This is a genomic window from Brevibacillus sp. FSL K6-2834 (assembly GCF_038592925.1).
Taxonomy (GTDB): Bacteria; Bacillota; Bacilli; order Brevibacillales; family Brevibacillaceae; genus Brevibacillus; species Brevibacillus borstelensis.
Genome location: NZ_CP151945.1, coordinates 2272844 through 2328562 on the forward strand (window position 1 = coordinate 2272844; position 55719 = coordinate 2328562).

The window sequence follows — 55719 nt, forward strand, 5'->3', positions numbered from 1 at the left end:
GCTGTCGCGCGTGGATAAGGTCATGATCGGGAAACCTTCCATGGTCGCAGGCTCATCGATGGGCATGCTTGGCTCAGTCCGCGCCCAGCAGCATTTGCGCGATATTTTGTTCTCTCCAGGCGTCTCATCTCCGATCATGCCTGGGAATGAAGTCTACATCGGCGCTGTCCATGAAAAATTTGATGAAGCCGGTCATTTGAACCACGAGCCGACCATCGCCTTTCTGGATCAAGTTGTCGACAACTTTATTGCGTGGTATAAACAATTGCCATCCAATAAATAAATCTGCCCAAGAGGTTGACTGTGCCGGATACGGAAGGAAAAAACGATAACAAATTTTGGTAAAAAAACGCCCGCTTCTCTGAACCGCATTCCCATTGTTGGTCTGATCCAAACCATTGGGGCAACGTTCAGAAGCGGGCGTTTTTTTCAAACGCACGAAAAGCGCCTAACGCTCCGGGCGCTTTGCTGCATTCCGGTTTATCGGAACGGATGCCAGCCTTTTTCCTGCAAAAAGAGGCTCAGTTCGGAAAACATGGCCAGTCGTTCTTCGCGGCTAAATGATGCGTTGGCGCCGCTGGTAGAGGGAATGACGAACACCCAGCTTCCGGGCCAGTCCTCTGTGCCAAAATAACGGTCAGGTTGAAGTCCCAGGGGAACAGGCTCCTTCTTTTTGCCGGTGGCGTGCCGAAAGGCCGTAATTCCGTTGAAACAGACCACCCGGGGACGATAAACGCCAACCATGTGGACGAATTGCTCCGCCCCGGTGTTGAAATCCGCGTCCGTTAAATCGCTGGAGGAGCGGGTGGGCCGGGAAACGAGATCGGTGATGCCATAGCCGAAATCAAGCAGGCACGCGGTTTCCTCCGGCTTCAACTGCCGGGGAGTCAATCCTCCCTCGTAAAGTCCGCGCCAAAACAGGTTGGCGGGGTTGGCATAATGAAAGCCGGCCGTAGCAGAGACTCTGCCAGGATTGATTCCACAAAAAAGGACGGTCAAATCCCGCCAGATATAGGTGGGGAGCCATTTCTCCGTAAAGGGAAGCATGTGTGCCACTCCTTTGATACGATTTGCGTAATCGCGGTGACAGGTTGCTCCTCCATTATACGTGATACCTGCTGTTGCCTAAAAGCGGGGGTGCTGCTGGTTTCCTTCGGGAAGAGCAAAGAAAAAGCTGCCCGGAAGGCAGCACGGCTATGGCTATATTCAACACATTGATAAAATGATATGCATCTCTAATGCAGGCAGAAACTCCCTTTCATCAAGGTGAGTGTTGAACACCCCGATGCCGCTTCCGTCTTGGTTGGGTATTACAGCTGCGGATAAGGAAGCAGCTCCTCGTGATGAGCAGGCACGAATTGCTCCATCTCGTTCTTTACATATTGCTTCCGCTCGAACGGTGCCGTCTCTTCGTCGGCAACCATGCCCCACAGCCACTGTGTAAAGGTTGTTGTCATTGTGGACCCCTCGCTTACTCGAATGGTTTACACTTTCATCATAGACCAAATGTATGTGGAAATTGTTGGCGGATTGTGAAGGTGCGGTGAAGAATCCATGGCACAACTGTGAACGAAAAAGCGCCTCTCCCGAAGGAAAGGCGCTTTTTCTGCTTAAAGCTTGTAGATCTCAGAGTATTTCTTCTCCAGGTAGTTCATCAGGTAGGTGGCATTGGTGCCTTCGCCCGTAATTGCCTTGACGATTTCACCCGGGGTCTTCATCTTTCCGTATTGGTGAATATTTTCTTTCAGCCATTGACGGATCGGTTCGAATTGGCCGCTGGCGATCAAATCGTTGTAGCCGCTGATTTGTTCTTGCATAACATGGGCAAACTGGGCAGCATATACATTGCCCAGCGAGTAGGTTGGGAAATAGCCGAAGCTGCCGCCGGACCAGTGTACATCCTGCAGCACGCCGACTTTGTCCGATTCCGGAACAATGCCCAGATACTCTTTCATCTTTTCGTTCCAAATCGTTGGCAGGTCGCCTACTTCAATCGTTTGGTTGATCAGGCCTTTTTCGATTTCATAGCGGATCATCACATGCAGGTTGTAGGTAAGCTCATCTGCTTCGGTCCGGATGAAGGAAGGCGTCACCTGATTGATGGCGCGGTAAAATTGCTCGACGCTGACCCCTGCGAACTGGTTCGGGAACGCTTTTTGCAAGTCACCGTAAAAATGCTGCCAGAACGGCAGACTGCGCCCGACCATGTTCTCCCAATAGCGGGACTGGGATTCGTGGATGCCCATGGAAGTGCCGTCGCACAGCGTCGTGCCCAGCAGGCGCGGATCGATATTTTGCTCGTACATCGCGTGGCCCGCTTCATGGATACAGCTGAACAGAGCGGAACTGAAGTCATTTGGGTCAAAGCGGGTCGTAATCCGGACATCACCGGGATTGAACGATGTACAGAAGGGGTGAACACTGCGGTCCATCCGGCCTGCCTGGAAGTCATACCCGATCTTTTCCAGGATAAAGCGGCTGAAAGCCTCCTGTTCTGCCTCCGGAAAATGCTTGGTCAAAAACGAAGTGTCGGGCTTGTCCGGGGAGTCAGCGATCGCAGCCACCAGCTTCACTGTTTTTTCCCGCAGCGTAGCGAAGATCGGGTCGAGCTGATCTACAGTCATCCCTGGCTCAAACAGGTCGAGAAGCGTGTTGTATTTGTTCTTGCCGTCATGTCCCCAGTAGTCGATGAACTCCAGTTGGAAGTTGACGATTTTTTCCAGGTAAGGACGGAACATGGCAAAGTCGCTCTTGGCCCGCGCCTCTTCCCAGACGGTTTCGGCCTGAGAAGTGAGGACGACGTATTCCTCATAGCGGTCGGCAGGAATTTTTTTGTTGCGTTCAAAATCCTTTTTGCAATCGAGAACGGTCGCGCGGGTCACATCGTCCAGCGTCTCCAGCACTTGCGGGTCGCTCAGCGCTTCCAAATGCTCTTCCATTTCTTTGGAGGTGGCCAGCCGGAACTGCTCTCCTGCGAGCATGCCGATCACTTCTGAGCGCGCATCCATTCCTTTTTTCGGCGCCTGCGTGCTTTTGTCCCAATAGAGGACGGAGATAGCCTGATTGTAGCTCGCCATTTTCTTCACGTACGCGCGAAAGGCAGCCGAACGGTTTTCGTTTGTGGACATGGGTTACCTCCTAACCATATGTACATACAGTCAAAAAATTTTTACAACTAACATTATACCTGTTTGTAAAAAAAATACTAGGTGGATGACGGGTGCATTTGCCGTTATAATCGTAACAGTGAAAGATGACAGAGACGCAAGCGACAGGAGAATGAAAATGAGTCAAGTGAACCCCCAATGGGAACAAGAAATTGCAAAACGGCGTACCTTTGCGATTATCTCCCACCCGGACGCGGGTAAAACGACCATGACGGAAAAGCTGCTGTACTTCGGCGGAGCAATCCGCGAGGCAGGCATGGTAAAAGGGAGAAAAAACTCCAAGCACGCCACTTCCGACTGGATGGAGATCGAGAAGAAGCGGGGTATCTCCGTAACGTCCAGTGCGATGGACTTCGAATACAAGGGACATCATATCAACATTTTGGACACGCCGGGTCACCAGGACTTCAGTGAGGATACGTATCGTACGCTGACAGCAGCGGATGCGGCGGTGATGATCATCGACGTGGCCAAAGGGGTCGAGGCGCAAACCATCAAGCTTTTCAAGGTGTGCCGGATGCGCGGCATCCCGATCTTTACCTTTATCAACAAGCTGGACCGCCACGGGAAAGACCCGTTTGAGCTGCTGGAGGAAATCGAACGCGTACTGGGCATTCGCTCGTACCCGATGAACTGGCCGATCGGGATGGGGAATTACTTCAGCGGCGTGTACGACCGTGCGAAGTCCCGCGTTGAATTGTATCAAAGCGGCTCCGAGCACCAGGAGATCAGCTTTTTCGAAGTAAGCGGGGCGGACGACCCGATGATCGGAGAGCGCGTCGGTCAGGACCTGTGGCAGCAGCTTCAGGATGAAATCTCTCTGCTTGACGTAGCGGGAGACGATTTTGACATGGAATTGATCAACAAGGGCGAATTGACGCCTGTGTTTTTCGGAAGCGCGATCAACAATTTTGGCGTGCAGACATTCCTGGACAACTTCCTGCAAATGGCTCCGCCGCCTTCGCCGAAGAAGAGCAACATCGGCTTGATCGAGCCGAGCCAGCGTCCGTTCTCCGGCTTTATCTTCAAAATCCAGGCCAACATGAACCCGGCCCACCGCGACCGCGTCGCCTTTTTGCGCATCTGCTCGGGCCGTTTTGAGCGGGGCATGACGGTCAAGCACGTCCGTCTTGGCAAAGACATCAAGCTGGCTCAGCCGGTCCAGTTTATGGCCCAGGACAGGGAAATCGTCGAGGAGTCCTATGCAGGTGACGTCATCGGCCTGTTTGACCCGGGCATTTTCCAGATCGGCGATACGCTGTGTGTCGGCCAGCCGCTGGAGTACGAAGAAATGCCGCACTTCTCGCCTGAGTTTTTCTCCCGCGTGATGGTGAAAGACGCGATGAAGCACAAGCAATTCCAGAAAGGCATCATGCAGCTTACCGAAGAGGGAACGGTCCAGCTCTTCCGCACCTATCCGATGGAGGACCTGATTCTCGGGGTAGTAGGCGTGCTGCAGTTTGAAGTCCTGGAATACCGCCTGAAAGCCGAGTACGGGGTAGATATTATGCTCACACGGATGCCTTATCAGATCGCGCGCTGGCTGGAGGGTGAGAAGGCGGCTTTGGATGCCCTCAAGAACAAGACGGTTACAGACCGCTACGGACGTCCGGTCATGCTGTTCGAAAGCGAATACCAGCTCCGCATGGCGATCGAAAAATACTCCAACATCAGGTTTCATGAAAGCTCGCTGGGATTAAAATCCCAGGCTTGAGCCAGCAAACGGCATGAAGCTCAAAGAGGGTCTCACAGCATCGGCTTGAGGCCCTCTTTTTTGTACGGATGCCGACGATTTCTCTGCAAAAAGTGACCTGGAGGGTGAGTGCTGCGTATATCAACGGGAGAACATCGCCTGCATGCGTTTCTTTTGCAAGAACGGGAAGGAGAGCTTTTTCATGTTTGGACGCAAGTGGCGCACCACACTCGCCGCCATCTTTTTATTTTTTCTGGCGTGGATCATGAACGCCCGGTTTCCCCATGAAGTTCAATTGGTGGATAATTTGTTTCAAATCTTCGGCGTCCCGGCGTGGTCAAACGGAACATCGGGTTTGCACTATGCCGCTTTTTTGCCACTAAGCATGATGGCTTTGGCATACGCCATGATGGTCTACGTAACCAAGCGGCCAGGGATCATGCTGCTTGTTTTGCTGCTTGCCGTTGGCCTGTTGCCGAAGCAGCAGGAGCTGGTGAGGTGGTACCAGCGGAACTTTGCGGACGGGATTTACATGCTGGAGTACAAGGAAGAACGGTCTGGCTGCACAGCGAAAACGTCAGCCGAAGGGGTACGCAACGGAACGTGTGTGGTTGTGCTGCAAAATCACGGAGAACAGCCAGCCCGGTTTGAAATCAGCGTATACGGTCCTTCTGGGCGAAAAAGAGCGGCGGTTCTAACCGGGTACCCGGTTGAAGTGAAGAGCCGGGAAAACGTGCGGCTGGAGCTTCCCGTCGAGCCGGGCGGACAGGGGGATATCGTCTACGAAGAATGGGGCGCGCCGAGAATCACGATTTCGAGCGCCGGAAAACGCCGGGATCTGTAGAAGGACAAAGGTTTGGCCGCATTTGACAGCTTGGAGACTCACCTCTTTTGGAGAGTCTCTTTCTATTAGGACGACTCCTGACATATACATGGGACAAAAAGGCCGGAGGGAGTGGGCAGTCATTGCGGATGCTTTTGTTTGTGATCCTGTTTCTCGTCTCCTTTGACATGCATGCGCAGACGCCGCTATTGGCACCGTACATGCATGTTCTGGGAGCTTCAGCGGCGATGATCGGTTTTGTCCTCGGGGCCTATGGCATCAGCAATCTGACAGGCAATCTGATCGCCGGGCCGTTTTTGGACCGTTTTCCGAAAAAGTGGTTTATCGCTATTTCCCTGATCCTCTCCGGGTTTATTTTGACCGGACAAGGGATCGTGACCAAAACTGAGGCATTCCTTGTTCTGAGACTGTTGCTTGGTTTTCTCATGGCGTTTGTCTCGCCGGCCTGCTTTGCCATGCTCGGAGAAACCGGACGGACGCGGGCCGAGCAGGGCGAGCTGATGGCGAAGAACGGGATGGTGCTGACGGCGGCCGCAGTCGTTTCGCCGGCCGTCGGGAGCTTTCTGGGTGTGCAGTTTGGCTATGGGCCTTCTTTTGTCATCCTGGGTGCAATCATGTGGGTGGCGGGTATATTTGCCCTGCTCGTACTGCCGGGAGGGCGGAAAAAAGCGGGGGAAGAGGGGAAAATGATTCGCCCCGCCTCCCCCAAGCTGACTGCTGTTCTGGAGAACCGCGATTTGTATTTGGCCTTTCTCGGCGGCTTTGCCGTGATGTACGCCCAAGGTACGATCATTTATGAAATTCCGCTCTATATCCAAAGAGAAAATTTGTCTATTTCCGTCACGGGGATCTTATTTAGCCTGAAAGGTCTTGGCTCCATGGCTACCTTGAGCCAGTTCTGGCTGGCGCGAATAGCGCCGGAGGAGCGGACGCTCGTCGGGCTCGGCCTGCTTAGCGTGATGATGTACATTTTTGCAATCGGTTTAGACCTTTCCTTGCATATATCGATGTTTTTGCTCGGATCCTGCGTTGGCTTGCTGTTTCCGGCGCTGTCCACGATATTGACCGTGCATGCGCCGCGGGAGCTGTACGGCAGCGCGTTCAGCATCTATTCCGCCGTGCTTTCCGCAGGGGCGATCCTGGCTCCCATCGTGGCAGGGCTGATCGGCAACTGGAACCACTCGTTTTTCATCGTCTTTTTTGTGACGGGAGGTGCGCTAGTCCTGGGCGGCTTCCACCGAATCGTCATGAGAGGAGCGCCCAACTAGCCTTTCCTTGACGTGCTTCAGCTCGGCCACGATGATAAAGCTGACGATGACCAGCAAAAACCAGGAGCTGATTTTGCTCAGGTGCACCAGCTGCCAGCCCTCGTTTTGGTTGGGATAGCGCCACGCTCCGAAAAAGGTGGCGATATTTTCGGCAATCCAGATGAAAAAGCCGATCAGGATGTAGGCCAGAGGCACCGGCATCCACAGCCGTTCCCGGTCCACGCGAAAGTAGACACGGCTCTTCCAGAACAGAAGAAAAATGGCGGCCGTCAATACCCAGCGGATATCCCAAATGTAATGATGGGTAAAGAAGTTGAGGTAGATGGCTGCTCCTAAAGGCACGACAAAACGGTGGCGCGGCCAGCTCTCAAGCGAGACATCCAGTCTGCGCCACGCCTGGCAGAGGTAGCTCGCAACGCTGGCGTACATGAATCCGCTGTAGAGCGGGACGCCGAAGATCTTCGAGTAGGCCGCTTCCGGGTACGACCAGGAGCCCATATGCACCTTGAAAATTTCCAGGGCGAGACCGATCAGGTGAAAAACCGTAATCACCTTCAACTCGTCTTTCGTTTCCAAACCGCTTTTGATCATGAAGATTTGAAAAGCGAGACACAGCAGCAGCAGCAGGTCGTACCGCGGGATGCCGGGAACCTCGACCAGCTTGGACAATGCCAGAGAGCCGAAGATAAAGACGGGAAACAGGCAGGACATCGCCTCCTGGTATGTAAAGTGAAACAGCAAACGGAAGAAGCGGTTCACGAAGTATATTCCTCCTCGGGTGCAGCTCGATTTTTAGAAAGCAAGGGAAAATCCTATCATGGCAACCTGTATTACGCAGGAAGCGAATCTTTGGTTTCTCTGCGTCGAATTTTTTGCAGCTCTTCTCCTGAACAAAAGGGAGCCAGACAGGAAACCCGTTTCATTTCATGATATCTGTCAAAAAGTGCAGATGGCTATGGTAAACTAAATGGAAACATGGCAATCTGCAAGGAGATCGACAAAAATGAAGCTGGTATCCTGGAATGTAAACGGCCTGCGGGCTTGCATGAATAAAGGCTTTCTAGACTATTTCAAGGAAGCCGATGCGGATATATTTTGTATTCAGGAAACAAAATTGCAGGAGGGGCAAATTTGCCTGGAGCTGGACGAAGAGTACTCCCAGTATTGGAATTACGCTGAAAAGAAAGGGTACTCCGGCACGGCTGTCTTTACAAAAATCAAACCGCTTTCGGTCCGGTACGGCATCGAAGAGGATTGGGAACCGGAAGGACGGATCATCACGCTCGAGTTTGAAGGCTTCTATCTCGTGAATGTCTACACTCCCAATGCGCGGCGCGATTTGTCCAGGCTGGATTACCGTCTGGAGTGGGAGGAGCGTTTTCGGAGCTGCCTTCAGCAGTTGGACGCCATCAAGCCGGTGATTGTCTGCGGAGATATGAATGTCGCTCATCAGGAGATCGATTTGAAAAACGCGAAATCCAACCGGAACAACTCCGGCTTTACCCCGGAAGAAAGAGAAAAAATGACCCGGCTTTTGGATGCCGGGTTTATCGATACCTTCCGTCATTTTTATCCGGAGCAAACGGGCGCCTATACCTGGTGGTCGTACATGCCAAAGGTGAGAGAGCGGAATATCGGGTGGCGCATCGACTACTTCCTGGCATCCGCCCGGCTTGCGCCCTTTCTGCTTGATGCTGGCATCGATTCCGAGGTGATGGGCAGCGACCACTGTCCGGTCGTCTTGATGATGCAAGATGGAGCAGCGCTTACTTCGCTCGCCGGTTCCGCATAGCCGCCAGCACCTTGAGCGTTCCGTTTGCTCCTTGGGCATACTCCGCGTATTGCGGGGACTCCATCGGGATCAGCGCCATTTTTCCAGCTTCGTTGAAATGAATGCCCCATCCGAATTTTTTGGGAAGGGCAGAGGCTCTCATACACGCTTTTGGTTTGCTGAAGAATTCGGCTCGAATCTCGCCGCCCCGCTCAGCCAGTTCTGTTTGCGGGAAATTTTGGTGGCGGACGTACACCTCGAAGAGGAGCTCCTCCTGGGTATAGTAGTAGGGAGCCCCGGAAATCAGCTCGTATTCGATGCCGTGCTTGCTTTTGCCCGTTTTCTTTTCCGGCGGAATGATTCCCGTGATCACAGGGCAGTCAGGGGCGACGGTAATGAAGGTGTTGAAATAGTTCCAGTCCATGTGAGCCTCCTCCCTGAAAGACAGGTAATGTTATCCTTTATTATACATGTCTCTGTTGACAATCAGTGTTCGTTCATGCAAAAACTGTTGCTCAAAAAGGAGCACCCTGGACAAACGGCAAACCTCCAAGTCCCAAAAAACGGGTTTGGAGGTTTGCTTTCGTTGTCGGCTGTTTACAGCGTTGTCGAATGTGCAGGTTCTGGCCGGTTTCGCGGTGCGCGAGCCTTCACTTTTCCTTGAATGGACAGATAGGTGCAAATTCTCAGCAGCTTTTCGACCGGGCCGGAAGAAAAGCGTTGCAAATACCATTCGCTTGCAAACAACTGCAGCGCATAGAGAGCAAAGGCAAGAACGCAGCCTGCCGCTACTCCCATTTTCCCAAACCAACCAAGGCCATAGCCGTAAAAGATAGTCGTACAGACCACGGTTTGGACCAGGTAATTCGTCAGAGACAATTTGCCGACCGCCTGAAAACGCTGCATCCAGCTAGAACTGCTTCGTTTGCTGTAGAGCCAAGCGAACGAGAACAGATAGCCGAGGGCAAGCAAATTGGCTCCAATCATTTCGCCCGCAGCAGCCCATCCTTGTTCGGGAAACAGGTGGGGAAGCACTTTCAGACAGAATCCGACAGGCAAGAAGAGCAGAGCGTTCCTCGCATACAGCCGCTGTTCTTCCTCAGGCTTCCGAAACAGGTCCTTTTTCGCTGCGTACATGCCAAACAGAAACATCGGCGCGGTCAGAAAAGGCGCCAGTAGCAGGAGAAAGACAAGATAGAGGGAGTCCTCCTCTGATATCGGCGAAGCAGTGCTCCTGTGGTGCCTAATCTCCGAATAGGTGCCTGTTCCATAGACGACAATGGTTTCTTTGATATACTCCTGAGAGATCTCCATACTGCCTGGTTGCCTGGAGGGGGAGTTGGATTCTCCCGGCACAAGCCCCAGCAAGCCAAACACGAGCAGAAGAGACGTTCCCCAGATCAGCAGGGTTTTTGGTTTTCGGTTCATGAACATGAGCAGAAAGAAACCGACGAGTCCGTAGAATGCCAAAATATCGGACTCCGTCATAAATTCGGAATGGAGAACCCCGATTCCAAACAAGAGCAAAAAGCGTCTGCACAACGTCCATCCCGGTTTTCTGCCAGAAGCTGCAAGGCTCTCTTTCATTTTGATCATCCCGTAGCCAAACAGGAAGGTGAAAATCGGCATGAAGCTTTTTTCCACCACGATGCCGAGTATCGTTCGGACAGAAGCATCAAAACCCGACAATGAGTAAAACTGCATGTCATCCTTGCCCCATATTCCATATTGAAAAATGAGCATATTCGCCAGCAAGATCCCCAGCAGGCAGAGTCCACGGGCTGCGTCGACGAGACCTGCCCTTTTTCGTTGTTCCATTTTTATCACCTCGCAAGCAAGTGTAACTGGGCGGCTTAAAGGCTCGCTAAAGCGGAGCTTATTTTTTCCTTAACGATTCTTGTAGTTGTTTAGCTGGAATTAAGCTTGCTTTGGTACAATCTTGTTCGGAGGGATTGTCATGCAACAAGCGCGGATACTCATCGTCGACGACGAGAAATCGATTACGCAGATGATCGAAATGGTTCTAAAGAAAGAAGGATTTCGGCATATTTACAAGGCTTATTCGGCCAGGGAAGCCCTTGAGCTTCTGAACAGACAAGAAATGGATATCATCCTGCTCGATGTGATGCTTCCGGATCAGTCGGGGTTTGAGCTTTGTCCCAAAGTCAGGGATATTTCGCGAGCCCATATCATCTTTTTGACAGCGAGAACGTCGGATTTGGACGTTTTGACAGGTTTTGCCATCGGTGGAGACGACTATGTCACCAAGCCGTTTAATCCGCTCGAAATTGCCGCAAGAATCAAGGCCAGAGTACGGCGGGACTCGATTCTGGCAAGCTCCCAGGGAAAACAGGAGGAGCGCAGGCGGCATGACTTTGGACGCTTTGTGCTGGACGAGTCTGCGGGAGAGCTGTGGGTACAGGGAAAAATGGTTCCCTGTCCCGCCCAGGTGTACCAGTTGCTGCTGTTTTTATGCAAAAATCCGAATGTGGTGTACTCCAAATCGCAGCTGTATGAAGCGGTCTGGGGAATCGATGGCGTCGGTGACGACAATACGGTGATGGTCCACATCCGAAAGATCAGGGAACGGATCGAGGCGGACCCGGGCCATCCGCAGCTGCTGCTTACAGTCCGCGGTCTCGGGTATAAGCTCGTCAGGGGGATCGCGCCATGAGCAGCTTGCGTCGAAGGCTGGCCGCTCATTTTGCGACACAGTTCTTTTTTATCTGGCTGTTTGTCCTGGTGACGATGACCGTTCTGTTATTGCTGCTGCTGCAATACCTTGTCAATCAGGACTTGAAAAAAACCTTTCCGAACGGCGCTTTGGAGAATATCGTGACGGAAGCGAAGGCGGAACCGGGACAGGGCCAGATCGAGATACCGGTATGGTGGCGAAATCAGCTCGCCGAGTCCGGGTATTTTTTGCAGATTGTAAATGAAAAAGGCAAGGTCATTTATGCCTTTGGCAGCGGACCGGCCAGGGAGTCTTACACGGTAACCGAATTGTTGGGGATGACGGAAACAGGGCGTTTCCAAACCTTTCGCGTAACAACCTCCCTGGATCAGTCGAGAGCGCTGCGGCCTGAACCGCTGCTCTTTATGCTGGGAACGGATGACAGCAATTCGGAACGTTTGAAAACGTGGGTTGAGAGCTACGCCGAGAAAGGCAAGCTGCGGCCCCAGGCGATCCCGGAGCTTGAACGGCAGCTGGACATGAGCCGCGAGTATGTGCAGGTCATAGATGCACGAGGCAAGATCATTCAGTCAATTGGCAGCGCCGATCAAAAAGAGTCTTACCAACCGCTTGAATTGATCGCAATCCGCTCTGAGCCGGGAAGCTATTCCACAGACGTCTACACGCACTATGATCAAGCATCCGGGAATCTTTGGATTTTGCATGCAGAAAAGAAAGGCACAGGCTATTCCGATCAGCCGATCATGTCGGACGTCATCCTGGTGCTTAGCGTAGCGGGAGGGGCTTTGCTGGTCATGGCGCTTGCTTTGGCCGCGTGGCATGGCGTCCGTTACAGTCAGCCGCTGCTGTTGTTTACGGACTGGTTTGAGCGAATGGGACAAGGTCGGTACGATGAAGCGTTGACTGAAAAAGAACGGAAAAAGGTATTTCGCAGAGACGGTTCCATCCGCATGCGCTATCGGCTGTACAAGGAAGTGATCGGCGGATTTTACGAGATGGCGGAGCGATTGGCTGCCACGGAGAAAGAGCGGAGCAGACTGGAAAAGACCCGGGAGGAATGGATGACAGGCATTTCGCACGATCTCAGGACGCCGCTGTCAACGATCCAGGGGTTTGGGCATCTTCTGGAAAGCGGGCAGTATACGTGGACAGACGAAGAGCTGCAAGGCATGGGGAAAATGATCCGGGAAAAGGGAGATTACATGCTCGCTTTGCTGCAGGACTTTTCACTTGCCTTCCAATTGAAAAACCAGGCGCTCAGCTTTCCGGTTGGCAAGCTGGAGATCAACGAGTTTGTGCGGAGAACCGTGCTCAGGTATGTGAATGATGTGACGCTTGCCCACGTCTCTTTTGCCTTTGAGAGCAGTCCGGATGCTATCTTCATCAAATCCGACGCCAAGTGGCTGCAACGCGTTCTGGACAATCTGATTTGGAACGGGATCAAGCACAATCCCCCAGGGGTCGCCATCACCCTCAAGACGTGGCGGGATGAACGGGAAGCGTTCATCGCCGTAGAGGACAACGGCGTAGGGTTTGACGAGGAAACAAAGCACAACCTGTTTGAAAGATACTACCGGGGAACGGCGACCGAAGACGGGACAGACGGGACCGGCCTTGGCATGAACATCGCCAAAGCGATCGTGCTTGCGCATAAAGGGAAAATTGACGTGGAATCCCAGGTTGGGCAAGGGACGCGTATTGTGTTGCGATTCCCGCTGGAAGAAACGCCAATGCTGCCGGAAAAATAGAAGCGAGGCCGAAACTACCCTGAGAAAGGGCTTTCGGCCTCTTTTACCGGCTATTCATCTCCCGTAGCAACAGGATTGTTCTCATACGATACCCAATCGCTCCAGCTTCCGGCATACAGCTTCGCATCCGGCCGTCCCGCCGCGTGCAGCGCCAGCAGGTTGGTGCACGCTGTCACGCCGGAGCCGCAGTACACGATGATCTCTTTCCCTTCAAACACTTCAAACCGGCGTTTCAGCGCTTCTTCGGGGAGCATGCGGCCATCGGCTGACAAACTGTCTTTGTAAAAATAATGCAGAGCCCCCGGGATGTGACCCGCTTTCGGATCGAGCGTCTCCATTTCGCCGCGATAACGCTCTCCTGCTCGGGAGTCTAGGAGTGCCGTTTCCTTGCTGCGGGTTTCGACTCCCTTGCAGTCGACAAGCATGCTCGTCTGAATCCGCGGTACAAATGTCCGAGGCTTCGGTACGGGTATCTCGCTTGTGACGGGATATCCTGCGTTTTTCCAGGCTGCAAATCCACCGTCCAGCACAGCCACCTTGTCATGTCCGGCGTAGCGGAGGAGCCACCAGAGGCGCCCGGCATAGGACATTTCCTGGTCGTCGTAGGCGATCACCGTCACCTCCTGATCGATGCCGGAGCGAGAGAACAGGGAGGCGAGCTGTTCTTCGCCTGGGATAGGATGACGCCCGCCGTGCTGTTCTTTCGGCCCGGAGAGATCGCGGTTCAGATGAAAGTACAGGGCGCCGGGAATATGCTCCTCGCGGTATTGCTCTTCGCCCAGTTCAGGGTTGTTCAGAGCAAAACGGCAATCTGCTACCAGAATATTCGGATCGTTTGCATGATCGCGAAGCCATTGCGGAGTAACGAGTGCTTGCATATGTCTCCCTCTTTCTTTTTTCCTTCATCATAGCAGATGGGTCTTTTCTTCGGTACAATGTTTGTTGAACATATTGGACAGCTTTTTCAGGAGCAGGACACAGCCGTTTCGTACATGGCTGCGTCCTTTTTTTGTTTGCTAGCGCAAAGGGAGAATGATATTCCAAACAGAAAAACATTGACTTTTATAGACAATAAAATAAAATGTTTATCAGATAACAAACTTTAACTAAAAGTGTTTGTTTGTTAAAAGAACAACTTGGAGGGAGAAAAATGCAAATGCCAACGACTGCAGAACATAGGGCTGTTATCGTATCGGAAAACTATGATCGGATTGACGGCCGACTCGCCCGAAATACGGATGCAAAAGCCCTTTCGTTGGGGTTGTCACAACAGAACGAGAGAGGGAAGGCCGGTATTTTGGCCAAGGTATGGAGACACACGGGAGAAGAATGGTCAGAGCAATCGGAGGAGCTGCCGCTTCATCGCGTTCTTGATTTGTCCATTCTCGTCTGCCGGTCCCTTGAGCATTTTCGCGAAGCATACAGATTTGAGCATTTATACGATCCGCAAAAGCCCGTCATCGACCGGATTGGCTTGCAAGGGGACGCCATGAACGTGGCGATCTGCACAGACAATGAGAGGATTCATGAAGATATCAAGCAGTTCAGTTTGGCGCTGAGCCAGGACGATGAAATGATCGGCGAACGTCTCCGGATGTTGTCAAAAATTTTAAAGGATATGGGATACTGACATGTTGGCGAATCCATATGTACGAACGGTTATCCTCTCCCGCGTGCTGCTGCAGCTGGGAATTTGGATCAGGAATTATGCCGTGCTTCTTTATGTCACCGACCTGACAAAAAATGATCCCGTTTACGTATCGCTGATTGCGGTTGCGGAATTCGCTCCGATCTTTTTGTTTGGCCTTATTGGGGGGACCTTTGCCGACCGCTGGCGGCCGAAGCGGACGATGGTCTGGAGCGATCTTGTTTCAGCCTTGTCCGTCGGAGCTGTGATGCTTGTCCTCATGAACGGCGGGTGGATTCCGCTGCTCATCGGAACTTTTATTTCCGCGAGCCTGTCCCAATTTTCTCAGCCTTCGGCGATGAAGCTGTACAAGCGGCATGTGCCGGCTGAACAACTGCAGGGCGTGATGGCGATGTCCCAAACGCTTGTCGCTGTCTTTATGGTTTTGGGACCGGTCATCGGCACGTTTATTTTCATCCAGTTTGGACTGCAAGCCTCTCTGATTTTGACGGCCGTTCTGTTCCTGGGCTCTTCCCTTGTATTGGCGACGCTTCCCAGTGACACGGACGAGCCGAACTCTGGCGATACCGGCAGCTTTAAAAAGGAGTTGCAGGCCGGACTTCGCTATATCGCCTCCAATCAATCCCTGCGGACACTCTGCCTGACTTTCTCGGCTGTCGGGTTGGCTTCAGGACTGACGCAACCGCTTCAAATCTTCCTAGTCATCGAGAATTTGGGACAGGACAAACAATTTTTGCAGTGGTTGGTAATGACCAATGGGGCAGCCATGCTGGCAGGCGGAGCTGTCATCGTCGGGATAGCCAAAAAGGTGAAGCCGCAGCTGCTGCTCATGGTAGGCTTGCTTGTCACGGCCGTATGTACGATCGGATTGGGCGCTTCTACGAAAATGGGGATGACGATTGTTCTATTGGTGATCAGCGGGTTGTTTTTCCCTTGTATTCAAGGAGGAATTCAGACGCTTATTGTCCGCAATACGGAAGGGGCATTTATTGGCCGGGTATCCGGAACGATCACGCCTGTTTTTATGGGAATGATGGTGATCGGCATGTTCGTATCCGGCTATCTGAAGGATGCGTTTTCCTTGTTTGCGGTATATGTGGCGAGCGGTGTCTTGATTATGATCGGCGCCTCAATGCTGCTCCCCCTCATAGCCCAGAAAAGGAGCTTGGATGAGAGGAGACCCGCATCATGACGATTGGAGGAAAAATGGGATGACTGCATATGGAGAATGTGTTTTGTCACCAGAAAGACAGCTGACCGATGCAGAAAAAAAGCTGATTTGGAAAAAGGCATGGACTCATAAGGTCAGCGAAGAAGAACGTCGCATCACGAATGAAGTAAAGCGCAACTGGAATCGCGGGGAAATGAAAATCGCCAACATATTGTTGGAAGGGGACGCCGGTTCAGGCAAGACACAACTGGCCAAAGCATTATCGGCGAATTTCGGGCTGCCGTATACGAAAGTGACCTGTTTTGCCGATATGGATAAATCGGATATTATCGGCGCTATTTTGCCGGTGATTTCCACGGAACGTTTAGACGAAATGGAGCCTTGGGAGCAAACGGCACTGCAGGCATTGTATGAAAGCGACGGCTTTCAAAGCGCAACGGAAGTTTTGACAGACGCGCTGGGGATTCCGCAGGAACAGGCAGCCTTGAAGATGAAGCAATTGCTGAGGCTGGCAGCGGAAAAAACGGATGGAGAAGCGGTGGAGTACCGATTTTACCCTTCGGAGATCGTCAGAGCCTATCAAAACGGGTACCTGCTGGAAATCCAGGAACCAAACGTGATTCGCGATGCTGCGGTGTTGATGGCATTAAACTCTGCTCTGGAGCTGGATGGCAGCATCAATCTGCCCACCGGGGTCATACACAGGCATCCCGATTTCATCGCGGTGATCACAACGAATCGCAGTTATGCGGGAACCAGACCGTTAAACGAAGCGCTGCGCGACAGGGTTCAGCATGCGGAAAAGATGGACCTGCCGACCAAAGAGGTCATGATCGAACGCGTAATGGCCAAAACCGGATTCCACGATGAAAAGGTGTTGGATACTTTAGCGGAAATCATTATGATTCTGGACAAAACCGCCAGAGCCAATGCGATCAAAGGCGTAGCGGGCATGCGTTCCTTCTTCTACTGGGTAGATGCGATTGCCGGAGGAGCTTTGGCGAAAGAATCCCTTTATCATAAGGTCATCTACAAGATCACAACCGATCCGGAAGAGATACTCATTCTGGAAGAGGCTCTGCTCAATCATGGTTTGCTTGCCAGTTTGGAAGAAGCCCGGATCGAACGTAAAAAAAAAAACGGAAATCTGACGATGCGATAGAGATCAGGACATGGGGAGATATAGACGAGAGCGGTTTTGACACCGACAGCCATGCCGCGGAAAAGGGAATCGCATTGAAAAAATCTGCCGATAGTGACAAGAGCTCCTCGCGTGTCACAGACGATTCCGCCCATATCGAACGTACAGGTTTGGGCGACGATGGCTCTCCCACATATCATCAGACAAATCCTGAATCAATGTCAGAGGTTGAGAAACAAAAGGAACGCGATTTCCGCAAAAAGCTGAATCAAGACGCAAGAGCGGTGGTTTCCGATTCCATTCATAAAAAAGTAAAGCTCATTGTGCACCGTCCAGACTACGATCAGGAAGACCAGCAGGAATATGTCCGGCTCAGCAAGGAGCTCATGCCGACCGTGAAGGAAATTGCGAGAAAGACGCTTCCGTACTTGGAGCATGAGGTGTCCTCCGACTTTGCACGGAACCGTTGCTACGGCAGCAAATTTCAAGCAGAAAGCGTCGCTTACAGGGATTACAGGTATTTTGCCAAGAAACGGCCTCCAACAGAATCCCCTTCACTTGTCGTTGGTATCAGGGTCGATGAATCCGCATCCATGTCAGCTTTTGGGAGATTGGAAGCAGCCAAGCGCGCTGTCATCGCGGTATATGAATTTTGTCAGCTTTGCGATATTCCCGTATTGATCTACGGCGATACTGCGGATGTTTCCAAGCTGGAACAAATGTCGATTTTCGCATACACCGATTTTGATAAAAGGGATGCGCATGACCGATACAGGCTTATGAGGATTCGTGCGAGAAGCAATAACCGCGATGGAATGGCCCTGAGAATAATGGCCGAACGATTGGCCGTCTCGCCGCAACAGACAAAGCTGTTGATCAGCATAAGCGACGGTCAGCCCAAAGCAATGGATGAGTATACCGGAAGCTATGCGGTTGCTGACATGAAGCAGACAATCGAGGAATACGAACGGAAGGGAGTCATTTTTCTTGCGGCCGCAATCGGGCAAGACAAGGATGTGATTAGTGACATCTACGGAAAGGAAAGATTTTTGGATATTGCCAATTTGCATGAGTTTCCTGCAAAGTTGGTTCGGATTATTGCCCGTCATTTGTGATGACAGATGGCCCCATTTCAAATGAAAGGACCCTGCAGCCATTGCAGGGTCCTGATTTCATAAGGAAAGCGAATCAAGCAAAACAAATCGAACAGCATCTGCGTATAATAGCAGGCAAACATCTACGGTGCACGGGATCAACCAATTACCGCGTTTGCCAGCCTAGCTGCTGAAAAAACCGCTACGGCTGGAATGCTTCCGGCGGTAGTACGAATGGCCGTAAGACTTATGTCCGCGCCCGAAGAGGCCGCGATGACGGTAGTCGCTGCTGCTGTAGCGCTTGTACCCGCGATGTCCTCCTTTGAACAAAAAGCCTGCTCCTTTTTTGAGGAGGGCGAAAACAACGGCCACCACGATGACGATCAGCAGCAGGCCGATTCCGAGAATCGCTAACAGTACGGACATACACATCGTCTCCTTAGTAGAGCGGGATATCTACGTTTACGGCAGACCGGGCAAATGGTTTCAAGCTTTGGGTCGTCTACGAGCCCATGTGCAGGTACTTTTCGTATGGGGAGTAGTCGATTTGTTTTTTCTTGAGATGGTCGATTAAAAATTTGTGGTCCCGCTTTGGCGTCGCGAGTATGTAGCCTTTTACGATCAGATCCAGATCGATCGACGTCGCTTTCTCATCCAGGGCAAGCTTGCCGATTTTGGCAGCGATGCTGCGCCTGGCCACATCCCGAAACAGTTGAGGGACGGGTTCTACCAGTTCATTCAGGAGAGCCAGTCCGTCCTCCGTCCACATGGAGCGGGTTTGCTCGATATAGTAGTCCTGCCAGTCGAGTTCCGATTTGCCGTCCTGCTTGGGCATCGATTTCAGGAACTTGCGGAACATGAAGAAACCGCCGATTCCCATGAGCGAGACCAGGACAACCGTCCAGCCGACGATAAATACGGAGAATCCTGTGGACAATTGCGTCATGTTTGTACACCTCGTTCCAATCAATTACACTGGAAAAAGCCCTATCTAGAGAAGTGTATCGCATTTTTGCCTTTCCAACAAATCTTTTTGCATAAAAAGTCAAAGGCGCTGTTTGCTCTTCCCAAGTATGCATACTATTTAGTATGATTAGAATGAATCTCAGAAGGGGTTGACGCTCATGTTCAAGCTTGGACAACGTGTCGTCATCGTTGCTGACTCCTTTGAACAAGGTATGCCAATCGGAGAATACGGGTATCTCATCGGCAGAGACCGCAATCCGGACAGCGCATTTTCCTGGATTGTCCGTATTCCCAAGATCGATAAGCAGTACGCCGTAGTGGAGGATGACATCGCTCTGGAGGAGACTCTGCTGGAACAGGAAGCAGATCGTATCCAGAAAGAGGCCCTGCTTGACTTCGCATTGGCAACACGCAACGAAGCCCTGTTCCGTCAACTGATGGGTATTCAGGACGAAGCAGCGGAAAATGGCGAACCAGTGAAAGAATCAATGGAAGAATTTATCCGGAAAGTGAATATAAAAGCCTGGATTTAGGAACGGGAGACGAAGGAAGCGGGCGGTTTTCTATTACGGGAAATCGTTCGTTCTCTTTTGGGGAGATGCTCCTGTAGCTCCTTTGACCAAAAGAAAGAGAGGCTGTTTCATGTCAGAATTTGTGACCTTTACGAATGAGTTTGGCCAGACTGTGCAAATGTCGCGTGAGGACTATCAAAAGAAAGTGATTCCGCAAAATTTGGACAAGTACTGGGAGGACAAGGAAAAGCTGCGTGACTTTGCGATGGAGCTGGTCCGCGACAAGTTTCCCGTGCAGGCTGCCATTGCCGCTGACCGGCTGCTGGAATTGTACGGTCCGATTGAGTCCGCGCTCATTTTTCGGGCTGTCGTGCACATGCAGGCAGGGGAATACGATCGGGCCAAGAAAATGCTGCTCGACTGTCTCGAGCGTTTTCCGTCTTCAGGTACGGCTTGTACCAATCTGGCCAAGCTCTACGCCCTGGAAGGGGAGGAGGCAAGGGCCTTTGAGACGCTGGAAGCGGGACTGTTCAAAGATCCGAACCAGGAAAACGGCTTGAATATGTACGTGGAAAGCTTTTTGCAATTCAACAAGCGGGACGAGCTGCGCAAGCGCCTGGAAGCCCTTATGGCCAAAGAGGGGGCTTGGCGTCCCCATCTTCACATGGCCCGTTTGGCGATGACAGAGGAAAATCTTTTGAAGGCGATGCAGTGGTACAAGGAAGCGATCCAGCGGGCACCGGAAAAGGAAGAGGTCATCATGACGGTAACGGGAGAGCTGGGGCAAGCCGGGTACGTGTACCAGCTGATTCAGATTTGCGAGGAGTATTGGTCGCCTGAGGAGATTGCCTACCCGTTTACGGGCTTCAACTATGCCAATGCACTGCTGTCCACAGACCAAAAGGAAAAAGCGATCGCCGTCTTGCGCGAAATGCAGCAGCACATATCTGAGCAGTACAAGCCGATGATCGACCACTTTATCGCGAGGATACCCGGAGCTGACGAGGTGGAAGCGGCGATGAAGAAAAGCAGCCAGAGCGAACAGCCAGAGGAAGCGGGAAAAAAGAGCAAGTGGAAGTTCTGGCGATAGAGAAGCAGACAATGCGCCCGTGCCTGTGCCGGGCGCTTTCTGTTGGCACGGCGCCGACGCCGATGAACAGGATGATTGGAAAAATGATTGGTCCAAAAACGGATACAAATGACGACATATACGGCCCCTTCCATCTGTTGTTTGCATCAGTATAATCTGGATTTTATGATAGGTAAATTCTATTAAAACCATAATTATTATAGAAACTACCTATAACAGAGATGAAGTCGCTCGCTTTTTCTTCTGCCCATGTAAAAAACGGCGCTGCCCGCGATTTTCGCAAGCAACGCCGCTTTGCTGCCATCTATTTGAACTGGCTGGTGAGTCTCCTCTCGAGAAGCGCGACACCTTGATACATGAGTGTTGCGACGACTGCGATGATCGCGAGAGCCACCATGACCAGAGTAAAATTGAATACCTGGAAGCCGTAAATAATCAAGTAGCCGAGCCCCATTTTCGAGACGAGAAATTCACCGACGATCACCCCTACCCAGGAGAGGCCGACATTCACCTTCAAGGTTGAGAGGATGGCGGGGATGGTCGAGGGGAGAATTACCATGCGGAAAATCTGCCGCTTGTTCCCTCCGAGCGTTTGAACGACCTTGACGTAATTTTGGTTGACTTCCTTGAAGCTGGTGTAAATGACGATGGTCGTGATAATCACTGAGATCGCGCAGCCCATCGCGATAATGGACAACAGGCCGGGACCGAGGAAGACGATGAACACCGGGCCTAGCGCTACTTTAGGCATGCTGTTCAACACGACCAGATAAGGGTCGAGTACCCGGGAGAGGAATGGCGACCACCAGATGAGCGTGGCCAGCAGTGTTCCCAGCAGCGTCCCCAAGAGAAAGCCCACGACGGTCTCCCAGACGGTCATTCCGATATGGGGAAGGAGTCTGCCGTCCAGCAGTTGTGCCCAAAACAGCTCCCACATCTTGGAGGGATAGCTGAAAATGAGCACGTTGATGGCATTGATGCGGGCCAGCCACTCCCAGACACCGACAAAAACGACGAAGATCGACAACTGGGTTAAAAGAATCAGATTTCGTTCTTTCGCTTTCTGTTTGATGTGATCCCGGTGGATCGCTTCAATTTCCTTTGGTTGCATCGGAGACCACCTCCATCTCTTTCCAGACTTGATGGAACAGGTCCTGAAATCCAGGCAGGTTGCGGGCATCAAAGGGAAGTGCGCTGCGGATTTCTGCCGGGACAGCGACTTCACTGTTGATGCGTCCGGGATTGCGGGCAAGGATGTAGATACGGTCTCCCATCGCGATTGACTCCGACAGATCGTGTGTCACGAGGATGGCAGTCTTTTTGTGACGGCGCAAGGCCGAAAAAATCAGGTCCTCCAGCTTCAGCTTGGTCTGGTAGTCGAGTGCCGAGAACGGTTCGTCAAGCAGCAGAATATCAGGCTGACAGGCGAGTGTCCGCACGAGCGCCACCCGTTGACGCATGCCGCCGGAAAGCTGTGCAGGGTAAGAGTGGCGCACATCGGCCAGCTCCATCTCAGCCAGCAGATGCAGAGCGTAATCCTCTGTTTCTTTATTTCGGATTCCCTGAATGTCCAGACCGAGAAATACGTTTTCTTCGATCGTCCGCCAGTTGAACAGATAATCCTGCTGCAGCATGTATCCTACCTGGCGAGAGGTCCCCTGCACGCTGGCGCCTTCGATCAGCACCTTGCCGGCAGTAGGCTTCTCCAGACCGGCTATCAGCGAAAGCAGCGTCGTTTTTCCGCATCCACTGGGGCCGACCAGACAGATGAACTCGCCTTCCTCCACGCGCAGGTTGATGTCCCTGACCGCCATGAACGCCCTGGAAGTCGATACGTAGAGATGCGTGACGTGGCGTAGCTCAATCTTGGCCGGCGTAGAAAGAAGCTGGTTCATGTTTTTTACTTCCCTTCTTTAGCGGTTTTGGCAAAGGTGGTATTGACGAGCTTGGCGTAATCCATACGCTGCTTCAATTCACCTGCTGAGTCCATAATGTCCTGAAGCTGATTCCATTCGGTTTCGTCCAGGATCGGATCTGTCGCAAAGGAGCCTTGCTCCAGATAGCGCTTGATCGAGCTCTCCAGAATTTCCGGCTTGATGTCCTGGAAGTAGGGAGCGATTACCTCAGCTATCTCTTTTGGAGAGTGGGACGCTACCCATTGTTGCCCTTTATAGATTGCATTGGTAAACTTTTGAATAGCGGTTTGATGCTTGTCGAGGTAGCTTTGCTTTGTCATAAAGACCGTGTACGGCACAGTGCCGCTCTCCTTGCCGAACGATGCAACGACATGGCCGATCCCGTTCAGTTCAAACTGCGAGGCTTCGGGCTCGAACAACTGCACGAATTCGCCGGTTCCGGAGGCAAAGGCAGAAGCGACGTTTTTAAACTCGATATTTTGGATGAGCTCCAGATCCGCATGCGGATCAATCTTGTTCTTTTTCAGTACATACTCGCCGACCATTTGAGGCATCCCACCCTTGCGCTGGCCGAGGAAGACGCTGCCCTTCAATTGGTCAAACGAAAAGTTGTCGATTTTCTTGCGCGACACCAGGAATGTGCCGTCGGTCTGGGTCAACTGCGCAAAATTTATCACCGGATCTTGAGCACCCTGCTGGGCGACATAAATACTCGTTTCCGAGCCGACCAGGGCCACGTCGATCCCGTCCGATAGCAGCGCTGTCATGGTTTTGTCTCCGCCCCACGTCGTGCTCAGCTCTACTTCGAGACCCTCTTCTTTAAAGAAGCCCTTTTCGAGCGCAACGTATTGCGGCGCGTAAAACAGGGAACGGGTCACTTCGCCGATTCGGATTTTTTCTGTGCCCCCGGAGCAGCCGCTTATGATCGCGGTCAGTGCCAGGGAGGCAGCCAGACCCAATGAAAGTAAACGCTTCATCCTCAACCCTCCTGTCAGGTGGTTACCTGAACGATTGACAAATTTTCAACGGTTCGATAGGAACCAACGCCAACGGTACCTATCGGGTAAAGTCGCCGGCTGGGCTACAGAGCTCTGTTGCACCGTCGGCATGGATAAAACCTGTGCTTCGCAGCGAAGCTCCGCCAATAAACCTGGCGATGCCAAGTTTTTAATAACGTATGCGCCCAGAGAAAAAAGGGTGAATGCCCAATAGGCGGACAGGCACCGAAAGAAAAGAGAATAAAGGAGAACGTGAACAGACATGCAAGTGACGTTTTTAGGTACAGGTTCGGGTGCCCCTTCCACCAGAAGAAATGTAAGCGGAATCGCCCTCAGTTTTGACCAGAGCGCAAAATGGTGGCTGTTTGACTGCGGGGAAGGAACACAGCACCAAATCCTTCGCTCGCGGCTAAAGCTCAGTCAGCTTGAGAAAATCTTTATTACCCACCTTCACGGGGACCATTTATACGGGCTGATCGGTCTGCTCGCCAGCCGTTCGTTGCGAAATGACAGTGCTGCGTCGGTAGAGCTGTACGGTCCTCCAGGAGTGGAGCGATATGTCAAGGCCGTGATGGATGTTAGCCCCGTGCATCTGCATTATCAGCTCCATATCAAGATCATCGAAGAGGGAACGATTTTTGAGGACGGGGACTTTACCGTCGCCTGCAGGAAGGTTCAGCACCGGGTGCCAGCCTATGCCTATGCTGTTCACGAAAAGGAAAAGCCGGGTCCCTTTTTGGTAGAGCGGGCGAAAGCAGCCGGTATTCCGGCCGGGCCGCTGTACGCTGCTCTGAAACGGGGAGAACAGGTCATGCTTCCGGATGGACGAGTCGTCGACGGAAAAGATTTTGTCGGACCTTCCCAAAAGGGCAGGGCAGTTGTGTTCAGTGGAGATACGGAGCCCTGCGAAGCGGTCAAGGAGCTGGCCAGGAATGCCGACCTGCTCGTACACGAAGCAACCTATGCGTTTGCGGACAAGGAATTGGCGGTGAGGAGCGGTCACTCGACTGCCCGTGAGGTGGCTCAGCTTGCCAAGGAGGCTGGCGTAAAGAGCCTGTGTCTGACCCATTTCAGTCCTCGGTATGAAAATGAGGATGGCGATCTGACGATGGAGGATCTGCTCAGAGAAGCCCAGGAGATCTTTCCCGAGACGGCCCTTGCCAGCGATTTTGCCTCATTCTCCGTAAAACGGGAGAGAAACACAGTGGGAGAAATGGAGAAACCCTGCTATAATGAATGATCATCGCAAGAAAGAAGGGAAACCATGAAACGGGTAACCTTTGCTTCTGCACAGGAGCTGAAGGAATACTGTCTAGAGCAGGAGCTGTCGCTGGTAGTCGAGTACCGGGACGATCAGAACAAGCAGCGCCAGGTTATCTTGTCAGGCGAGAGGCTGGAAGAGGCCGGCATGTATTTGGACCGGCCAAAAGCTGAAGCTTATTTTCGAAAGGACGGCGTCTTTCACGAAGTCATTGCCGGGTGGCAGGATGGCGGATAGCGAATCACGGATTTTCTGACCCGCGAAGAAAGCAGATATCGGGAGAGGAAAGGTGAGCTGAGGTGTCCGGTATACGGATGGGCGGCCCCATCGTGGTTCGTTACGCCATGTTTGTGCTTGGATTGTTTATTGGTGCTTTTGGATGCGTACTGATGATCAAAGCCAATCTGGGGGTATCCCCCTGGGATGTGTTTCACATCGGTTTGCAAAAAACATTTGGGTTGACCATCGGACTCTGGTCGCAAATCGTCGGTGTCATTGTCATTTTCCTGTCGTTTGTATTGGCGAAAATCAAACCGACGTTTGGCATGTTTTTAAATATGATCTGCTTCGGACTCTTTTTGGATATGTTCCTGTGGATGAACATCATCCCTGAGGTCGAAGGAATCGTCCAGCGTGTCTTGATGCTGCTGACCGGACTCCTGGTGTCAGCCGTAGGGATCGGGATGTACCTTTCGCCGCGGCTGGGAGCAGGACCACGGGACAGCTTCATGCTGGCGATGAATGAACGGATGGGATGGAGTATCCAAAGAGTCCGGTTGATTATCGAAGTGAGCGTTCTGCTGGCGGGAGCTGCTCTCGGTGGACCGGTATCGGTAGGGACCGTTCTCGTGGCTGTACTGACGGGACCGCTGATTCAACGGACGATTCCGTTCTGGCAGCAGGTGATGCAAAAGCCATATGGTATGGCAGAGCCGCTGCACCGCAAGGCAAGCTAGACCAAGAGAGAATACGCACAACTGTCAAAAGATGAGGGATATGCGGGTAACGTGATTGGGCAATAGTCCAATCACGTTTTTTGTTATGTACATACCATATGAGTAGTTTGTCGACAAAGGAGGGTGAATGGATTGAGTCTGTTCAAAGGCAACTTTGACGATTTCTCTTTGGTTCTTGTCCTCTTCGTGTTGCTGGCTATTGTCGGTTGTTCGTGCGACGACTAACGGACAGGGAACATTCGGTTCGGGTCAGAACCAAAAAGGAGAGCAGCTCATGCTCTCCTTTTTGGATTCCTTTTTCCTAGAGACCTGGCAACCGTTCCTTTACCTGCTTGCGGACTTTGGAAATCTGTTTGTCTGACAGCTTGATGCCCACCGCTTTGCTTACTTTTTTAATCAGTTTCTTCAGCTTTTTGTCATCCTTGAAATCTTTCTTTTTGTACCCTTTTGCCAGTGACTTGACGTCGCTCATGCTCAGTTTCTTCTTGCTTTTTTTATTCAATTTCTTCAACAAATCTTTTGTTTTGGCCATCGGGTTTCGTCACTCCCTTTCCCATTTGTCTGCTAGAAGGCAAAACCGCCCCATTTGCAGTCATATGGCAGCCAAGACAAAGATGTATGGACAAAAGCGGATACATGGACGCCCAATTTTTTTCGTCTGTGTATATACCCAACCCACCCACTCCGCGAATACATAAGATGATGCAGACATTTGTCACGATAGGAGGAAAAAGTGGGTTGAAAATCATCTCTTTTCATCCAAAGCAGCCGTTCCCCAAGATTTTGTCCGAGTTGCAGGAGAGGGTGTCCCGCCTCTCAGTAAAACAGCCGTGGAACTGCTATCATGATTTGTCCTGTCTTTGCGTCAGGCAGGATATGTTCGAGCTGTTTGAGGAAGAGTTCCGCAAATACAATCCCCATGTTGAAGAGAATGCCACAGTCACCGTGCACGCAGAAGACGAGGCGCACGGTGAAGACGAAGTGCCATGGGGAGTCAAGTACATCGGTGCCGAACGCATGTGGAGAAAGGGCAGGGGAAATGGAGTCAAGATTGCTGTAATTGATACAGGCATCGCCCGGGACCATTTTGAATTAAAGGATCGGGTCAAGGGCGGCGTCAATCTGGTGGGAGGAAAGCGGAACGGCCATGGTACCCATGTAGCGGGTATCATTGTGGCGGAGATGAACCATACAGGGATCGTCGGGGTTTCTCCGGAAGCGGACCTGTATGACGTGAAAGCCTTTCGCGAGGATGGAACGGCTTCATTATCCGATATTATCAGAGCCTTGAACTGGTCGATTGAAAACGAGATGGATATTGTCAATATGAGTTTTGGAATGGGACAGTACAGCGAAGCATTGGCCCGGATGGTCAAGAAGGCATCGAAGCGGGGGATTGTCATGGTCGCTTCTGCCGGGAACAACGGAGGAGAGGTGGAGTACCCGGCCAGGTACCCTGGAGTGATTGGAGTAGGTGCGATTGACCGAAACGGCAATCTGGCAGACTTCAGTGCACGGGGAAAAGGGATGAACATGAAGGCGCCAGGCGTGGAAATCTTGTCGACATGGCCGGGGGACAGCTTCCGTACACTGAACGGGACCTCGATGGCTGCACCGCATGTCACCGGCATGCTTGCGTTAAAGCTCGCCCGCAAGAAAAAAAGCAGGGTGCAGGCGGCAGGCAGCTAAGGGGATTTTTGAAAACGTGACAGCAAAAAAAACTACGACTGACCAATTAACATACAGTAAGCATTTTCGGCCTGTTCCAGGTACACACTTGGATTCGTTCGGAATCGTCTGCGTTTGGTAGCTTCACTCAAACGAGCAGACCAACGCAGGCGTTCATTTTTAAAATCAAGGTAGTTTACAGACTGAAGTCTACTTAACACATTACTCTGGTGAAGTGCGTCATCGACAAATACGACCATTTCACCACTTCGGAGGATATATTCGTTCCAACTTCTCAGACCCGTCATCCGTCGATGCCGGGTCTTCGTCTGGCGGAAGAAACGCTCATGGTCGTTGTTCGTTCGTGGGACATGCGGATGGTCGTAACACGTAAACAGGCCTTTCCAAAACCCTCGGGAGTAGCTTTTCAGATTTGCAACCATTGGCAAGTCGTCTTTGCTGGTGTACGTCTGTTCAACCCAATCTAACAGATGCTGCATATGAAATCGAACCGTTTCACTTCGTTTATCTATGCTTGGATTCAAGATCCCGGCAACGTGGTGAATCGGTTTGGACCAGCGCATCACGGTAGCATATTGCTCTTCAAAATCATCCAATTTATCGAAAATTCTGATTAGGTTTTTGAGCAGAGAGGGCCCCTTTTTTACTCAGGCATCGTTCGAGGGAAGCCTGAATGGCTCTAGCATTTTCATAAACACGTATGCCCGGTAGATCGAGTGGGGGATTGCCGTCTTCGAGGAGCACAGAACGAATGGCCGCCACGTAATCTTTTGCCACCTCTGCTTCTGTAGAGGCATCGTTTTCGATTCGCTTCTCGACTTCGCGAATACCACGGAGGCTCTTCTTGATTCCTGTCTTGAGCTTGCGGTCTAAATCGACAACAGGCTTTGCAATGTCCTTTAGATAGTGGTATTGGCAGTATTGGTACGGCACGTCCGGCAGTAACGATTCCATGGCCATTCGGATGGATTGTTGACCATCCGTAACGATCCCGATGATGGGAAATCCCAGTTCGATAACAGGCAGGATGAGTTTCTTAAGTTCTTCTGCGGAGCTACTCTTTAGATTTTGTGCAGACAGGATCGTTCCGCTGAATACTTCTCGTATGACATAGAGCGTCTCATTGCCTTTCTCGGGCTGAACACCGTCCATGGAAATCATGATACCGCCACGGTCCTGAACAACTTGCTTGAGTGCTTGCTTGACGTGATCCGTCACGCTAGCGCGGAGCAAGGTAAGATAACGTTCGTACAACCGCTGAGAATTGCGTTCTGACGTGGTTACCCCGCGCTGATTCAACGTTTCCGTAATTTCGCCGATTGTCATATGTTGCTTAAACCGAAGCTGACCAACCAACGCTAGCACGTCAAAACCGTAGGAAGTGTGTTTCATGCTGAGAAGCTCAGCTTCAGCGGATTTGTAATAGGTTCTGGGGTATGAGCAATCTGCGTTGCTGCAAGCATAAGCCATACTCCAAGCTTGGATAACACCGGCAAGTGTGATGACATTCTTTTTCCATGCGGTATGATGTCGCCTGAGTTTCGTGCCACAGTGCGGGCAATGCTGTATCTCTGGCCGAAAGTATATTTTCTTTTCAGGAATGACACGATTCTTGGGTAAAGGCATGAGAAGACCTCCGTCAAATAGGCTAATGACTAACTTCGACAGAGGTCTTGGAAATCCTTGTTAGTTAATTGGTCAGTCGTAGAAAAAAAAAGAAACCGGGTCGCATAGAGTACGGATGCAGCCCGGTTTCTTTGTGTGCCCGCCCGGATTTACCCATGAATCTTGGTGTCGTAGTCTTGCTGTACGCGGAACCATATATTAAGATCGTTAATGATACTCGCTATTTCGTGGATTTCCGAGTTCAGCTGACAGGAGCGGGGGAAATCCTCTTCGACATCCAACTGTGTCTGTTTTTCTATGATCATCGCTTCCAGCTTGATGATGCGATCTGGGATCGTGGAACGGATTTCTTCCCACTCCATCAGGATGTCTGCCCTTTCACCTGGCGAATACTCTTCCCAGTCGTGCTGAAGGGCGGGAAGACGAATACCCATCCGTTCATCGTAGACAAATTCGTAACGCAAAGGTACATTCACTCCTCTCACGTCCATCGTATCAAAAAAGGAGAAGGGGGGAAAGTGTGAAAAGAGGTGCAGGCATATGAAAGAAAAGCGGGTGCTGATCGATGCCGACGCTTGTCCCCGTCAAGCCTTGGCTATAGCCAGAACGCTATGTGCGGAAAGGGGCTGGCGATGCATCACCTTTGCCAGCTTCAATCATCAATTGACCGGTGCCGATCACGTCACAGTCGATGCCGGACCACAAGCCGTTGATATGAAACTGGCCAATGAAGCAGAGCGAGGAGACATCGTAGTCACGCAAGATATCGGCCTTGCCGCATTGATTTTGGGAAAGCGCGCAAAGGCGGTTTCACCGCATGGAACAATATTTCATTCAGAGCGAATTGCCTTCCACCTGGAAGAGCGCAATGAAAAAGCCCGGTATCGCAGAGGCGGCGGGCGTACAAGAGGTCCAGCCGCCAGAAGCGCCCAGGATGACGAGCGTTTTGCGGAAGCGCTGAGAGCGCTGATGGACGATGGGGGGGAGATTGGATGAAACAGAACAGTTCAAAATATTTGTGGGGCGCAGCCGTCTTTTTTCTTATTGCAGCTGCTCTTGTCTCCGTTTATTTCCAGGATGGTTTCGGAGCGTTTGACCAGGCAGGTTTCGCATTGGCAAAGGAGGCGCGCTCTGATGAGCTGACGATAGTGCTGACAGTGTTGACGGGTTTGGGAGGGACCAAGGCGATCGTCGCGCTTAGCGGACTTCTCGTCCTGTGGCTGTACTGGAGAGGCTACCGCCGTGAAGCGGTCATCGTGGCGATTGTCATGCTGGGGGCGGCCTGTATGAATGAGGGGATGAAAAATTCGTTTGCGAGGGAACGTCCAGTCGGACATAATCTGATTGCCAGACCGGATTCGTATTCCTTTCCCAGTGCCCATGCCATGGTCAGTTCGGTTTATTATGCGATCCTGGCGTCGCTGCTGCCGCTTATGATCCCTCGGAGTTGGGCCAAATGGGCAGCGCCGCTGCTTTATCTGTTGATTGTCGCCATTATTGCAAGTCGTGTCTATCTGGGAGTTCATTTTCCGAGCGATGTGACGACCGGTGCTTGTTTCGCGGCAGGCTGGTACTTTTTGTTCCGATTTGCACGTGCAAAATGGGGAGAGGCGGGCAAAGCATCGTACTACCCGACGTTTGCCTCCTCGCAAAAGTGAGCTTCCGAGAGACTTGCTTAAATGGAATAGCCGAATTCTTTCATCAGGCTCAGCCATTTTTCCACGCTGGGCTTGTTTTTTTTGTCCTTTGGCAGCACGATGTATGCCGAGCGCTTCGGCGGCTTGCTGCCGACAATCACCATTTCCTTGAGCGTCCCGGCAGCGAGGTCGGCTTTCACCGTAGAACGGGTAAGCAGACTGACGCCAAGACCTTCCTTGACCAGATCGATCGCCAGCTCCGCTTTGTCCACATGCAATTTGGGGACGTAGTTGCGAGGCAGAGTCTGACGAATCCATTCGTCAAACGGAGGGCCCCAGTTGACGTACAAGAGCGGCAAATTCCGAAGCTCCCGGGCGTCTATGTGAGTCGCCGCCGTCACAGAGTCGCCAGCCTTGCAGACGAGAACGATCTCGTCTTCCCATGTGGGGATCACCTCGAAATTGGGCAGGGAAGGCGGGATATAGACAATGCCGATCTGGATCATGTTATCAAGCAAATATTGGATGACATCGGAGGAGTGCCCGGTTTTGGTGCTGATGGCAATTTGCGGATAGCGATAGTGGTACTCCTTCAAGATCGGTTCCAGGGTCGATGTCCAGATGGCATTCAGGCTGCCGATGGAAAGGTAGTCTTCATAGGGCTGCAGAGAAGCTACTTCGCTCAACGCTTCATTTGCCAGCTTGAGAATGCGTTCGGCATAGGGGAGCAAGGTAAGGCCGGCCTGAGTGATCTCGACGCTTCTCTTGTCCCTCGTAAACAGAGGTTTGCCTACTTTTTCTTCCAATTGCTTGATGCGCATCGTTACCGTGGACTGGACCAGATGCAGCATTTCGGCAGCCTTGGTAAAGTTCTTGGTTTGGGCGAGTGTATAAAAAGCCCGCAGTTGTTCAAAATCCATTCACTTCTTCCCTCTTATCTAGAGAATTGATAACTCTATACAAAAAGAATCGTTTCTCAAATTATACCTTGCTTTGTAAGCTGAAGGTATCTTTATTTGCTGGACCGGAAAACAGGAGAGTGAGTGGTTGAAATGAATCGGGAGATATGGAGAGAAACCCCGGTCTCCGTCAAGCTGCTGCTGGGAACTTCTTTCATGATGAATCTGGGCTTTTATGCGTTGATTCCTTACCTGACTCTGCATCTGACGGGCAGCATCGGCTGGACGGTTGCCATGGCTGGACTGGTGCTGAGTGTACGGCAATTTTCGCAACAGGGCTTTGCCTTTTTGGGCGGGGTCGTAGCCGATAAATTCGGCTACAAGGGAACCATGGTACTGGGACTGTGGATACGGGCCATCGGCTTTGCCATGTTTGCGTTCTGTACGGAAACGTGGCATTTTTTTGTCGCAGCGATTTTGTCGGGGCTGGGAGGCTCTTTGTTTGATCCTGCAGGTTCTGCCGCCTTTGCAGTCCTTACGCCAGAATCGATTCGCAAAGAAGTATTTTCGCTGCGAAACGTATTGACCAATATCGGGATCGTCGGGTCGCAAATTGTCGGTACGGCGTTGGCTACCGTTGACTTTACGTATTTGTCGCTGTTTGCCGGCGGGATGTTTGCCGCAAACGGGCTGCTCGTGCTGTTTTTCCTGCAGCCGATCGCCGCGAAAAATACGACTCACAGCATCTGGAGCAGTATGTCCCACGTCATCAAGGATAGCCGTTTCGTGCGCTACACCATGATCCTGATGGGGTATTACTATTTGAATATGCAGTTGTTTCTCACCATCCCGCAATTGGTGGAGGATGTGACACATCAAAAGGCCGATGTAGGGATCGTGCTGTCCGCGATTTCTCTTTCCGTCATTTTGCTGCAGATGAAGGTGACGAAGTGGCTCGAAGGGTATACGCAGCGCTTTACGCTGATCGGCATCGGGACACTGGTAATGGGTGCCGGGTTGTTTTTGCTCGCCTTTGCTGATAACCTATGGATGTTAATCATCAATGCCTTTCTGTACGCGCTAGGTACCATGATCGCCGTACCTAACCTGGTGGAAGTGGTTCCTCGCTTGGCGCCTCGGGAGCATGTCGGCGCCTACTATGGATTTAACGGATATGCCCTCGCAATTGGCGGGTCTTTCGGGCAGCTTCTCGGGGGCTGGGTATATGATACTTCCCGCCAGTTGGGAGCCCCATGGCTGCCGTGGACGATTTGTCTGGTGGTCGGCATCGGAGTCGCTTGGCAAATGTACCGGATGGAACATGCCGTACAGACGGACGAAAGCGGAAAGAGCTGTACAAAAGTGGCACGTTCATAAAATTGTATAGAAGTTGAAACATTTTCCATTTGCCATTCGTATATAACGGTAGAGATGGTTGGCAATAGAGAAATGGAGGGAATCGCAAATGGAAGACATGAATAAGGTTAAACGCATGCTGCTGGTAGCCAGTTCCCTTGGGTTTGCCGTCTTTGCCATGGTGGTCATAACTGAAATCGTTCGTTTGTCGATGTAAACGTAAATGACGAAAAGCTTGCGGCTGTGGGTGGCCGCAAGCTTTTCTTTTTGGTGCGCCCAGCATGGGCGATAGCTATAGGGTGAAAGTCCCGAACGGGGGTTGGCTGTACCAACCGTTAGCTCAAGGCAAGGGTGTCGACCGCGAGGTCGAATCTGAAGGAAGCCGGCGGCAAAATCCCGACCTGAGGTACACGAACCCAATTTGAGGCTGTTGTATCCGGGCGAGTCTGCCAAACAAGACAAAGCCCCATACAGCCAAGGGATACAGTAGTAAACTTGGGCAGGTACATGGGATGAAAGTTATCGTTCTTACCTGGGGAGGTCTGCATGAAACGCCTTCAACTGTTGGTAACCGTCTCCGTAAGGAGACGCTGAACATGCAGAAGTCAGCAGAGGCCATAGTACCCGAGTAGAGGACGCTTGAATGGGGAAGGGCCGAACATCAAGCCAGCATGCGATCCATGTCTTTTGATACGGTACGTCGAAGCAGAATTCTGTCAAGGAACTACTTTTGAAGAGCAGGGGTGAAGCCCCGAGGGTACAAAAGAGGGCTGAGTATCGTACAGCAAGCACGGAGTCCGCATGTGCGAAGGAAGGAACATCATTATGGATTTGCTGGAAAAAGTCTTATCACGGGAAAACTTACGGATGGCACTCCAACGAGTGGAGGAAAACAAAGGTGTCGGTGGAGTCGATGGTGTTTCAACCGAACAACTACGCGATTATCTACGTGAACACTGGCAAGCCATCCGCGAGAAGATGGAAAGGGGAACCTATAGACCTTCACCTGTTCGCAGAGTCGAAATCCCGAAACCTGACGGTGGTGTAAGGTTATTAGGCATTCCCACCGTGGTAGACCGCTTTATTCAGCAGGCCATCCTCCAAGTGTTAACGCCGATCTTCGACCCCACCTTCTCGGAATCTAGCTATGGGTTCCGTCCAAAACGTAGCGCTCACATGGCAGTAAGGAAAGCGCAAGCGTATATCTCCGAAGGATATCGTTTCGTGGTGGACATCGATCTAGAGAAATTCTTTGATCGCGTAAATCATGATATTCTAATGAGCCGTGTGGCTCGAAAAGTTCAGGACAAGAGAATTTTAAGACTGATTCGTTCCTACTTGAATGCGGGGATCATGATAAATGGCGTCTGTACAACATCAAGTGAAGGAACACCGCAAGGTGGGCCGTTAAGCCCACTTTTGGCAAATATCCTACTTGATGATTTGGACAAGGAACTCGAAAAGAGAGGCCACCGTTTCTGCCGCTACGCAGACGATTGTAATATCTACGTGAAAACAAAACGGGCAGGGGAACGAGTAAAGAAGAGTATTCAAAACCACTTGGAGAAGGTACTAAGGCTAAAAGTAAATGAGGAGAAAAGCGCGATAGACCGACCATGGAAACGAAAATTCTTGGGCTTTAGTTTTACCTTTGCAAAACAGACAAGGATTCGCATCCACCCCAAATCCCTCCTCAAGCTAAAAGAGAAAATCCGCACGATCACGAATCCGGTGTGGAGCATCTCGATGGAGAAGCGGATTGAAAGAATAAATCAGTACCTCATGGGCTGGATTGGATATTTCGCCCTTGCAGACGCGAAGGGCATTCTACAATCCATTGAGGAATGGACAAGGCGCAGGCTCCGTCTTTGTTTGTGGATGCAGTGGAAACGCGTGAGAACCAGATATCGAGAACTTCGTTCTCTTGGCATATCTCACGTAAAAGCCATTGAAATTGCAAATACCCGCAAGGGTGCATGGCGTACCACAAAGTCTCCGCATATACACAAAGCCCTCGGCATTGCCTACTGGCAACAACAAGGGCTGAAAAGCTTAGTGCAACGATATTCTCAAATTCGTCAAGCTTGGTGAACCGCCGTATACCGAACGGTACGTACGGTGGTGTGAGAGGACGGGGGTTAGTCGCCCCCTCCTACTCGATTTCCGGACGATCAGGCCGCATTTCCATTCGGTTCCGATGAGTTTCCGGATTTATTTTTAAAGTACAGCTGATAAATCAGAATTGCGATGAGCACGAACGGCACCCCTCCATAAAGGGCAATCCGCTGACTCGGGTCGAATGCGAGACTGACCAGAACGGCAATGTTCAGCACGAGGGCGAGCAATGGCAAGAACGGATACAGAGGAGTCTTGAATTTCAAATCTTCCAGTTTCCCGCCATTTCTCAGGTATTGACGGCGGAAAGCGAGCTGGGAAGCGGAGAGCGAAATCCAGCCGACCTGCGCACCCAGTCCGGCAACCGAGAGCAGCACCATAAAGACGGTCTCTTCTGCAAAGAAACCAGACAGCAGAGAGAGCAGAGAAATGGCAAAGGTGATCAAAAGCGCGTTCATCGGAATGCCTTTGCGGTTTGTCATGCCCAGCTTTTTGCTCGCCATGCCGCTGTGGGAGAGAGAGTAGAGCATCCGCGTGGCGGCATAAAGTCCTGAGTTGGCAACGGACAAAAGGGCTGTGAGCACAACGAAGTTCATGATGTCGGCGGCGTAAGGAATGCCGATGCTATCAAATACAGCTACGAATGGACTTTCAACAACACCAGCCTGCTGGTAAGGGATCAAGCCGGCCAGGATGAAGATAGCGAGAACGAAGAAGACCAAAGTTCTCCAGACCGTTGTGCGAATGGATTTGGGAATGGTTTTCTCCGGATCTTTGCTCTCTCCTGCAGCAATCCCGATCAGCTCTGTTCCCTGGAAGGAAAAGTTGACGGTAATCATGGTCAAAAGCAAGCCGGTAATTCCGTTTGGCAACAGCGGACTGTTCACGTAGTTTGAAAACATGGGGGCGGGCTGGCCGTTTTTCATCTCGATCAGACCGAACATCGCTGCGCCGCCAAGAATGATGAACAGGATGATAGCGCTTACTTTAATACTCGAAAACCAGAACTCGCTTTCTCCGAATGCTCGCGCGGAAAGCGCATTCAGAAGAAACAGAACGACACCAAAAATGGCACACCACAGCCATACCGGGGACTCCGGAAACCAGCGCTGCATCATGAGCCCCGAGGACAAGAGCTCAAGAGCCACCGTAACCGCCCACCCAAACCAATACAGCCAGCCGACAGCGAATCCCAGCGACGGGCTCACAAACTTCGTCATGTACGTTTGAAACGAACCGGCTACAGGCATGGCGACTGAGAGCTCGCCAAGACAGAGCATGGTCAGATACATGATGAAACCGCCGACCAAATAAGAGATAATCGTGCCGATCGGACCTGCCTGCCCGATCGTATAACCCGAGCCAAGAAACAAACCGGTTCCGATTACTCCGCCGAGAGAGATCATGAAGAGATGGCGACTGTTCATGGACCGCTTTAATTTGTGTTGTTGATCGTTCGTAGATGCCATGTAACCCTCTCCTTAACGTGAATGCACAACTTGTGATCATAAACTGTGTGTATATTCCCTATGCAAATGGTGTGCCAAAGTCGGAATTGTGGAACGGTTGTTTATTATGGGACAAAAAAGAGGTTTTGTGCAAAAAAAATAGGCGTTCCGTGCAAAAAAAGCAGGCAAACGCCAAAAAAATTTGCACTTCACACTGGCTTAACCCCCAACTTGCGAAGGCGGTATTGCAGGCTTTGTCTGCTGATTTGCAAATCCTTGGCTGCACGGGAAATATTGCCGTTGTTCTTCTCAACGACTTTCTGAATATAGTACGTTTCGAACTCCTGCATTTTTTGTTTCAAAGGAGAGATTTCGTCCGATACGGGTAGTACTGTTATCTTTTCCTTTATGGGTGCAGATGTGCGGCGTAAAAAATGGTAAGGAAGCAGCTCGGAGGTAATAACGGTTTCGTCTACCATCAGATTCATCGCACCTTCGATAACGTGCTGAAGCTCCCTGACGTTTCCGGGCCAGTCGTGTCCCATGAAAAACGCCAGCACGTCTTCACTTACACCTTCGACGCTCATTTGGAACAGGTGATTGTACTTGTCGATAAAATGCTGGATCAAAAGCGGAATATCTTCTCTCCGTTCACGCAGGGGTGGAATAAAAAGCGTTACCACCCCGAGGCGGTAATACAGATCCTTTCGCAAGCGCTGATGGGATATGGCTTCTACCGGGTCTTCATTCATCGCGGCTACGATTCGTACGTCGATGGACCTGTCTTTTGTGTCCCCGATGCGCCGGATGGACTTTTCCTGCAAGGCCCGCAACAGTTTTGCCTGCAGGGGCATACTAAGCGAGTTGATCTCGTCCAGGAACAAGGTACCGCCTTCTGCTTGTTCGAACAGGCCGGGTCTCTCCACTGCTCCGGTAAATGCGCCACGGGCAGTTCCAAAGAGGAGTCCTTCGATCAAGGAATCAGGCAGGGCAGCACAGTTCTGTGAAATGAAGGGAGCCGAGGCGCGGAGACTTGCATTGTGAATGCTCTGGACAAAGAGCTCTTTGCCAGCTCCCGTTTCCCCTACGACCAATACAGAGGAAGAGGTCCTTGCCGCACGCTTGGCATTTTCCACAACCTCCAGAATAGCGGGACTTACACCGATAATTTTGTCAAAGGTGTAGCGCGCGCCGTTCTTTTCCCACAGATTTTCACGGATCAGCCGCTCCATTTTTGTCACATCGTTCGCAAGCTCCATTGCGCCGATGAGTTCTCCATCCTTGAGGATCGGGAACGTGTTGTTTATCGTCGTGATCTCCTGACCTTTGTCGTTGAAGTACGTCTGTCTCACGTTGCGGACGCTTTTGCCGGTACGCAAACAAGTAAGCAGCGTGCTTTCCTGGCCGGGAGGGAACTGAAACACTTCGTCCAGTGGCTTGTTGAGAACGTCTCGCTTGCTCATCGATTCCATCTCAGTCATTTTGCGATTGTATACGATCGTGGTACCCGATGCGTCGATTACGTGGATACCTTCATTGACACTGTCCAAAATGGTTTCAAAGACATGTAGGGTATGGTCGGGTAAGTTCAGCTTTTGCCCGGATGACATCCAAAATGCACCTGCCTGTTGGTATGGTATGAGGTACATCATAACATAGGATGGAAAAGGTGCAAAATAATTATGCGCTAATATGGACAAAAGAAGGATATGATGCAAACTTTTTTTGCTCTGTGGGAATGCCCTTCCCGCTGAAACCAAGGATTTGTACAGGCTCAAACAGTTGGCATCATTCTTGAATAAAAGAGAGACATCGCATAATCAAGGAGGCAATGAACATATGAACAAGTCAAACCGGGTCATTGATCAAACAGAAAAATTCGGTGCTCACAACTATCATCCGCTTCCGATCGTTATTTCCAAGGCAGAAGGCGTTTGGGTAGAAGATCCCGAAGGCAACAAATACCTGGACATGCTGAGCGCATACTCGGCTCTGAACCAGGGGCATCGCCATCCGCGCATCATCAAGGCGCTGAAGGATCAGGCTGACAAAGTGACGCTGACTTCCCGGGCTTTCTACAATGATCAGCTTGGCAACTTTTATGAGAAGCTTGCTGAAATGACCGGCAAGGATATGATTTTGCCGATGAACACCGGAGCAGAAGCGGTGGAAACGGCGCTCAAGGCTGTTCGCCGTTGGGCATATGACGTCAAAAAAGTGCCGGATAACCAGGCTGAAATTATCGTGTGCGAGGGCAACTTCCACGGGCGTACAGTTACGATCACCTCCTTCTCTTCCGATCCTGGCTACCAGCGTGGGTTTGGTCCATTTACCCCAGGCTTTAAGATTATCCCGTACGGTGACATCGAAGCGCTGAAACAGGCGATTACGCCGAACACGGCAGCGTTCATGCTGGAGCCAATCCAGGGGGAAGCCGGCATCATCATTCCGCCGCAAGGCTATCTCAAGCAGGCGTATGAGCTGTGCAAGGCCAACAATGTGCTGCTCGTCTGCGACGAAATCCAAACGGGCTTTGGCCGTACAGGCAAGCTGTTTGCGTCTGATTGGGAAGACGTGAAGCCGGATATGTACATTATGGGGAAAGCGCTCGGAGGCGGTGTGTTCCCGATTTCGGCTGTAGCGGCAGACCGTGAAGTTCTGGGCGTCTTTGAACCTGGTTCCCACGGTTCGACCTTTGGCGGCAATCCGCTCGGCTGTGCTGTCGCCGTAGCGGCCATGGACGTCCTGGTTGACGAAAAGCTGGTGGAACGCTCCCAAGAGCTGGGTGAGTACTTCCTCGGAAAATTGAAGGAGATCAAAAACCCGTTGATCAAAGAAATTCGCGGACGCGGTCTGTTTATTGGACTGGAGCTGGAAACGGCTGCTCGCCCGTATTGTGAAAAGCTGAAAGAACTGGGGCTGCTGTGCAAGGAAACGCATGAGACTACAATCCGCTTTGCACCGCCTTTGGTTATTACGAAGGAAGATCTGGATTGGGCGATCGAACGGATCAAGCAAGTCTTGCAAGTAACGGAAACAGCAAATGTATAAGTGATCTCTTCCAAAAAAGTGGACTATCTCCTTTAGCGGGGATGGTCCTTTTTATGGTCAGTCGGACAAATCTCCACTCAAGCAAGGGAAAAAGCAGGTTAATCGTTCGACAAATTGCGACAACATGTGGATAAAAGCGCAGGGAGAATCCACATGGACAACCCTGCCTTTTTGTCAGTTGCACACAGTTTGCCCACAGCTTACCCACATGATATCCCCATTGCCTGTGGATATCAGAACGATTGTTCGCGCCTGTTTCTTCTGCTACAATGGGTTCAGGTTAAGGGATGGAGGTGACAAGCGTGAAATACTTGAGTGACCAAATGCTGATAGAAGTATATCATCGTGCCGTCGACCTTCAACTGGACCCAGCTTTTATTGAACTGCTCAGTGCAGAGATAAAGAGAAGAGACATCGGTATCGCGCAGGTAGTGAGCGCGTAAACGGGCTAACCTAGATGTACAAAAAATTATGCAAAAAGCCATCCGCAGCTTCGGATGGCTTTTTTGTATGCTTACTGTCCGGTTTCAGCGACAAATTCAAAGGCAGTAATTCCTGTTACCGGCGCTTCTTTGGCCAGCAGTGTTTCTGGGAGGAAAAAGTAGACAGGACCATCCGTCCGTATAGGCTTGCCGTCCTTTGAAAACTGCAGGATGGCCCGTCTGGCTTCGCTGAGCGGAAGGAGGATAGGCTCTCCTGTCTCCCGGTAGATCCGTACATGGGTCGCTTCCGGAAGGGGAGCAGCGTTGTCGATGAACGGCGCAAGCCGGATTCCGTAGTCACCCTGGAGAGCCTTCCGTTCCTCGTTCAAGCTCTTTCGCTCCGACGGCAAGGCTGCACCTTCCCGAAGCTCCTTGTCCCATTGGGCACCGGTTCCTTCCAGGTACTTTTTCTGATTGCCTGTATCGTTATCTTCCTCACCCGTATAGGTGCCAAGATCAAACTTGCGGTCGTCAAAAATCCATACGCTCGGGTCGAGTGTTATGGGGAAGGAAACGGCTCCCTTGAATACGATTACCTCTGACATGATACATTCCTCCGTCTGTTTAGCGTCTCGGTAACATTGTAACCCGCGGCAAAGGATGTGGCAAACGAGCCGCCCGTGCATTTTTGCAAAAAGCGTTTTTCTGAATAGCAAAAATTCGCTTCTGCGTCTTGCTCCCAAGCAAAAAACAGCATCGCTTTTGACAATGAGGCTCTGACTTCTTACAATGGGGGCAGCAGAATTCCATTCTATTCACGCAAGAGGCGATCTACATGGACAAAATGGACCATATCAACATTCAGCAAGTGCTTGAACAGACGGTGCAGGAGACCGTCAGCGAAGCGGAAAAAGGCGAGGTAGCTTCGTACATACCGGAGCTGGCCAGACAGGACAAGAGGCGGCTGGGCATCAGTGTGTGCCTCAAAGACGGGACGCTGCTTTCGGCCGGGGATGCCCATCTTCCGTTTACCTTGCAGAGCATCTCCAAGATTTTTTCACTCATGGTTGCGCTGTGCGAGCATGGAGAGCGATATGTCTTTGAACGTGTGGGCAAAGAGCCGACAGGCGACCCGTTCAATTCGATTATCAAGCTGGAGACCATCAAGCCGCACAAGCCGTTAAACCCGATGATCAACGCCGGAGCCATCGCTGTTGCAGGCATGATTCCCGGAGCAACTGTGGAAGAACGGCTGGAGAAGATCATGCGGCTGCTTAGAAAAATGACAGGCAATCCCGAGCTCCGTGTCAATTACGACGTATATCAGTCCGAAAAGCAGACCGCTGATCGGAACCGCGCCCTCGCCTATTTTTTGAAGGAGAGCAAGATTCTTTCCGGGGACGTGGAAGAAACTCTCGATCTGTATTTTCGGCATTGCTCGATCGAGGTCACGACCGTGGAGGTGGCACGGCTTGCTGCCATTTTGGCTGCGGACGGCTACGACATTGTGAGCGGCGAGCAGCTGCTTCCCCGTGAAGTGGCGAGAATTTGCAAAACCTTCATGGTCACATGCGGCATGTACAACGCTTCCGGAGAGTTTGCCATCGACGTCGGCATCCCTGCAAAAAGCGGTGTAGCCGGAGGGATTATGGCTTCAGTGCCGCAGCGTATGGGACTTGGCGTATTTGGTCCCGCTTTGGATGAAAAGGGGAACTCGGTAGCGGGGGTCAAGCTGCTGCAAAGGCTCTCCGATATGTGGGATTTGAGCATTTTTTAGTCAAATCGAAAGCGTTCGTGCGTATATACTTACAGTTGCCAAATCGTCTCCCCTTTTCAAATGGCCCAGAATAACGTACTATGTAAGGTAAGGATGGTGGCAAACGGAGGGATAGGTTTTGACAGAAATTAAGATTCCCGATCTGGAACAAAAAGCGCTAGCATTACTGCGAGCAGATGCGGACAAGATCTACAAGCTCATAGACGTACAGATGGAAAACCTGACCATGCCGCAGTGCCCGCTGTATGAAGAGGTGCTTGACACCCAGATGTTCGGGCTTTCGCGTGAAGTGGAGTTCGCCGTCCGTTTGGGACTGATTGACGAAGAGATCGGTCGTGAAATAATGGGTTCGTTGGAAAGAAAACTGGCTGATCTTCACGAACTGTACAATCAGAAGGGGTAAAGGCGAGAGAATGGAAACGTTCCTCGCTTTTCTATTGTGATCGAGTTTTACAAGGGCATAAAAAAATACTTGCTTTTTCACTCTCACTGCTTTAGATTAAATAATAACTTTTGAAGAGCAAAAGCGTCGACGGAGACTAGTAAGCGAACCAGCAGCTTGCCAGGGAGAAACTGCCATGGACTGAAAGCAGTTTTAAAGCATGCCTCGCCGAATTCACTCCTGAGCTGTCCTTTGAACGGTTTCGATGCCCAGTAGAAGGAAAACCGGGTCATTCCCGTTACCAATGAACAAAGTGAGGCATGCAAGTAAAAGGGCTCTTGACTTTTTTTCCTTTACACGCTTGTCTAATCAGGGTGGTACCGCGAGCAACTCGTCCCTTTTAGGGGGCGGGTTTTTTTTGTTCTCGCTTGCCTTGAACAAATGAATACGGCAAAAGCGAAGATGGAGACCAGTAAGCGGCCAAGCGGCTTGACAGGGAGAAGCGACCAGAGACTGAGAGTCGTTTCCAGGCATGCCCCGCTGAATTCACTCTTGAGCTGTCCTCTGAAAGGAAGGCGCCCCTAGTAGGAGGGAACCGGGTCATTCCCGTTATCAATGAAATGAGCGAGGCTGACAAAGCCTAACCAGGGTGGTACCGCGAGCACAACACTCGTCCCTTTTTGGGGATGGGTGTTTTCTTTTTTACAGGCTAGTGGAAAGTTAGAAAGAGGTGGATAGGGCATGAAGCAAACAGAGCAATGGACGACCAGACTTGGATTTATTCTGGCGGCAGCGGGTTCGGCGATCGGACTCGGGGCGATCTGGAAATTTCCCTACGTAGTCGGAACGAGTGGTGGCGGAGCATTTTTTCTGCTGTTCCTCGTATTTACACTCGCAATCGGTCTTCCGCTATTGTTGGGTGAATTCGTGATTGGACGCAGCACACAGCAAGAGGCAATTTCGGCTTACAAAACTCTCGCACCGGGAAGCGCATGGCATTGGATCGGCAGATTGGGCGTGGCGACTTGCTTCTTGCTGCTCTCGTTTTACAGTGTGGTAGGCGGCTGGATTCTCACTTATATGTATCGCGGCTTGACGGGACAACTGACAGGCATGCCGTACGATCAATTGTTTGGCAGTGTCATTGCCAGCCCGATCGGATCTGTCGGCGCTCAATTTGTATTCATGCTGATCACGATGTGGGTCGTGGCTCGCGGGGTGCAGGCCGGGATCGAATCGGCGAACAAGTATTTAATGCCGGCACTGTTTTTACTGTTCCTTGTCCTGATGTTCCGTTCACTCACACTGGATGGAGCAGGCAAAGGCGTCGCGTTTTTCCTGATGCCTGATTTTTCCCGGCTGACGGCGGATTCTGTGCTGTATGCGATGGGTCAATCGTTCTTCTCTCTCAGTGTCGGGGTTTCTGTGATGGTTACGTACAGCTCCTATCTGGGCAAACAGGAAAATCTGGTGCGCTCCGCAGGCTCGATCGTCGGGCTGAATCTGATGGTTTCCTTGTTTGCCGGTCTGGCTATTTTTCCTGCCGTTTTTTCCCTGGGCATGGAGCCGACGGAAGGACCGGGACTGCTGTTTATCGTTTTGCCTTCTGTCTTTGAGCACGTGCCGTTTGGCAATCTGTTTCTGCTCATATTTATGGCGTTGTTCCTGTTTGCTACACTGACCTCCGCATTTTCGATGCTGGAGATAATCGTAGCGTCGCTTTCCAGGGGCAAACTAGAAAACAGGAAGCGCTATTCGTGGATTATCGGGATGCTTATTTTTCTGGCAGGAATTCCGTCTGCCTTGTCCTTTGGAGTCTGGTCAGAGGTGACCGTTTTTGGGAAGCCCATCTTTGATGCGGCCGATTTTTTGGTAAGTAATGTCTTGATGCCGCTGGGTGCATTGCTGATTGCCGTATTTGTGCCGCTCAAGCTGAAACGGGAGCTGCTTGTCAGAGAATTGCAGGTGTCCACAGAGTGGGGGAGACGCGCTTTTATCATCTGGCTGATGCTGCTGAAATACATTGCACCGATTGCCATTATCATCGTATTTTTGAGCACACTGGGCGTTTTTTAGGAAGAAGAAACATAGAACCGGCAGGTACTGGTTCTGCATAAAAAAGAAGGGCGCAGCGATGGAAATACACGCTGCGCCCTTTTTTATGGATCAAGCAAAGAAAAAGGCGGTTCCGAGGATGATATAGACAGCCAGCAAAAGGACGCCTTCAAACCAGTTGGTCGCACCGTCTTTGGTGATGGAGATGGTAATAAAAGTCGCGACACCAATGGCGGCAAGTTCAAATGTGGTGAAGACGATATCCATCGGACGGCCCAGGAGCAAGCTGACCAATACGAGCGTAGGGGCCACGAACAAGGCAATTTGCAGGCTGGAGCCGACTGCGATCTCGACAGCTGCGCCGATTCGTCCTTTCATCGCCAGCAGCAGGGCAGCGCTGTGCTCCGCCGCATTGCCGATAATGGCGATGACAAACGCCCCGACGAACAGCTCCGACCAACCAAGTGTTTCGGAGACGTGCTGAACACTGTGGACAAGCCACTCGGAGACGACGGCCACAAAAAAGGTCGAGATCGCCAGCATCAGGATCGACACACCTTTTGACCAGGCTGCTTCACTGTCATGAGATTCAATGTCGGACAGGAAGTCGCGGTGCGTGACCATGGAGAAGATCAGCCAGAGAAGGTAGGCCACGATCAGAATAACCGCGATCACCGTGCTCAAGGTCCCGATCTCAACAGGCGGGAGCTCCTTCATAAAGACGGCCGGAATAAACAGGGCGGCGATCGCGAGCATCATCAGGGATGCATTGTGCCCGGCCAGCCTGCCGTTAAAGGTTTGCTCCTTGTACTTCAATCCCCCCAAAAACACGCTCAATCCGAGTACCAACAGCATATTCCCGATGATGGCGCCCGTAATGGACGCCTTCACCATATCGAACAGGCCTTCCTTCACCAGGAAGAAAGCGATAATCAGCTCGGCTGCATTGCCAAACGTCGCATTCAAAAACCCGCCAACGCGATCCCCTGCATAATGTGCAACACTTTCTGTCGATTTTCCCAACCAAGCAGCCAAAAAAATGATAGCCAAGGAAGCAGTTGCAAATTTAAAAAATTCATTTTCAGTGAAATAATGGGCGTATCCCGCCAGTAGCAGGCTCGCGCCGACAATCGTGAAAAACAGCCGTTGGTTCATAGGCTCACCTCATGATGTTAAGTTTGTTGCGTTTTCCCGTTTTTTACCATAAATCAAAATTCGTCTTTAAGTGTAACCGAACTTTTGAAGGATGTCATCATTATTTTGAACGAATCCTGGAGAATAAAATCACCGTTTTTTTGCTCACACTATTCGGTGAGACATCTTAGGAGGTGCTTCTATTGGCAAAACCGTATCTCTGTCCTACATGTAAATCAAATCGGATGAGATTTACTGTCATTGAACAAACTCCGCGCTATGTCCGACTTGATCCCCAATCCGGCGAGCTGGTCGCGGAATTATCCAGAGACGAGCTGGACACCTTCCATCAGCCCTACAAGGGAGAGTCCTACATGATTCAATGCGGAATTTGCGGGACGACCGAGCAGGAAGAGCGGTTTATCAAGATGGCCGAACACATGCAGGGGCAGCGTTCGTAGCTGGTGCAACGCAAGACTGCTTGAGCAATGAAAGAGGCACGGTACCCACCGTGCCTGCTTTTGTCTCTAGCGGCAAAAGATGTGTTTGCCGATTTTTTTGATCTGTGGGCGACTCCAAATCCAGGCAGATGTGGCCGTATCCGGATTAAAGTAATAGATGGCGCCTCCAGTCGGGTCCCAACCATTGAGCGCGTCTTGTACCGCTTTTTTTGCTGTCTCGTTAGGGGTTAGCCAGATCTGTCCGTCTGCTACGGCGGTAAATGCCCGCGGTTCGAAGATGACGCCAGCGGGTGAATTCGGGAAAGCCGGATTGCGGGTTCGGTTCAGGATGACGGCGGCAACGGCGACTTGACCGACGTACGGCTCTCCGCGTGCTTCGCCATGGACGGCATTGGCCATCAGACGAATATCGTTGTCTGTAATGCCCTTGCTCCGGTAGCTGGTGTTTTTGGGGGCAGACGGCGCGGGAGCTGCTGGAGCCGGTTCGACACCCAGCTCTTCAGCGGTCGGCCGATAGCCGGTTGTGGCATTGTAGAGCTTCAGCTTTGTCTTTGGCCCTAAAATGCCGTCTACCTTTAACCCGAATTCGTACTGAAAGTTGCGCAGGGCCCAATAGCTGCGCCAGGAAAACACGCCATCGACCTTTCCTGTATAAAAGCCCAGGTATTTCAAGCGTCCCTGCATCTCTCTTACATCTTTTCCGGTAGCGCCGACGCGAACCTCTTGATTGCTGAAAGCATCTGTCCGTACCGGGGAGATCATAACAGAGGCTGTCACTGTCAAAGCAAGGGCCAAAAGGCAAAGCAGCCATTTTACAGGCTGTTTCATTCACGTTCCTCCTTTATTTCTCCTGATCTATTCACTAGGTTTTCCCGAAAAGGCTGGATACGAGTTAGTAAAATACTGGAGATTTTGCCACACTAGAAGTATCAAGGACAGGAGGTGCTTCATGCAGGTCGCCCAATATGTAACGGAGCAGCTGCGCATGTGGGGAGTCAAACACATTTACGGGGTGGCGGGTGATGCCATACTGCCGTGGCTGGATGTCATCGGGAAACAGAAAGACATCCGTTATATCGCATGCAGACATGAATCAGCAGCAGCCATGATGGCAGCGGCGGAAGCAAAATGGACTGGCAGACCGGCGGTTTGTACAGCGACGAGCGGCCCGGGGACACTGAATTTATTGAATGGACTGGCGGATGCGTATGCGGATCACGCTCCGGTTCTCGCTATCACGGGTCAGGTGGAGACGCACAAATTGGGAGGACCGTACAAGCAATATGTGCCGCAGGAAGACTTGCTTCGCCCGCTCTGCTTGTACTCTACGACCGTTGCCCACCCGGATGCCATCGGCAACGTGCTTCACCGCGCATACGTAACAGCCGGCAGTCAAAAAGGTGTCGCACATCTCGCCATCTGCAAGGATATTTTTTCACGCACGACGGTATGGCCGTTAGTAGAGACCTTGCCGCGACTGCGAACTGGCGTGGGAGTGGACAGGGGAGAGGTGGAGCATGCGGCAGAGCTGCTGCTTCAAGCGAAAAAACCGGTCATTCTGATGGGGACGGGAAGCCGTGAATCCGCCAATCTATGTCTCCAGATGGCTGAGAAAATAGGCGCAGCCTTGCTGCTTACTTTAGGTGCCAAAGGAACGGTGGATGAGGCTTATCCGCTTGTTCTGGGAGGCTTGGGCGAGGGCGGCAGCAGGGCGGGACTCGAGGCATTGGCACAAGCAGATTTGCTCGTAGCGCTGGGAGCGAGCTGGTTTCCGCGCTCCTTTATTCCGGCAGGTTTGCCGGTCGTACAGGTCGATCACAATCCGACAACTGTCCATGCCCATCCTCGACTGTTTCCTGTCACAGCAGAGCTAGGCGATGTGCTCCCCCTGTGGCTGCGCCGCCTGGAAGGAAAGTCGCCCGATTCCGGTTGGATTCAACAGGTGAAACGGTGGCACGCTTCTTTTTGGCAGGAGACAGAGCAGTTGGTCGATCAAGGAACAGACGAGCTGATCAAGCCGGAAACACTCATGCATGCCTTGTCCCAGGTTGTTGATGACAATGCCATCATCGCCCTGGATACAGGAGAACACTCCATCTGGTTCAACCGTGCGTTCCGTGGGACTGCACAATTCCCGATTTTCTCTGGAAAATGGCGGACGATGGGTTATGGCTTGCCGGCCGCGATTGCAGCCAAGCTGAACAATCCGGACCGTCAAGTAGTCGCGATCGTCGGAGACGGAGGGTTGCAAATGACGGCTGGTGAGCTGATGACAGCCGCAGCCCATAATCTCTCGTTCCCGCTGATTGTCGTAAACAATAAGACGCTGGGACTGGAAGAGTGGAAAATGGTTCAGACCGGACTTGCCCCATTTGGCACTCGACTGGAAAACCCCGACTTTGTGAAATGGGCCGAGGCTTGCGGAATCGAAGGGCGCCGCGTAAGTGCCGTTCATGAACTTTTGCCTGCGCTGAAAGAGGCGATGAAATCGCAAAACATGATTCTGCTCGACATTCAGTGCACTCTCCCGACACTAACGGAGAGAAAACGAGAAATCCCCTTTCAAGCCCAAGCTACAAATGTTTATAATGAAAGAAAAGTCTGAGAATCAGGCAGTCAGACAGACAACACATAAGTAAGAAGGGTAAAGGGAGCAGGGAGGAGGGCGAGTATGGAGAGCATGCGCGGTGAGATTCGGGTAGCGGACCAAGTAGTGGCAGTCATTGCTGGAGTTGTAGCGGCTGACATTTCCGGTGTCTCGGTGCGCTCCGGTGGATTTTATCAAGATTTAGCCAAAAAGTTCGGCGGCAGCGGCAAAGGCATTTATGTCGTCGTCACAGATGGTGCTGTCACCATCGAGTTGCGGGTATCGATCAAGTATGGCATGCAGATTCACGAGGTATGCCGCCAGCTTCAGGAGAAAGTAAAGGAGACGGTGGAGTCCTTGACAGGTCTGTTTGTGGAGGCGGTAAACGTACATGTGGATGGAATTGAGATGTAGCAAAGAGGACCTGCAGAGACGGCAGGTCCTTTTCCATTCGTTTCGATCAGCGGTTTGCGTACAATTGCTTTTGCCCTTGTTCTGTCAGCTTTTGCCGACTCACTTCACGGGACACGCTCAGAAGGATCCCCGTGGATACCAGGGTCATTAGCAGGGAAGATCCGCCGTAGCTGATAAAGGGCAAGGTGACGCCAGTCAGAGGGATGAAGGACGTTACGCCACCGATGTTTACAAACGCCTGTATTCCGATCATGCTGACGATTCCGATTCCGACCAGGCTGGCGAAGGTATCATGCACTTTCAGACAGATGTGGATTCCCCGCAAGATGAACAGCAGGTACACGAGCAAGAACAGGCTTGTCCCGAAAAAGCCGAGCTCTTCGGAAATGATCGCAAAAATAAAATCTGTATGCGCTTCAGGCAAATACAAATATTTCTGTATGCTTTTGCCAAATCCGGTACCGGTCAGCCCTCCGTGGGCAATGGCAATGAGCGATTGCTTGATATGGTATCCCGTACCTAGAGGGTCGCTCCAAGGATCGAGAAAAGAAGTCAGCCGGTTCCAGGCGTGGTCCTTCTTCATGACATAAGCGAATACGGCAAGAGAAGTGACCGGAAACCCGATCATAAACAGATGGCCAATCCGCGCACCGCCGCAAATCATGACGACGATCGCCGTGCCGAGCAGGATCGCTGCCGATCCCATGTCAGGCTGTACCATGATCAGGATAAAAAATGCGCCGGTGACAACGAGCGGGGGCATAAGGCCTTTTTTCAAATCCCGGAAGCCATCGCCTTTTTTGGAGATAATCGCTGCCAAGTACAGAATCAGGCCCAATTTGGCAAACTCAGCCGGCTGCAAATTGACTGACCCGAAACTAAACCAGGACCGCGCCCCTTTCGCATCGTTACCAATACCTGGAATGATAACGAGCAGCAGCGACAGAAAACTGACAAAGACTATTAACAGAAAGTTCCGTTTGTAGAAAGAAAACGGTATGTTCATCGTTATCAGCATTCCGAATATGCCCAGAAGCAGCCACATCGCTTGCCTTTTCACGAAATACAGTTCGTCGCCGCCGCAAATTTTGCAGCCGTTGGATGTAAAGCTTGTCAGGGCATATATCGAGCTTGAGCTCAACACCATTGTGATGCCAAAACCTACCAAGAGAGCGGTTAACAACAGCAACAAAAAGTCGGGGACTCCCCGTGTTTTCATGAGAGAAACCTCCCCCTTGACGTGAAACAGAGAGGGGATGCCTCTCTGTTCTTAGGACGCAAATAGCTGGATGCAGTTGGATTAATAAGCAGAAAGCTTCTCGTTCAATACCTGCAGCTTGCGTTTTGCTGTCTGTACGACCGAATCCGGAATCGGGGAATCGTAATCCAATCCATGAGGGAACAAGTGTCTGCCCATGTAAGGGTCCTCGAGCTTCAAAACAGCGTGGCTGTCTTCCAGTTTTCCCTCGATTGCATTGGCTTCGATTCGCAGGTAGTAGTTGTTGCCTTTATCTTTCAGTTGATAATCGTATGTAGCGTGTTTGTAATCCCAAGCTCCGCGAACAAACCCCAGGTCACTCATGTAATGATCCAGATCGGCGAGCATGACTTCCTTGTTGCCGATTCCTGTGTCCTTGATAACCATTGATTTTCCTCCTACAAATGGTAAGTTATTCACTACCTTATATTAGTCTGTTTTCGGAAAGAGCGCAATGGATAAGTCGTGTCTCTGGCAGGATGCCACTTTTCCCAATTTATGGTATACTAGGTAACTACAATAGGTGAGCTCCACAAGGGTGGTCGGTTCATCCCCGTTTTGGAAAGGGGGTGATAGCATGACAGTATATGAAGCACTAAGTCTGATGGTAGCGTTCGGGACCTTAGTCTTAATGCTGTCAACCAGTAAAAAGAAGTAGACCTCCCTTGAGCCTGACAGCCGGGAGGTCGACACCGAGAAGTGAGAGCCGCCCCCCAAATGGGGAACAACTATTGTATCCATCGACCGTATGGGTGCTGGTCCACCCTGCGGTCTTTTTTTGAAAAGCTCTCGGTGTGCGATGCCTTCGCAGACACCACCCTACCATCTTACCACACCGCTTGGAGACTTTCCTAGTCGGAATTCGGGGCGGCTCGTCCAACACGCATGAAACCTTTTTTGCCCGGACAAACTACAATTGTTATCAGCAAAAAGGAGGAGAGAAAGATGGCAAAAGTGGAAAATCGGACGCTGCGTGAAATTATGACAAAAGATGTGGCAACAGTGACCCTTAAAGATAATGTCTATGAAGTGGCTTGCAAGATGCGTGACTGGAATGTCGGCGTCATCCCCGTTGTCGATGAGAAAGATGACGTGATCGGCGTGATTACAGACCGTGACATCGTAATTCGCGGCTTGGCGGAAAAACGCGAGGGCTCCGCTGCCGTTGAAAACGTAATGACCCGCGATATTATTATGGGTCAACCAGGAATGACTGTCGACGAGGCAGCCAAAATTATGGCCAAGCACCAAATCCGCCGTCTGCCTGTCGTAGAGAACGGAAAGCTGGTCGGCATCGTCGCGCTCGGAGATATGGCTGTCCGCCAAGTGCATCATGACGAAGCGTCCGAAGCCCTCTCCCAAATCTCCGAACCGCTCGGCAATGTGTGATTCCCAACAGATACACTGACGGAAATAAAGGGAAAAGAAAGAGGCTGTCACTGGCGGCAGCCTCTTTTTTTGGTGCGCCCAGCATGGGCGATAGCTATAGGGTGAAAGTCCCGAACGGGGGTTGGCTGTACCAACCGTTAGCTCAAGGCAAGGGTGTCGACCGCGAGGTCGAATCTGAAGGAAGCCGGCGGCAAAATCCCGACCTGAGGTACACGAACCCAATTTGAGGCTGTTGTATCCGGGCGAGTCTGCCAAACAAGACAAAGCCCCATACAGCCAAGGGATACAGTAGTAAACTTGGGCAGGTACATGGGATGAAAGTTATCGTTCTTACCTGGGGAGGTCTGCATGAAACGCCTTCAACTGTTGGTAACCGTCTCCGTAAGGAGACGCTGAACATGCAGAAGTCAGCAGAGGCCATAGTACCCGAGTAGAGGACGCTTGAATGGGGAAGGGCCGAACATCAAGTCAGCATGCGATCCATGTCTTTTGATACGGTACGTCGAAGCAGAATTCTGTCAAGGAACTACTTTTGAAGAGCAGGGGTGAAGCCCCGAGGGTACAAAAGAGGGCTGAGTATCGTACAGCAAGCACGGAGTCCGCATGTGCGAAGGAAGGAACATCATTATGGATTTGCTGGAAAAAGTCTTATCACGGGAAAACTTACGGATGGCACTCCAACGAGTGGAGGAAAACAAAGGTGTCGGTGGAGTCGATGGTGTTTCAACCGAACAACTACGCGATTATCTACGTGAACACTGGCAAGCCATCCGCGAGAAGATGGAAAGGGGAACCTATAGACCTTCACCTGTTCGCAGAGTCGAAATCCCGAAACCTGACGGTGGTGTAAGGTTATTAGGCATTCCCACCGTGGTAGACCGCTTTATTCAGCAGGCCATCCTCCAAGTGTTAACGCCGATCTTCGACCCCACCTTCTCGGAATCTAGCTATGGGTTCCGTCCAAAACGTAGCGCTCACATGGCAGTAAGGAAAGCGCAAGCGTATATCTCCGAAGGATATCGTTTCGTGGTGGACATCGATCTAGAGAAATTCTTTGATCGCGTAAATCATGATATTCTAATGAGCCGTGTGGCTCGAAAAGTTCAGGACAAGAGAATTTTAAGACTGATTCGTTCCTACTTGAATGCGGGGATCATGATAAATGGCGTCTGTACAACATCAAGTGAAGGAACACCGCAAGGTGGGCCGTTAAGCCCACTTTTGGCAAATATCCTACTTGATGATTTGGACAAGGAACTCGAAAAGAGAGGCCACCGTTTCTGCCGCTACGCAGACGATTGTAATATCTACGTGAAAACAAAACGGGCAGGGGAACGAGTAAAGAAGAGTATTCAAAACCACTTGGAGAAGGTACTAAGGCTAAAAGTAAATGAGGAGAAAAGCGCGATAGACCGACCATGGAAACGAAAATTCTTGGGCTTTAGTTTTACCTTTGCAAAACAGACAAGGATTCGCATCCACCCCAAATCCCTCCTCAAGCTAAAAGAGAAAATCCGCACGATCACGAATCCGGTGTGGAGCATCTCGATGGAGAAGCGGATTGAAAGAATAAATCAGTACCTCATGGGCTGGATTGGATATTTCGCCCTTGCAGACGCGAAGGGCATTCTACAATCCATTGAGGAATGGACAAGGCGCAGGCTCCGTCTTTGTTTGTGGATGCAGTGGAAACGCGTGAGAACCAGATATCGAGAACTTCGTTCTCTTGGCATATCTCACGTAAAAGCCATTGAAATTGCAAATACCCGCAAGGGTGCATGGCGTACCACAAAGTCTCCGCATATACACAAAGCCCTCGGCATTGCCTACTGGCAACAACAAGGGCTGAAAAGCTTAGTGCAACGATATTCTCAAATTCGTCAAGCTTGGTGAACCGCCGTATACCGAACGGTACGTACGGTGGTGTGAGAGGACGGGGGTTAGTCGCCCCCTCCTACTCGATTTCAGATAAGAACCCTTTACTCTTCCGTTGCGGAAAGGTTTACAATGAGAGGAGAAAGCATGAGAGGAAGAAGAACGTGCAGATCAAGGAAATGGCTGAACGCTTGCAAATCACAGCCCGGGCAATCCGTTTCTATGAGGAAAAAGGGCTGATTTCGCCAAAAAAGGCAGAGCATTCGGGCTACCGCTTATTTTCCGAAGAGGATGTATGGAGGCTTCAGACGATTATCACCTTGAGAGAAGTGGGCATGCCGATCGAAGACATTCGGGAACTGCTGAATCGGATTGACAAAGAAAAAGAGAGCTTGCTTCATTACTTGGAGATCCAACGTTCCTGCATGTATGACCAGTGGATCGAGCTTAGCAGAGTCATTCAAACGACCGAGCAGATGATTGGCCGTATCAAGCAACAAAAAGGAATCGATCCGGCAGCCTTGTTCGAATTGGCTGAGGGGAACAAACGGCTGCGCCAGATGAGAAACAACTGGGTGGATCGGTGGAATTTCAACCAGATTGCGGATTATTACGATATATCGGTAAACGAGAATAAACAGGGCTTTTACCCTTATGAAGACTATGAGCTTGTACTGCAGGAAGTCGTCCATGCAACTGCTCCCTGCCCGGATGAGGTTGGTTTGGACGCAGGAACAGGGACGGGCAACCTGGCAAAGCTGTTTCGGGAAAAAGGAGTACAAATGAGCGCGTTTGATCAAGCTCCCCAGATGCTCAAGCAGTGCCAAAAGAAAAACCCGGGCATGGAAACAAAGCTGGGCACTTTTTTTGCCTTTCCCTATTTTGGCGGCATGTTTGACTTCGTCGTTACCAGCTTTGCACTCCATCATTTGACTGATGATCAGAAGACGCTTGCTCTGGCTGAATGCAAGCGGGTATTGAAGCCAGGGGGGCGCCTGGTGATAGCCGACTCGATGTTTGCCGACGAGGAGCATAGAGCTTTGCACATTCGGGCGCTTCTTCAGGCCGGACGAAAGGAGGCCGTAGCAGAGATCGAGGATGAATACTACGCGGATCGCAGCAAGCTGGTGCAAAATTTGCAAGAGCTTGGTTTTAGGGTCCAGGCCCGGCAATTGACCACCTATGTCCATTTAATCGAAGCAAAGCTGATGTGAGTCGGCCTTCGCGACGCCATGCCAAGCTTCGCAATTGCAGGCCATCCTCTGCAACTTTTGGGCTCATCCCCGCTGACATCCGCCCTTTCTGCTGCATAGGCTGTAACGAGAAGGAAAGGGGGACCTCTGCTATGGGGTTGTTCGATAATTTTTTTGACCGGGATAATGATGAGCTTCTGTGGATCATCATCGTTGTAGTGGTACTGCTTTTCTTGTTTAACAGCGAACGCGACTGACAAAAAAGAATAGGTCTCGTTGCAGTTTGACGAGAAGAACAAAACGACCTTGGAGACAGGTCGTTTTTTGTTTGAAGATTTTTTGACATATGCACATATGTTCGCAATCTATGATTGACCACTCTTCGGGCTTCCGGTACGCTGGTAAGCAGCATCAGAGAAAAGGAGATGGCAAGATCATGAAACGTCTGAGCGCCTGGCTCGTTATCATGGCGTGCCTTTTGTACGCATGTGCAGCGCCAGAAGGGCCAAAGCCGAACGGCGAAATGACAACTACCGTAAAACGGGTAGTGGACGGCGATACTTTCGAAATCGCAACCGGGGAAAAGGTGCGCCTGATCGGGGTGGATACACCCGAAACGGTAAAGCCCAACCATCCCGTAGAGCCTTATGGAAAAGAAGCAAGCAACTTTACGAAAGAACTGCTTACAGGCCAAGAGGTGCGCCTTGTTTTTGACGTGGAGCCGCATGACCGATACAAACGGTTGCTCGCCTATGTCTATTTAATGGATGGCACGTTCGTCAATGAAAAATTGGTAAAAGAAGGCTATGCCAGAATTATGACGATCCCCCCGAATGTAGCCAAAGCGGACGTGTTTCTCGAAGCAGAGCGGGAAGCGCGGGAACACAATCGAGGGCTTTGGGGATTGGAACTGTCAAACGGAAAAGCGGAATCCAAAAACGGAAATGCAGCATCGAAAAACGGTGCCAATTCCTCCAAGGACAAGGCTTCTGAATCGAAAGATAAGGCTTCC

The 55719-nt window shown here is 51.3% G+C and carries 59 protein-coding genes and 2 other annotated features (2 of these 61 only partly in view); of the genes, 35 read left to right on the forward strand and 24 right to left on the reverse strand.

Annotated elements, in window-relative coordinates; genetic code table 11:
- On the forward strand, window positions 1–283 hold the 3' portion of the coding sequence (locus NST96_RS11195; protein ID WP_003387382.1) for an NADPH-dependent FMN reductase. 269 nt of this gene lie to the left of the window's left edge; only the last 283 of its 552 coding nucleotides appear in the window; its start codon lies off the left edge, out of view; the stop codon is at window positions 281–283.
- A gap of 197 nt (window positions 284–480) precedes the next feature.
- Here NST96_RS11195 and NST96_RS11200 read toward each other — a convergent pair whose 3' ends face one another.
- The 3 genes from NST96_RS11200 to NST96_RS11210 form a co-directional block, all read right to left on the reverse strand.
- On the reverse strand, window positions 481–1047 hold the full coding sequence (locus tag NST96_RS11200) for a mismatch-specific DNA-glycosylase (RefSeq protein ID WP_327926015.1): 567 nt from the start codon (window positions 1045–1047) through the stop codon (window positions 481–483).
- A gap of 263 nt (window positions 1048–1310) precedes the next feature.
- Window positions 1311–1457 (reverse strand): hypothetical protein, encoded by a 147-nt coding sequence (locus NST96_RS11205; protein WP_171506590.1) that lies wholly within the window; start codon window positions 1455–1457, stop codon window positions 1311–1313.
- A gap of 153 nt (window positions 1458–1610) precedes the next feature.
- Window positions 1611–3128, reverse strand: a complete 1518-nt coding sequence (locus NST96_RS11210; RefSeq protein WP_024985169.1) for a carboxypeptidase M32 — start codon at window positions 3126–3128, stop codon at window positions 1611–1613.
- Window positions 3129–3285: 157 nt separating this feature from the next.
- On the opposite strand from NST96_RS11210, the gene NST96_RS11215 reads away from it, so the two are divergent.
- From NST96_RS11215 to NST96_RS11225, 3 genes are all read left to right on the forward strand, one after another.
- Window positions 3286–4881, forward strand: a complete 1596-nt coding sequence (locus NST96_RS11215; protein ID WP_003387378.1) for a peptide chain release factor 3 — start codon at window positions 3286–3288, stop codon at window positions 4879–4881.
- A 181-nt stretch (window positions 4882–5062) separates the two neighbouring features.
- The gene (locus NST96_RS11220) at window positions 5063–5704 is read left to right on the forward strand and encodes a hypothetical protein (protein ID WP_031931773.1); all 642 of its coding nucleotides are present in this window, start codon (window positions 5063–5065) and stop codon (window positions 5702–5704) included.
- Between the two features lie 128 nt (window positions 5705–5832).
- Entirely contained in the window at window positions 5833–6972 is a 1140-nt protein-coding gene (locus tag NST96_RS11225) for an MFS transporter (RefSeq protein ID WP_340701585.1), read from the forward strand.
- On the opposite strand, the gene NST96_RS11230 is transcribed toward NST96_RS11225, so the two are convergent.
- Window positions 6922–7731 (reverse strand): DUF817 domain-containing protein, encoded by an 810-nt coding sequence (locus tag NST96_RS11230; RefSeq protein WP_003387375.1) that lies wholly within the window; start codon window positions 7729–7731, stop codon window positions 6922–6924. The genes NST96_RS11225 and NST96_RS11230 overlap by 51 nt on opposite strands.
- Window positions 7732–7975: 244 nt before the next feature.
- On the opposite strand from NST96_RS11230, the gene NST96_RS11235 reads away from it, so the two are divergent.
- On the forward strand, window positions 7976–8764 hold the full coding sequence (locus NST96_RS11235; RefSeq protein ID WP_342406351.1) for an exodeoxyribonuclease III: 789 nt from the start codon (window positions 7976–7978) through the stop codon (window positions 8762–8764).
- Here the strand turns inward: NST96_RS11235 and NST96_RS11240 are convergent.
- Together NST96_RS11240 and NST96_RS11245 are read right to left on the reverse strand one after the other, a co-directional pair.
- Entirely contained in the window at window positions 8739–9167 is a 429-nt protein-coding gene (locus NST96_RS11240; RefSeq protein ID WP_003387373.1) for a DUF6157 family protein, read from the reverse strand. The two genes, NST96_RS11235 and NST96_RS11240, sit on opposite strands and share 26 nt — an antisense overlap.
- Before the next feature lie 173 nt (window positions 9168–9340).
- Window positions 9341–10561 (reverse strand): DUF418 domain-containing protein, encoded by a 1221-nt coding sequence (locus tag NST96_RS11245; RefSeq protein ID WP_003387372.1) that lies wholly within the window; start codon window positions 10559–10561, stop codon window positions 9341–9343.
- A 139-nt stretch (window positions 10562–10700) separates the two neighbouring features.
- On the opposite strand from NST96_RS11245, the gene NST96_RS11250 reads away from it, so the two are divergent.
- The gene (locus NST96_RS11250; protein ID WP_251238124.1) at window positions 10701–11417 is read left to right on the forward strand and encodes a response regulator transcription factor; all 717 of its coding nucleotides are present in this window, start codon (window positions 10701–10703) and stop codon (window positions 11415–11417) included.
- Window positions 11414–13186 carry a HAMP domain-containing sensor histidine kinase gene (locus tag NST96_RS11255; RefSeq protein WP_342406356.1) on the forward strand — a complete coding sequence of 591 codons (1773 nt, stop codon included), beginning with the start codon at window positions 11414–11416 and terminating at the stop codon, window positions 13184–13186. The genes NST96_RS11250 and NST96_RS11255 overlap by 4 nt, the downstream gene beginning before the upstream one ends.
- A 50-nt stretch (window positions 13187–13236) precedes the next feature.
- Here the strand turns inward: NST96_RS11255 and NST96_RS11260 are convergent, their stop codons facing one another.
- Window positions 13237–14064, reverse strand: a complete 828-nt coding sequence (locus NST96_RS11260) for a sulfurtransferase (RefSeq protein WP_003387369.1) — start codon at window positions 14062–14064, stop codon at window positions 13237–13239.
- A 272-nt stretch (window positions 14065–14336) separates the two neighbouring features.
- On the opposite strand from NST96_RS11260, the gene NST96_RS11265 reads away from it, so the two are divergent.
- The 4 genes from NST96_RS11265 (at window position 14337) to NST96_RS11280 (ending at window position 18261) form a co-directional block, all read left to right on the forward strand.
- Window positions 14337–14816 carry a DUF6530 family protein gene (locus NST96_RS11265; RefSeq protein WP_003387368.1) on the forward strand — a complete coding sequence of 160 codons (480 nt, stop codon included), beginning with the start codon at window positions 14337–14339 and terminating at the stop codon, window positions 14814–14816.
- Window position 14817: 1 nt separating this feature from the next.
- A complete protein-coding gene (locus NST96_RS11270; RefSeq protein ID WP_003387366.1) occupies window positions 14818–16026 on the forward strand; it encodes an MFS transporter in 1209 nt (402 codons plus the stop codon).
- A gap of 19 nt (window positions 16027–16045) precedes the next feature.
- Entirely contained in the window at window positions 16046–17167 is a 1122-nt protein-coding gene (locus tag NST96_RS11275; protein WP_342406358.1) for an AAA family ATPase, read from the forward strand.
- Between the two features lie 74 nt (window positions 17168–17241).
- Window positions 17242–18261: a nitric oxide reductase activation protein NorD gene (locus NST96_RS11280; RefSeq protein WP_024985177.1), complete on the forward strand. Its 1020-nt coding sequence runs from the start codon at window positions 17242–17244 to the stop codon at window positions 18259–18261.
- Between the two features lie 162 nt (window positions 18262–18423).
- Here NST96_RS11280 and NST96_RS11285 read toward each other — a convergent pair whose 3' ends face one another.
- Together NST96_RS11285 and NST96_RS11290 are read right to left on the reverse strand one after the other, a co-directional pair.
- A complete protein-coding gene (locus tag NST96_RS11285) occupies window positions 18424–18666 on the reverse strand; it encodes a hypothetical protein (RefSeq protein ID WP_003387363.1) in 243 nt (80 codons plus the stop codon).
- 76 nt (window positions 18667–18742) lie between these two features.
- Window positions 18743–19186 carry a DUF2621 domain-containing protein gene (locus NST96_RS11290; protein WP_003387362.1) on the reverse strand — a complete coding sequence of 148 codons (444 nt, stop codon included), beginning with the start codon at window positions 19184–19186 and terminating at the stop codon, window positions 18743–18745.
- Window positions 19187–19364: 178 nt separating this feature from the next.
- Between NST96_RS11290 and NST96_RS11295 the strand changes: the two genes are divergently transcribed.
- Complete coding sequence (locus NST96_RS11295; protein WP_003387361.1) at window positions 19365–19739, forward strand: hypothetical protein; 375 nt, start codon at window positions 19365–19367, stop codon at window positions 19737–19739.
- Window positions 19740–19848: 109 nt separating this feature from the next.
- A complete protein-coding gene (locus NST96_RS11300) occupies window positions 19849–20808 on the forward strand; it encodes a tetratricopeptide repeat protein (RefSeq protein WP_172920663.1) in 960 nt (319 codons plus the stop codon).
- 304 nt (window positions 20809–21112) lie between these two features.
- Here the strand turns inward: NST96_RS11300 and NST96_RS11305 are convergent, their stop codons facing one another.
- Genes NST96_RS11305 through NST96_RS11315 form a run of 3 tightly spaced genes read right to left on the reverse strand, consistent with a single transcriptional unit; the run spans window position 21113 to window position 23701 of the window.
- On the reverse strand, window positions 21113–21919 hold the full coding sequence (locus tag NST96_RS11305; protein ID WP_003387359.1) for an ABC transporter permease subunit: 807 nt from the start codon (window positions 21917–21919) through the stop codon (window positions 21113–21115).
- Window positions 21900–22703, reverse strand: coding sequence for an ABC transporter ATP-binding protein (locus NST96_RS11310; RefSeq protein ID WP_003387357.1), 804 nt, complete (start codon window positions 22701–22703; stop codon window positions 21900–21902). The genes NST96_RS11305 and NST96_RS11310 overlap by 20 nt, the downstream gene beginning before the upstream one ends.
- A gap of 5 nt (window positions 22704–22708) precedes the next feature.
- On the reverse strand, window positions 22709–23701 hold the full coding sequence (locus tag NST96_RS11315; protein WP_003387355.1) for an ABC transporter substrate-binding protein: 993 nt from the start codon (window positions 23699–23701) through the stop codon (window positions 22709–22711).
- Window positions 23702–23984: 283 nt separating this feature from the next.
- Between NST96_RS11315 and rnz the strand changes: the two genes are divergently transcribed.
- The 4 genes from rnz (at window position 23985) to yjcZ (ending at window position 26164) form a co-directional block, all read left to right on the forward strand.
- Window positions 23985–24962, forward strand: a complete 978-nt coding sequence (rnz, locus tag NST96_RS11320; protein WP_003387354.1) for a ribonuclease Z — start codon at window positions 23985–23987, stop codon at window positions 24960–24962.
- 24 nt (window positions 24963–24986) lie between these two features.
- Window positions 24987–25220: a hypothetical protein gene (locus NST96_RS11325; protein ID WP_003387353.1), complete on the forward strand. Its 234-nt coding sequence runs from the start codon at window positions 24987–24989 to the stop codon at window positions 25218–25220.
- Between the two features lie 77 nt (window positions 25221–25297).
- Window positions 25298–25939, forward strand: coding sequence for a YitT family protein (locus NST96_RS11330; protein WP_003387352.1), 642 nt, complete (start codon window positions 25298–25300; stop codon window positions 25937–25939).
- 123 nt (window positions 25940–26062) lie between these two features.
- Window positions 26063–26164, forward strand: coding sequence for a sporulation protein YjcZ (gene yjcZ / locus NST96_RS11335; protein WP_122957726.1), 102 nt, complete (start codon window positions 26063–26065; stop codon window positions 26162–26164).
- Window positions 26165–26240: 76 nt separating this feature from the next.
- Here the strand turns inward: yjcZ and NST96_RS11340 are convergent, their stop codons facing one another.
- Window positions 26241–26471, reverse strand: a complete 231-nt coding sequence (locus NST96_RS11340) for a stage VI sporulation protein F (protein ID WP_003387351.1) — start codon at window positions 26469–26471, stop codon at window positions 26241–26243.
- A gap of 206 nt (window positions 26472–26677) precedes the next feature.
- Here NST96_RS11340 and NST96_RS11345 point away from each other — a divergent pair, with 206 nt between their 5' ends.
- Entirely contained in the window at window positions 26678–27628 is a 951-nt protein-coding gene (locus NST96_RS11345) for a S8 family peptidase (RefSeq protein WP_003387350.1), read from the forward strand.
- A 32-nt stretch (window positions 27629–27660) separates the two neighbouring features.
- Here NST96_RS11345 and NST96_RS11350 read toward each other — a convergent pair whose 3' ends face one another.
- From NST96_RS11350 to NST96_RS11360, 3 genes are all read right to left on the reverse strand, one after another.
- Window positions 27661–28224 carry a transposase gene (locus tag NST96_RS11350; protein ID WP_171506468.1) on the reverse strand — a complete coding sequence of 188 codons (564 nt, stop codon included), beginning with the start codon at window positions 28222–28224 and terminating at the stop codon, window positions 27661–27663.
- 1 nt (window position 28225) lies between these two features.
- Window positions 28226–29020 (reverse strand): transposase, encoded by a 795-nt coding sequence (locus tag NST96_RS11355; protein WP_251873633.1) that lies wholly within the window; start codon window positions 29018–29020, stop codon window positions 28226–28228.
- A 383-nt stretch (window positions 29021–29403) separates the two neighbouring features.
- Window positions 29404–29718: a hypothetical protein gene (locus NST96_RS11360; RefSeq protein WP_003387349.1), complete on the reverse strand. Its 315-nt coding sequence runs from the start codon at window positions 29716–29718 to the stop codon at window positions 29404–29406.
- Between the two features lie 76 nt (window positions 29719–29794).
- Between NST96_RS11360 and NST96_RS11365 the strand changes: the two genes are divergently transcribed.
- Together NST96_RS11365 and NST96_RS11370 are read left to right on the forward strand one after the other, a co-directional pair.
- Window positions 29795–30250, forward strand: a complete 456-nt coding sequence (locus tag NST96_RS11365; RefSeq protein WP_003387348.1) for a DUF188 domain-containing protein — start codon at window positions 29795–29797, stop codon at window positions 30248–30250.
- Entirely contained in the window at window positions 30247–30912 is a 666-nt protein-coding gene (locus tag NST96_RS11370; RefSeq protein WP_172920703.1) for a phosphatase PAP2 family protein, read from the forward strand. The genes NST96_RS11365 and NST96_RS11370 overlap by 4 nt, the downstream gene beginning before the upstream one ends.
- Before the next feature lie 17 nt (window positions 30913–30929).
- Here NST96_RS11370 and NST96_RS11375 read toward each other — a convergent pair whose 3' ends face one another.
- Entirely contained in the window at window positions 30930–31811 is an 882-nt protein-coding gene (locus NST96_RS11375) for a LysR family transcriptional regulator (RefSeq protein ID WP_003387345.1), read from the reverse strand.
- A 132-nt stretch (window positions 31812–31943) separates the two neighbouring features.
- Between NST96_RS11375 and NST96_RS11380 the strand changes: the two genes are divergently transcribed.
- Together NST96_RS11380 and ltrA (NST96_RS11385) are read left to right on the forward strand one after the other, a co-directional pair.
- Window positions 31944–33167 carry an MFS transporter gene (locus tag NST96_RS11380; protein ID WP_003387343.1) on the forward strand — a complete coding sequence of 408 codons (1224 nt, stop codon included), beginning with the start codon at window positions 31944–31946 and terminating at the stop codon, window positions 33165–33167.
- Window positions 33168–33971: 804 nt separating this feature from the next.
- Entirely contained in the window at window positions 33972–35237 is a 1266-nt protein-coding gene (gene ltrA / locus NST96_RS11385; protein WP_024985202.1) for a group II intron reverse transcriptase/maturase, read from the forward strand.
- Between the two features lie 80 nt (window positions 35238–35317).
- Here ltrA (NST96_RS11385) and NST96_RS11390 read toward each other — a convergent pair whose 3' ends face one another.
- Window positions 35318–36730, reverse strand: coding sequence for an amino acid permease (locus tag NST96_RS11390; RefSeq protein ID WP_003387341.1), 1413 nt, complete (start codon window positions 36728–36730; stop codon window positions 35318–35320).
- 188 nt (window positions 36731–36918) lie between these two features.
- The gene (locus NST96_RS11395; protein ID WP_024984823.1) at window positions 36919–38319 is read right to left on the reverse strand and encodes a sigma-54-dependent Fis family transcriptional regulator; all 1401 of its coding nucleotides are present in this window, start codon (window positions 38317–38319) and stop codon (window positions 36919–36921) included.
- Between the two features lie 229 nt (window positions 38320–38548).
- On the opposite strand from NST96_RS11395, the gene NST96_RS11400 reads away from it, so the two are divergent.
- Together NST96_RS11400 and NST96_RS11405 are read left to right on the forward strand one after the other, a co-directional pair.
- Window positions 38549–39760, forward strand: coding sequence for an ornithine--oxo-acid transaminase (locus NST96_RS11400; RefSeq protein WP_003387339.1), 1212 nt, complete (start codon window positions 38549–38551; stop codon window positions 39758–39760).
- 302 nt (window positions 39761–40062) lie between these two features.
- Window positions 40063–40203 carry a sporulation histidine kinase inhibitor Sda gene (locus NST96_RS11405; protein WP_003387338.1) on the forward strand — a complete coding sequence of 47 codons (141 nt, stop codon included), beginning with the start codon at window positions 40063–40065 and terminating at the stop codon, window positions 40201–40203.
- A gap of 71 nt (window positions 40204–40274) precedes the next feature.
- Here the strand turns inward: NST96_RS11405 and NST96_RS11410 are convergent, their stop codons facing one another.
- The gene (locus NST96_RS11410) at window positions 40275–40787 is read right to left on the reverse strand and encodes a hypothetical protein (protein WP_227277447.1); all 513 of its coding nucleotides are present in this window, start codon (window positions 40785–40787) and stop codon (window positions 40275–40277) included.
- Window positions 40788–41017: 230 nt separating this feature from the next.
- Here NST96_RS11410 and glsA point away from each other — a divergent pair, with 230 nt between their 5' ends.
- The 3 genes from glsA to NST96_RS11425 all read left to right on the forward strand — a co-directional run bounded on the left by glsA (window position 41018) and on the right by NST96_RS11425 (window position 44417).
- Window positions 41018–41959: a glutaminase A gene (glsA, locus tag NST96_RS11415; protein ID WP_122959066.1), complete on the forward strand. Its 942-nt coding sequence runs from the start codon at window positions 41018–41020 to the stop codon at window positions 41957–41959.
- Window positions 41960–42077: 118 nt separating this feature from the next.
- Window positions 42078–42362, forward strand: coding sequence for a YlaN family protein (locus NST96_RS11420; RefSeq protein WP_003387335.1), 285 nt, complete (start codon window positions 42078–42080; stop codon window positions 42360–42362).
- Between the two features lie 117 nt (window positions 42363–42479).
- Window positions 42480–42743: a binding site (T-box leader), on the forward strand.
- A 48-nt stretch (window positions 42744–42791) separates the two neighbouring features.
- Window positions 42792–43022, forward strand: a binding site (T-box leader).
- A gap of 60 nt (window positions 43023–43082) precedes the next feature.
- Entirely contained in the window at window positions 43083–44417 is a 1335-nt protein-coding gene (locus NST96_RS11425; RefSeq protein ID WP_003387333.1) for a sodium-dependent transporter, read from the forward strand.
- Between the two features lie 90 nt (window positions 44418–44507).
- Here NST96_RS11425 and cax read toward each other — a convergent pair whose 3' ends face one another.
- Window positions 44508–45551, reverse strand: a complete 1044-nt coding sequence (cax, locus tag NST96_RS11430) for a calcium/proton exchanger (protein ID WP_172920705.1) — start codon at window positions 45549–45551, stop codon at window positions 44508–44510.
- A gap of 182 nt (window positions 45552–45733) precedes the next feature.
- On the opposite strand from cax, the gene NST96_RS11435 reads away from it, so the two are divergent.
- Window positions 45734–45991 (forward strand): hypothetical protein, encoded by a 258-nt coding sequence (locus NST96_RS11435; protein WP_003387331.1) that lies wholly within the window; start codon window positions 45734–45736, stop codon window positions 45989–45991.
- Window positions 45992–46057: 66 nt separating this feature from the next.
- Here NST96_RS11435 and sleB read toward each other — a convergent pair whose 3' ends face one another.
- Entirely contained in the window at window positions 46058–46819 is a 762-nt protein-coding gene (gene sleB, locus NST96_RS11440; protein ID WP_003387330.1) for a spore cortex-lytic enzyme, read from the reverse strand.
- 121 nt (window positions 46820–46940) lie between these two features.
- Between sleB and NST96_RS11445 the strand changes: the two genes are divergently transcribed.
- Window positions 46941–48596 (forward strand): thiamine pyrophosphate-binding protein, encoded by a 1656-nt coding sequence (locus NST96_RS11445; protein WP_327986065.1) that lies wholly within the window; start codon window positions 46941–46943, stop codon window positions 48594–48596.
- A 66-nt stretch (window positions 48597–48662) separates the two neighbouring features.
- The gene (locus NST96_RS11450) at window positions 48663–48992 is read left to right on the forward strand and encodes an Asp23/Gls24 family envelope stress response protein (protein WP_003387328.1); all 330 of its coding nucleotides are present in this window, start codon (window positions 48663–48665) and stop codon (window positions 48990–48992) included.
- A gap of 46 nt (window positions 48993–49038) precedes the next feature.
- Here NST96_RS11450 and ftsW read toward each other — a convergent pair whose 3' ends face one another.
- Window positions 49039–50211 (reverse strand): putative lipid II flippase FtsW, encoded by a 1173-nt coding sequence (gene ftsW, locus NST96_RS11455; protein ID WP_003387327.1) that lies wholly within the window; start codon window positions 50209–50211, stop codon window positions 49039–49041.
- Between the two features lie 81 nt (window positions 50212–50292).
- Entirely contained in the window at window positions 50293–50637 is a 345-nt protein-coding gene (locus NST96_RS11460) for a YugN family protein (protein ID WP_003387325.1), read from the reverse strand.
- Between the two features lie 190 nt (window positions 50638–50827).
- On the opposite strand from NST96_RS11460, the gene NST96_RS11465 reads away from it, so the two are divergent.
- The 5 genes from NST96_RS11465 to NST96_RS11485 all read left to right on the forward strand — a co-directional run.
- On the forward strand, window positions 50828–50908 hold the full coding sequence (locus NST96_RS11465) for a putative holin-like toxin (protein ID WP_221175483.1): 81 nt from the start codon (window positions 50828–50830) through the stop codon (window positions 50906–50908).
- A gap of 287 nt (window positions 50909–51195) precedes the next feature.
- Entirely contained in the window at window positions 51196–51639 is a 444-nt protein-coding gene (locus NST96_RS11470; RefSeq protein WP_003387324.1) for a CBS domain-containing protein, read from the forward strand.
- 627 nt (window positions 51640–52266) lie between these two features.
- Window positions 52267–53532: a group II intron reverse transcriptase/maturase gene (gene ltrA / locus NST96_RS11475; protein WP_024985202.1), complete on the forward strand. Its 1266-nt coding sequence runs from the start codon at window positions 52267–52269 to the stop codon at window positions 53530–53532.
- 146 nt (window positions 53533–53678) lie between these two features.
- Window positions 53679–54728 (forward strand): MerR family transcriptional regulator, encoded by a 1050-nt coding sequence (locus NST96_RS11480; RefSeq protein ID WP_031931789.1) that lies wholly within the window; start codon window positions 53679–53681, stop codon window positions 54726–54728.
- A gap of 415 nt (window positions 54729–55143) precedes the next feature.
- Window positions 55144–55719 carry the 5' portion of a thermonuclease family protein gene (locus NST96_RS11485; RefSeq protein WP_003387322.1) on the forward strand. The gene runs 237 nt beyond the window's last position, so only the first 576 of its 813 coding nucleotides appear in the window; its start codon is at window positions 55144–55146; its stop codon lies off the right edge, out of view.

Excerpts from the sequence above, each read along its gene's own strand:
- NST96_RS11410 (WP_227277447.1), bottom strand. The coding sequence starts at position 40,787 with ATGTCAGAGGTAATCGTATTCAAGGGAGCCGTTTCCTTCCCCATAACA.
- NST96_RS11325 (WP_003387353.1), top strand. The coding sequence starts at position 24,987 with ATGAAACGGGTAACCTTTGCTTCTGCACAGGAGCTGAAGGAATACTGT.
- NST96_RS11425 (WP_003387333.1), top strand. The coding sequence starts at position 43,083 with ATGAAGCAAACAGAGCAATGGACGACCAGACTTGGATTTATTCTGGCG.
- NST96_RS11365 (WP_003387348.1), top strand. The coding sequence starts at position 29,795 with ATGAAAGAAAAGCGGGTGCTGATCGATGCCGACGCTTGTCCCCGTCAA.
- NST96_RS11375 (WP_003387345.1), bottom strand. The coding sequence starts at position 31,811 with ATGGATTTTGAACAACTGCGGGCTTTTTATACACTCGCCCAAACCAAG.
- ltrA (WP_024985202.1), top strand. The coding sequence starts at position 52,267 with ATGGATTTGCTGGAAAAAGTCTTATCACGGGAAAACTTACGGATGGCA.
- NST96_RS11305 (WP_003387359.1), bottom strand. The coding sequence starts at position 21,919 with ATGCAACCAAAGGAAATTGAAGCGATCCACCGGGATCACATCAAACAG.
- NST96_RS11275 (WP_342406358.1), top strand. The coding sequence starts at position 16,046 with ATGACTGCATATGGAGAATGTGTTTTGTCACCAGAAAGACAGCTGACC.
- NST96_RS11395 (WP_024984823.1), bottom strand. The coding sequence starts at position 38,319 with ATGTCATCCGGGCAAAAGCTGAACTTACCCGACCATACCCTACATGTC.
- NST96_RS11295 (WP_003387361.1), top strand. The coding sequence starts at position 19,365 with ATGTTCAAGCTTGGACAACGTGTCGTCATCGTTGCTGACTCCTTTGAA.
- NST96_RS11220 (WP_031931773.1), top strand. The coding sequence starts at position 5,063 with ATGTTTGGACGCAAGTGGCGCACCACACTCGCCGCCATCTTTTTATTT.
- NST96_RS11380 (WP_003387343.1), top strand. The coding sequence starts at position 31,944 with ATGAATCGGGAGATATGGAGAGAAACCCCGGTCTCCGTCAAGCTGCTG.
- cax (WP_172920705.1), bottom strand. The coding sequence starts at position 45,551 with ATGAACCAACGGCTGTTTTTCACGATTGTCGGCGCGAGCCTGCTACTG.
- NST96_RS11300 (WP_172920663.1), top strand. The coding sequence starts at position 19,849 with ATGTCAGAATTTGTGACCTTTACGAATGAGTTTGGCCAGACTGTGCAA.
- NST96_RS11370 (WP_172920703.1), top strand. The coding sequence starts at position 30,247 with ATGAAACAGAACAGTTCAAAATATTTGTGGGGCGCAGCCGTCTTTTTT.
- NST96_RS11270 (WP_003387366.1), top strand. The coding sequence starts at position 14,818 with ATGTTGGCGAATCCATATGTACGAACGGTTATCCTCTCCCGCGTGCTG.
- NST96_RS11200 (WP_327926015.1), bottom strand. The coding sequence starts at position 1,047 with ATGCTTCCCTTTACGGAGAAATGGCTCCCCACCTATATCTGGCGGGAT.
- NST96_RS11245 (WP_003387372.1), bottom strand. The coding sequence starts at position 10,561 with ATGGAACAACGAAAAAGGGCAGGTCTCGTCGACGCAGCCCGTGGACTC.
- NST96_RS11340 (WP_003387351.1), bottom strand. The coding sequence starts at position 26,471 with ATGGCCAAAACAAAAGATTTGTTGAAGAAATTGAATAAAAAAAGCAAG.
- NST96_RS11255 (WP_342406356.1), top strand. The coding sequence starts at position 11,414 with ATGAGCAGCTTGCGTCGAAGGCTGGCCGCTCATTTTGCGACACAGTTC.
- rnz (WP_003387354.1), top strand. The coding sequence starts at position 23,985 with ATGCAAGTGACGTTTTTAGGTACAGGTTCGGGTGCCCCTTCCACCAGA.
- NST96_RS11445 (WP_327986065.1), top strand. The coding sequence starts at position 46,941 with ATGCAGGTCGCCCAATATGTAACGGAGCAGCTGCGCATGTGGGGAGTC.
- NST96_RS11235 (WP_342406351.1), top strand. The coding sequence starts at position 7,976 with ATGAAGCTGGTATCCTGGAATGTAAACGGCCTGCGGGCTTGCATGAAT.
- NST96_RS11390 (WP_003387341.1), bottom strand. The coding sequence starts at position 36,730 with ATGGCATCTACGAACGATCAACAACACAAATTAAAGCGGTCCATGAAC.
- NST96_RS11355 (WP_251873633.1), bottom strand. The coding sequence starts at position 29,020 with ATGAAACACACTTCCTACGGTTTTGACGTGCTAGCGTTGGTTGGTCAG.
- NST96_RS11205 (WP_171506590.1), bottom strand. The coding sequence starts at position 1,457 with ATGACAACAACCTTTACACAGTGGCTGTGGGGCATGGTTGCCGACGAA.
- sleB (WP_003387330.1), bottom strand. The coding sequence starts at position 46,819 with ATGAAACAGCCTGTAAAATGGCTGCTTTGCCTTTTGGCCCTTGCTTTG.
- NST96_RS11470 (WP_003387324.1), top strand. The coding sequence starts at position 51,196 with ATGGCAAAAGTGGAAAATCGGACGCTGCGTGAAATTATGACAAAAGAT.
- NST96_RS11260 (WP_003387369.1), bottom strand. The coding sequence starts at position 14,064 with ATGCAAGCACTCGTTACTCCGCAATGGCTTCGCGATCATGCAAACGAT.
- NST96_RS11310 (WP_003387357.1), bottom strand. The coding sequence starts at position 22,703 with ATGAACCAGCTTCTTTCTACGCCGGCCAAGATTGAGCTACGCCACGTC.
- NST96_RS11240 (WP_003387373.1), bottom strand. The coding sequence starts at position 9,167 with ATGGACTGGAACTATTTCAACACCTTCATTACCGTCGCCCCTGACTGC.
- NST96_RS11285 (WP_003387363.1), bottom strand. The coding sequence starts at position 18,666 with ATGTCCGTACTGTTAGCGATTCTCGGAATCGGCCTGCTGCTGATCGTC.
- NST96_RS11210 (WP_024985169.1), bottom strand. The coding sequence starts at position 3,128 with ATGTCCACAAACGAAAACCGTTCGGCTGCCTTTCGCGCGTACGTGAAG.
- glsA (WP_122959066.1), top strand. The coding sequence starts at position 41,018 with ATGGACAAAATGGACCATATCAACATTCAGCAAGTGCTTGAACAGACG.
- ltrA (WP_024985202.1), top strand. The coding sequence starts at position 33,972 with ATGGATTTGCTGGAAAAAGTCTTATCACGGGAAAACTTACGGATGGCA.
- NST96_RS11400 (WP_003387339.1), top strand. The coding sequence starts at position 38,549 with ATGAACAAGTCAAACCGGGTCATTGATCAAACAGAAAAATTCGGTGCT.
- NST96_RS11225 (WP_340701585.1), top strand. The coding sequence starts at position 5,833 with ATGCTTTTGTTTGTGATCCTGTTTCTCGTCTCCTTTGACATGCATGCG.
- NST96_RS11265 (WP_003387368.1), top strand. The coding sequence starts at position 14,337 with ATGCAAATGCCAACGACTGCAGAACATAGGGCTGTTATCGTATCGGAA.
- NST96_RS11315 (WP_003387355.1), bottom strand. The coding sequence starts at position 23,701 with ATGAAGCGTTTACTTTCATTGGGTCTGGCTGCCTCCCTGGCACTGACC.
- NST96_RS11290 (WP_003387362.1), bottom strand. The coding sequence starts at position 19,186 with ATGACGCAATTGTCCACAGGATTCTCCGTATTTATCGTCGGCTGGACG.
- NST96_RS11215 (WP_003387378.1), top strand. The coding sequence starts at position 3,286 with ATGAGTCAAGTGAACCCCCAATGGGAACAAGAAATTGCAAAACGGCGT.
- NST96_RS11330 (WP_003387352.1), top strand. The coding sequence starts at position 25,298 with ATGGGCGGCCCCATCGTGGTTCGTTACGCCATGTTTGTGCTTGGATTG.
- NST96_RS11460 (WP_003387325.1), bottom strand. The coding sequence starts at position 50,637 with ATGGTTATCAAGGACACAGGAATCGGCAACAAGGAAGTCATGCTCGCC.
- ftsW (WP_003387327.1), bottom strand. The coding sequence starts at position 50,211 with ATGAAAACACGGGGAGTCCCCGACTTTTTGTTGCTGTTGTTAACCGCT.
- NST96_RS11465 (WP_221175483.1), top strand. The coding sequence starts at position 50,828 with ATGACAGTATATGAAGCACTAAGTCTGATGGTAGCGTTCGGGACCTTA.
- NST96_RS11450 (WP_003387328.1), top strand. The coding sequence starts at position 48,663 with ATGGAGAGCATGCGCGGTGAGATTCGGGTAGCGGACCAAGTAGTGGCA.
- NST96_RS11250 (WP_251238124.1), top strand. The coding sequence starts at position 10,701 with ATGCAACAAGCGCGGATACTCATCGTCGACGACGAGAAATCGATTACG.